The 57671-nt window shown below is 43.0% G+C and carries 59 protein-coding genes (2 of these 59 cut by a window edge); 37 read left to right on the top strand and 22 right to left on the bottom strand.

All coding sequences use genetic code 11. The features are described from left to right. From Q0R52_RS09910 to trpC, 13 genes are all read left to right on the top strand, one after another. On the top strand, window positions 1-174 hold the 3' end of the coding sequence (locus Q0R52_RS09910; protein ID WP_295794410.1) for a cobalamin B12-binding domain-containing protein. 246 nt of this gene lie to the left of the window's left edge; 174 of the gene's 420 nt are visible here — the last part of the coding sequence; its start codon lies off the left edge, out of view; it ends in the stop codon at window positions 172-174. Between the two features lie 12 nt (window positions 175-186). Next, window positions 187-969, top strand: a complete 783-nt coding sequence (locus Q0R52_RS09905; protein WP_295794407.1) for an enoyl-CoA hydratase-related protein — start codon at window positions 187-189, stop codon at window positions 967-969. 334 nt (window positions 970-1303) lie between these two features. After that, on the top strand, window positions 1304-1924 hold the full coding sequence (locus Q0R52_RS09900; protein WP_295794405.1) for a hypothetical protein: 621 nt from the start codon (window positions 1304-1306) through the stop codon (window positions 1922-1924). A 288-nt stretch (window positions 1925-2212) separates the two neighbouring features. Continuing rightward, entirely contained in the window at window positions 2213-3631 is a 1419-nt protein-coding gene (locus Q0R52_RS09895; RefSeq protein WP_252792157.1) for a sigma-54 dependent transcriptional regulator, read from the top strand. A 1-nt stretch (window position 3632) separates the two neighbouring features. After that, window positions 3633-3860, top strand: coding sequence for a hypothetical protein (locus Q0R52_RS09890; protein WP_295794403.1), 228 nt, complete (start codon window positions 3633-3635; stop codon window positions 3858-3860). 298 nt (window positions 3861-4158) lie between these two features. After that, window positions 4159-5202, top strand: coding sequence for an AI-2E family transporter (locus Q0R52_RS09885; RefSeq protein WP_295794402.1), 1044 nt, complete (start codon window positions 4159-4161; stop codon window positions 5200-5202). Between the two features lie 234 nt (window positions 5203-5436). Next, window positions 5437-5703: a YtxH domain-containing protein gene (locus Q0R52_RS09880; protein ID WP_252792160.1), complete on the top strand. Its 267-nt coding sequence runs from the start codon at window positions 5437-5439 to the stop codon at window positions 5701-5703. A 95-nt stretch (window positions 5704-5798) separates the two neighbouring features. After that, window positions 5799-6146 (top strand): phage holin family protein, encoded by a 348-nt coding sequence (locus Q0R52_RS09875; protein ID WP_295794401.1) that lies wholly within the window; start codon window positions 5799-5801, stop codon window positions 6144-6146. A gap of 5 nt (window positions 6147-6151) precedes the next feature. Then, the gene (locus Q0R52_RS09870) at window positions 6152-6586 is read left to right on the top strand and encodes a hypothetical protein (protein ID WP_295794400.1); all 435 of its coding nucleotides are present in this window, start codon (window positions 6152-6154) and stop codon (window positions 6584-6586) included. 85 nt (window positions 6587-6671) lie between these two features. Then, on the top strand, window positions 6672-7118 hold the full coding sequence (locus Q0R52_RS09865; protein ID WP_295794399.1) for a cytochrome B: 447 nt from the start codon (window positions 6672-6674) through the stop codon (window positions 7116-7118). 211 nt (window positions 7119-7329) lie between these two features. Continuing rightward, window positions 7330-8739: an anthranilate synthase component I family protein gene (locus Q0R52_RS09860; protein ID WP_295794398.1), complete on the top strand. Its 1410-nt coding sequence runs from the start codon at window positions 7330-7332 to the stop codon at window positions 8737-8739. 152 nt (window positions 8740-8891) lie between these two features. Beyond that, the gene (locus Q0R52_RS09855; RefSeq protein ID WP_295794397.1) at window positions 8892-9464 is read left to right on the top strand and encodes an aminodeoxychorismate/anthranilate synthase component II; all 573 of its coding nucleotides are present in this window, start codon (window positions 8892-8894) and stop codon (window positions 9462-9464) included. 181 nt (window positions 9465-9645) lie between these two features. Continuing rightward, complete coding sequence (gene trpC / locus Q0R52_RS09850; RefSeq protein ID WP_295794396.1) at window positions 9646-10428, top strand: indole-3-glycerol phosphate synthase TrpC; 783 nt, start codon at window positions 9646-9648, stop codon at window positions 10426-10428. Window positions 10429-10787: 359 nt separating this feature from the next. Here the strand turns inward: trpC and Q0R52_RS09845 are convergent, their stop codons facing one another. Both Q0R52_RS09845 and greA read right to left on the bottom strand, forming a co-directional pair. Beyond that, window positions 10788-11186 (bottom strand): HIT family protein, encoded by a 399-nt coding sequence (locus tag Q0R52_RS09845; protein ID WP_252792168.1) that lies wholly within the window; start codon window positions 11184-11186, stop codon window positions 10788-10790. A gap of 109 nt (window positions 11187-11295) precedes the next feature. Next, entirely contained in the window at window positions 11296-11769 is a 474-nt protein-coding gene (gene greA, locus Q0R52_RS09840; RefSeq protein WP_252792169.1) for a transcription elongation factor GreA, read from the bottom strand. A gap of 297 nt (window positions 11770-12066) precedes the next feature. On the opposite strand from greA, the gene panD reads away from it, so the two are divergent. Both panD and Q0R52_RS09830 read left to right on the top strand, forming a co-directional pair. Beyond that, window positions 12067-12417: an aspartate 1-decarboxylase gene (gene panD / locus Q0R52_RS09835; protein WP_295794393.1), complete on the top strand. Its 351-nt coding sequence runs from the start codon at window positions 12067-12069 to the stop codon at window positions 12415-12417. 28 nt (window positions 12418-12445) lie between these two features. Further along, entirely contained in the window at window positions 12446-13408 is a 963-nt protein-coding gene (locus Q0R52_RS09830) for an energy transducer TonB (RefSeq protein WP_295794391.1), read from the top strand. Between the two features lie 102 nt (window positions 13409-13510). Here the strand turns inward: Q0R52_RS09830 and Q0R52_RS09825 are convergent, their stop codons facing one another. After that, window positions 13511-14029 carry a hypothetical protein gene (locus Q0R52_RS09825; RefSeq protein WP_295794390.1) on the bottom strand — a complete coding sequence of 173 codons (519 nt, stop codon included), beginning with the start codon at window positions 14027-14029 and terminating at the stop codon, window positions 13511-13513. A gap of 189 nt (window positions 14030-14218) precedes the next feature. Here Q0R52_RS09825 and Q0R52_RS09820 point away from each other — a divergent pair, with 189 nt between their 5' ends. Then, window positions 14219-14692, top strand: coding sequence for a GNAT family N-acetyltransferase (locus tag Q0R52_RS09820; RefSeq protein WP_295794387.1), 474 nt, complete (start codon window positions 14219-14221; stop codon window positions 14690-14692). A gap of 350 nt (window positions 14693-15042) precedes the next feature. Here Q0R52_RS09820 and Q0R52_RS09815 read toward each other — a convergent pair whose 3' ends face one another. Continuing rightward, window positions 15043-15249, bottom strand: a complete 207-nt coding sequence (locus tag Q0R52_RS09815; RefSeq protein ID WP_295794386.1) for a hypothetical protein — start codon at window positions 15247-15249, stop codon at window positions 15043-15045. Between the two features lie 666 nt (window positions 15250-15915). Between Q0R52_RS09815 and Q0R52_RS09810 the strand changes: the two genes are divergently transcribed. From Q0R52_RS09810 to Q0R52_RS09770, 9 genes are all read left to right on the top strand, one after another. Beyond that, a complete protein-coding gene (locus tag Q0R52_RS09810) occupies window positions 15916-16671 on the top strand; it encodes a polysaccharide deacetylase family protein (protein WP_295794384.1) in 756 nt (251 codons plus the stop codon). 853 nt (window positions 16672-17524) lie between these two features. Continuing rightward, the gene (locus Q0R52_RS09805; RefSeq protein ID WP_295794383.1) at window positions 17525-17887 is read left to right on the top strand and encodes a hypothetical protein; all 363 of its coding nucleotides are present in this window, start codon (window positions 17525-17527) and stop codon (window positions 17885-17887) included. 192 nt (window positions 17888-18079) lie between these two features. After that, window positions 18080-18406, top strand: coding sequence for a hypothetical protein (locus Q0R52_RS09800; protein ID WP_295794381.1), 327 nt, complete (start codon window positions 18080-18082; stop codon window positions 18404-18406). A 195-nt stretch (window positions 18407-18601) separates the two neighbouring features. Then, on the top strand, window positions 18602-19207 hold the full coding sequence (locus Q0R52_RS09795) for a hypothetical protein (RefSeq protein ID WP_295794379.1): 606 nt from the start codon (window positions 18602-18604) through the stop codon (window positions 19205-19207). 2 nt (window positions 19208-19209) lie between these two features. Next, window positions 19210-19824 (top strand): hypothetical protein, encoded by a 615-nt coding sequence (locus Q0R52_RS09790; RefSeq protein WP_295794377.1) that lies wholly within the window; start codon window positions 19210-19212, stop codon window positions 19822-19824. Beyond that, window positions 19821-22307: a nucleoside triphosphate pyrophosphohydrolase gene (locus Q0R52_RS09785; RefSeq protein ID WP_295794376.1), complete on the top strand. Its 2487-nt coding sequence runs from the start codon at window positions 19821-19823 to the stop codon at window positions 22305-22307. Before Q0R52_RS09790 ends, Q0R52_RS09785 begins: the two co-directional genes overlap by 4 nt. Window positions 22308-23146: 839 nt before the next feature. Then, a complete protein-coding gene (locus Q0R52_RS09780; protein ID WP_295794374.1) occupies window positions 23147-23746 on the top strand; it encodes a hypothetical protein in 600 nt (199 codons plus the stop codon). 698 nt (window positions 23747-24444) lie between these two features. Beyond that, on the top strand, window positions 24445-25584 hold the full coding sequence (bshA, locus tag Q0R52_RS09775) for an N-acetyl-alpha-D-glucosaminyl L-malate synthase BshA (RefSeq protein WP_295794373.1): 1140 nt from the start codon (window positions 24445-24447) through the stop codon (window positions 25582-25584). Between the two features lie 87 nt (window positions 25585-25671). Then, complete coding sequence (locus tag Q0R52_RS09770; protein ID WP_295794370.1) at window positions 25672-26160, top strand: hypothetical protein; 489 nt, start codon at window positions 25672-25674, stop codon at window positions 26158-26160. 74 nt (window positions 26161-26234) lie between these two features. Here the strand turns inward: Q0R52_RS09770 and Q0R52_RS09765 are convergent, their stop codons facing one another. From Q0R52_RS09765 to Q0R52_RS09740, 6 genes are all read right to left on the bottom strand, one after another. Further along, entirely contained in the window at window positions 26235-27371 is a 1137-nt protein-coding gene (locus Q0R52_RS09765; protein ID WP_295794368.1) for a lactonase family protein, read from the bottom strand. Window positions 27372-27745: 374 nt separating this feature from the next. Further along, on the bottom strand, window positions 27746-27982 hold the full coding sequence (locus tag Q0R52_RS09760) for a hypothetical protein (RefSeq protein ID WP_295794365.1): 237 nt from the start codon (window positions 27980-27982) through the stop codon (window positions 27746-27748). A gap of 55 nt (window positions 27983-28037) precedes the next feature. Beyond that, window positions 28038-29267 (bottom strand): MFS transporter, encoded by a 1230-nt coding sequence (locus tag Q0R52_RS09755; RefSeq protein WP_295794363.1) that lies wholly within the window; start codon window positions 29265-29267, stop codon window positions 28038-28040. A 32-nt stretch (window positions 29268-29299) separates the two neighbouring features. After that, window positions 29300-29932 carry a hypothetical protein gene (locus Q0R52_RS09750; RefSeq protein WP_295794362.1) on the bottom strand — a complete coding sequence of 211 codons (633 nt, stop codon included), beginning with the start codon at window positions 29930-29932 and terminating at the stop codon, window positions 29300-29302. 21 nt (window positions 29933-29953) lie between these two features. Beyond that, window positions 29954-30118, bottom strand: a complete 165-nt coding sequence (locus Q0R52_RS09745) for a hypothetical protein (protein ID WP_252792188.1) — start codon at window positions 30116-30118, stop codon at window positions 29954-29956. Between the two features lie 80 nt (window positions 30119-30198). Continuing rightward, on the bottom strand, window positions 30199-32835 hold the full coding sequence (locus Q0R52_RS09740) for an OstA-like protein (RefSeq protein WP_295794360.1): 2637 nt from the start codon (window positions 32833-32835) through the stop codon (window positions 30199-30201). A gap of 50 nt (window positions 32836-32885) precedes the next feature. Between Q0R52_RS09740 and tilS the strand changes: the two genes are divergently transcribed. Further along, window positions 32886-34220, top strand: a complete 1335-nt coding sequence (gene tilS / locus Q0R52_RS09735; RefSeq protein WP_295794358.1) for a tRNA lysidine(34) synthetase TilS — start codon at window positions 32886-32888, stop codon at window positions 34218-34220. Between the two features lie 90 nt (window positions 34221-34310). After that, window positions 34311-34790 carry a hypothetical protein gene (locus Q0R52_RS09730; RefSeq protein WP_252792191.1) on the top strand — a complete coding sequence of 160 codons (480 nt, stop codon included), beginning with the start codon at window positions 34311-34313 and terminating at the stop codon, window positions 34788-34790. A gap of 141 nt (window positions 34791-34931) precedes the next feature. Here Q0R52_RS09730 and Q0R52_RS09725 read toward each other — a convergent pair whose 3' ends face one another. The 4 genes from Q0R52_RS09725 to Q0R52_RS09715 form a co-directional block, all read right to left on the bottom strand. Further along, the gene (locus Q0R52_RS09725; protein ID WP_295794356.1) at window positions 34932-36482 is read right to left on the bottom strand and encodes an Rne/Rng family ribonuclease; all 1551 of its coding nucleotides are present in this window, start codon (window positions 36480-36482) and stop codon (window positions 34932-34934) included. 202 nt (window positions 36483-36684) lie between these two features. Beyond that, complete coding sequence (locus Q0R52_RS29330; RefSeq protein WP_008506795.1) at window positions 36685-36774, bottom strand: hypothetical protein; 90 nt, start codon at window positions 36772-36774, stop codon at window positions 36685-36687. Window positions 36775-36796: 22 nt separating this feature from the next. Beyond that, window positions 36797-37672 carry a tetratricopeptide repeat protein gene (locus tag Q0R52_RS09720; RefSeq protein WP_295794354.1) on the bottom strand — a complete coding sequence of 292 codons (876 nt, stop codon included), beginning with the start codon at window positions 37670-37672 and terminating at the stop codon, window positions 36797-36799. A 9-nt stretch (window positions 37673-37681) separates the two neighbouring features. After that, window positions 37682-37975, bottom strand: a complete 294-nt coding sequence (locus Q0R52_RS09715; RefSeq protein WP_252792195.1) for an HU family DNA-binding protein — start codon at window positions 37973-37975, stop codon at window positions 37682-37684. A gap of 180 nt (window positions 37976-38155) precedes the next feature. Here Q0R52_RS09715 and mutY point away from each other — a divergent pair, with 180 nt between their 5' ends. Together mutY and ssb are read left to right on the top strand one after the other, a co-directional pair. Further along, on the top strand, window positions 38156-39202 hold the full coding sequence (gene mutY, locus Q0R52_RS09710) for an A/G-specific adenine glycosylase (RefSeq protein WP_295794350.1): 1047 nt from the start codon (window positions 38156-38158) through the stop codon (window positions 39200-39202). A gap of 27 nt (window positions 39203-39229) precedes the next feature. After that, window positions 39230-39640: a single-stranded DNA-binding protein gene (ssb, locus tag Q0R52_RS09705; RefSeq protein ID WP_295794348.1), complete on the top strand. Its 411-nt coding sequence runs from the start codon at window positions 39230-39232 to the stop codon at window positions 39638-39640. A gap of 52 nt (window positions 39641-39692) precedes the next feature. On the opposite strand, the gene Q0R52_RS09700 is transcribed toward ssb, so the two are convergent. Continuing rightward, on the bottom strand, window positions 39693-40742 hold the full coding sequence (locus Q0R52_RS09700) for a PDDEXK nuclease domain-containing protein (RefSeq protein WP_295794347.1): 1050 nt from the start codon (window positions 40740-40742) through the stop codon (window positions 39693-39695). 79 nt (window positions 40743-40821) lie between these two features. Beyond that, window positions 40822-43014 carry a DPP IV N-terminal domain-containing protein gene (locus Q0R52_RS09695; RefSeq protein ID WP_295794342.1) on the bottom strand — a complete coding sequence of 731 codons (2193 nt, stop codon included), beginning with the start codon at window positions 43012-43014 and terminating at the stop codon, window positions 40822-40824. A gap of 204 nt (window positions 43015-43218) precedes the next feature. On the opposite strand from Q0R52_RS09695, the gene Q0R52_RS09690 reads away from it, so the two are divergent. Then, a complete protein-coding gene (locus Q0R52_RS09690) occupies window positions 43219-44748 on the top strand; it encodes a serine hydrolase (RefSeq protein ID WP_295794340.1) in 1530 nt (509 codons plus the stop codon). A 133-nt stretch (window positions 44749-44881) separates the two neighbouring features. Further along, on the top strand, window positions 44882-47383 hold the full coding sequence (locus Q0R52_RS09685; protein WP_295794338.1) for an ATP-binding protein: 2502 nt from the start codon (window positions 44882-44884) through the stop codon (window positions 47381-47383). A 23-nt stretch (window positions 47384-47406) separates the two neighbouring features. Here the strand turns inward: Q0R52_RS09685 and Q0R52_RS09680 are convergent, their stop codons facing one another. The 5 genes from Q0R52_RS09680 to Q0R52_RS09660 all read right to left on the bottom strand — a co-directional run bounded on the left by Q0R52_RS09680 (window position 47407) and on the right by Q0R52_RS09660 (window position 52162). Further along, window positions 47407-48741: a sigma-54 dependent transcriptional regulator gene (locus tag Q0R52_RS09680; RefSeq protein ID WP_295794337.1), complete on the bottom strand. Its 1335-nt coding sequence runs from the start codon at window positions 48739-48741 to the stop codon at window positions 47407-47409. A gap of 87 nt (window positions 48742-48828) precedes the next feature. Further along, entirely contained in the window at window positions 48829-49143 is a 315-nt protein-coding gene (locus Q0R52_RS09675) for a hypothetical protein (RefSeq protein WP_295794335.1), read from the bottom strand. Between the two features lie 257 nt (window positions 49144-49400). Then, window positions 49401-50525 carry a glycoside hydrolase family 76 protein gene (locus tag Q0R52_RS09670; RefSeq protein ID WP_295794333.1) on the bottom strand — a complete coding sequence of 375 codons (1125 nt, stop codon included), beginning with the start codon at window positions 50523-50525 and terminating at the stop codon, window positions 49401-49403. A 304-nt stretch (window positions 50526-50829) separates the two neighbouring features. Next, complete coding sequence (locus tag Q0R52_RS09665; RefSeq protein WP_295794331.1) at window positions 50830-51498, bottom strand: hypothetical protein; 669 nt, start codon at window positions 51496-51498, stop codon at window positions 50830-50832. Window positions 51499-51580: 82 nt separating this feature from the next. Next, window positions 51581-52162, bottom strand: coding sequence for a Crp/Fnr family transcriptional regulator (locus Q0R52_RS09660; protein WP_295794329.1), 582 nt, complete (start codon window positions 52160-52162; stop codon window positions 51581-51583). A gap of 176 nt (window positions 52163-52338) precedes the next feature. Between Q0R52_RS09660 and Q0R52_RS09655 the strand changes: the two genes are divergently transcribed. The 5 genes from Q0R52_RS09655 to Q0R52_RS09635 all read left to right on the top strand — a co-directional run bounded on the left by Q0R52_RS09655 (window position 52339) and on the right by Q0R52_RS09635 (window position 56306). Continuing rightward, a complete protein-coding gene (locus Q0R52_RS09655; RefSeq protein WP_295794327.1) occupies window positions 52339-52761 on the top strand; it encodes an AraC family transcriptional regulator in 423 nt (140 codons plus the stop codon). 57 nt (window positions 52762-52818) lie between these two features. Next, the gene (locus Q0R52_RS09650; protein ID WP_295794325.1) at window positions 52819-53265 is read left to right on the top strand and encodes a DUF1569 domain-containing protein; all 447 of its coding nucleotides are present in this window, start codon (window positions 52819-52821) and stop codon (window positions 53263-53265) included. Then, window positions 53231-53698, top strand: coding sequence for a VOC family protein (locus Q0R52_RS09645; protein ID WP_295794323.1), 468 nt, complete (start codon window positions 53231-53233; stop codon window positions 53696-53698). The genes Q0R52_RS09650 and Q0R52_RS09645 overlap by 35 nt, the downstream gene beginning before the upstream one ends. Before the next feature lie 14 nt (window positions 53699-53712). Further along, on the top strand, window positions 53713-54159 hold the full coding sequence (locus Q0R52_RS09640) for a DUF1569 domain-containing protein (protein WP_295794322.1): 447 nt from the start codon (window positions 53713-53715) through the stop codon (window positions 54157-54159). 236 nt (window positions 54160-54395) lie between these two features. Next, window positions 54396-56306: a hypothetical protein gene (locus Q0R52_RS09635; RefSeq protein WP_295794320.1), complete on the top strand. Its 1911-nt coding sequence runs from the start codon at window positions 54396-54398 to the stop codon at window positions 56304-56306. Between the two features lie 200 nt (window positions 56307-56506). On the opposite strand, the gene Q0R52_RS09630 is transcribed toward Q0R52_RS09635, so the two are convergent. After that, a complete protein-coding gene (locus tag Q0R52_RS09630; RefSeq protein WP_252793765.1) occupies window positions 56507-56674 on the bottom strand; it encodes a hypothetical protein in 168 nt (55 codons plus the stop codon). 88 nt (window positions 56675-56762) lie between these two features. Here Q0R52_RS09630 and Q0R52_RS09625 point away from each other — a divergent pair, with 88 nt between their 5' ends. Beyond that, on the top strand, window positions 56763-57671 hold the 5' portion of the coding sequence (locus Q0R52_RS09625) for a hypothetical protein (protein ID WP_295794317.1). It continues 462 nt past the right edge of the window; only the first 909 of its 1371 coding nucleotides appear in the window; the start codon lies at window positions 56763-56765; its stop codon lies off the right edge, out of view.

Below are 57671 nucleotides of genomic sequence, written 5' to 3'. Positions count from 1 at the left end.
ATCAAACAAAAAAACATGGATGATGTGCTGGTTACCGGCGGCGGCATTATACCGCAGGAGGATATGGACGAGCTGAAAAAAATTGGCGTTGGCGAGCTTTTTCCACCCGGGACCACTACCCTGGAAATTGTAAAATACATAACCGAATGGGTGCACCAGCACCGTAATTTTTAATATCCCCGCACCATGGCGTTCGAAAATCTGCTGATCGAAAATAAGGGCCGCATTCAATATATCATTATCAACCGCGAAAGCAAGCTGAATGCGCTTAATAAAGCTACCATTGCTGAATTGCATACCGCTTTTACGAATGCTTTCAAAAGCCCGGAAATAGGCGGCATAATAATAACCGGCGCAGGCCAAAAGGCTTTTGTCGCAGGAGCTGATATTGCCGAATTTGCCAGCCTGGACGTTAAAGTCGGCACCGAGCTCGCGCTGCTTGGCCATACCACCGTGTTTGATTTTATTGAAAATGGTAACAAGCCTGTGATTGCCGCTATAAACGGTTTCGCACTTGGCGGCGGCCTTGAACTTGCCATGGCCTGCCATATCCGCATAGCATCTGACAATGCAAAAATGGGTCTCCCCGAAGTTTCATTAGGACTAATACCGGGCTATGGCGGCACGCAACGTTTAACCCAATTAGTTGGCAAAGGCAAGGCCCTGGAAATGATAATGACGGCCGACATGATAACCGCCCCGGAGGCACTGAACCTTGGTTTGGTTAATCACGTCGTCAGCCAGGAAGAGTTGTTAACAAAGGCGGATGAGTTACTAAATAAAATCCTGACACGCGCCCCACTTGCTATCGCGGCAGCCATAACCTCAGTAAATGCCGGCGCCCGTGATGGCGTTAATGGTTTTGAAACCGAAATACAGGAATTTGGTAAATGCTTCGGGACCGATGATTTTAAAGAAGGCGTCGCAGCATTTTTAGGAAAACGGAAGGCAGAGTTTAAGGGAAAGTAAAAAGCCATCTCCTACAAGCCTGGTCTCGTTAATCGTAATTGTCAATTGCGCGATCAATAAACAGCTATATTCACTTTTTCCCCTTTTTTCGCGCATAAATCGTATCCCAAGGCTTCAAATATTACCGTGCCTAGCGTGCTAAATCTGACATCAACAGGGCAATTTAACCGCTATTTTACTTTCCCCTGACTATTGTACCAAAGTGGTCAAAAATTAATTTACTGTTAATCAAACGATTGAATAATCGTGACAATTGGATGAAAAATCGTGTTAAATTGTGCTGTTACTTTGCCCCGTGTTAATTAAAACACAACAATAAATAATACATATAGTCATGAAAAGTACATTAAAAATTTCAGCCTTGGTTTTAGCTTTTGCCGGTTTAGCATTGGGCGCAAAAGCACAAACTGCAACTACCACAACTTCTACCACAAAAACTACAAACTCATCAAACGGGGTAATTTTAAGCATAGGTGTTGACGCGGGTATCCCGACAGGTAAATTATCTGATTCATACAACTGGAACATTGGCGGTTCGGTACAGGCCGATATCCCTGTTGCGCAAAACCTGTTTGTAACTGTTAACGCAGGCTACAACAGTATCCAGGGGAAAAAAGATCTGCGCTTTGTTACTCCTGGTGGCGTTATAACAAGTGATGCTACAAACATCCAATTGCTGCCTGTTAAAGCCGGTTTAAAATACTTTTTAGTACCTAACTTTTACGTACAGGGCGAAGCTGGTGCTGCGTTTGCTTTAAACAAAAGTGATGTTGGTTTCGATAAATCGGCTGCATTTATTTATGCGCCGCAAATTGGTTACCAGTTTCAGTTGGGTGGTAAAAACGTTATCGATGCAGGTGTAAGGTACGAAGGTTCAACCAAATTTGTAAGCAGTGTTAGCGATAGCAAAGTAAACTTTGTTGGCTTGCGCGTTGCTTACGGCTTCGGGCTGTAATCGAAGAAGAATAGAACCAAGAGTCAAGAATCAAGAGCCAGGATAAAAAAAGCATAGTTTGCCAATAAATGAAGCTTATCTTGGTTATTGGCTCTTGACTCTTGATTTTCAACTCTTTTCCCCACTCATCTACCTATAAAATTAAAAGAGGCCCCGGCCTCTTTTTTTAGTTTATATAACTTTTTAGTGAGGATAAACGTATGATGGAATTAAATTTATAAATTAGCGAACCAGCGTGTTTAATCAACGCTTAAAAAAGCCGCTTTTATAGTAAACTGTTATTGCATTATGAAGAAAATTCTCATCATTGATGATGAAGTAAACGTTGCGTTATTACTGTCAAAATTTTTAGCGCGCAATGGCTTTGATGTTACTACGGCCTCAACCGGTACAATTGGTATGGAGTACCTTAAAAACGGGAACTTTAACCTTGTACTTTGTGACTTCAGGCTGGAGGATACCGATGGCCGCGAAATGCTTAAAAACATTAAAACGCAATACCCTAAAACCGGGGTTATTATTATTACAGGTTACTCGGACATCAAGATGGCTGTGGAGCTGATAAAAATGGGGGCTTACGATTACATCACAAAGCCGCTATATCCAGATGAAATTTTAAATACCATAACCAAAGCTATAGACACACATCATGCTTTGGTTGAAGATAAAGAATCAGAAACCGCAGGTTACGATAAGCCAAGCACCTCAAGCCGCGAAAATAAAAAGCAGGCATTTAATAACGAATTTGTAACAGGCACCAGCAAAGTATCAAAAGAACTGGCCCGCCAGATTGAATTGGTTGCCCCGACCAATTACAGTGTTATTATTTTGGGCGAAAGCGGTACGGGCAAAGAGTCGGTTGCTAAAAGCATACACCTCAGCAGCCCGCGCTATAATCAACCCTTTATAGCAATGGATTGCGGTTCGCTTACCAAAGAACTTGCAGCAAGCGAATTTTTTGGCCACGAAAAAGGCTCGTTTACCGGCGCTTTGTATACCAAAATAGGCCACTTTGAAATGGCCAATGGCGGAACTTTGTTTTTAGACGAGGTAGGCAACCTGAGTTACGAAATACAGGCCGCATTACTTCGTACCGTACAGGAACGCAAAGTAAAACGCATAGGCAGCACCAAAGAAATTAATTTGGATGTCCGTATTATAATAGCCACCAACGAGAATTTGCAGGATGGTATACAAAAAGGCAAGTTCCGCGAAGATTTATACCATAGGTTTAACGAGTTCAGCATTTTTATACCGCCACTGCGTGAGCGCGGCGGCGATATTATGCTGCTGGCCGATCATTTTTTAAGGATGGCCAACCAGGAGCTCAGCCGCAATGTTACTACATTTTCGCCCGAAGTTATCGAATGCTTCATGAACTACCGCTGGCAGGGTAACATCCGCGAGATGAAAAATGTTGTACGCCGCGCCACCCTGTTAACAGAGGGTAACGAAATAACCATGAAAACCCTGCCGCTGGAGATATCAAACTTTAAGGCGCCCATCTATGATTATTCGCCTGTGGCAGAGATGCACGAGATAAAGGAGAACAGGCACGATTTAAAAAATGCCGCCCTTGAGGCCGAGTACGAAACGATATTAAAAGTGTTAAGGGAAGTTAATTTTAATAAAACTAGGGCCGCCGAGATATTAAACATCGACCGCAAAACTTTGTATAATAAAATGAAGGCCATTAATATTAAGTGACATGAAAGCAGCTGCCAAAGTTCAAAACAAACAATCCGCAGTATCAGCAAATAACGAACCACTGCGGGCGCTTAAGCATGATGTAAAAAATCAGCTTTCGAATATTTTACTGGCCATTGAGCAGCTGCGCTACGAAATCCCCGACCTTACCCCCGATTGTATTTTTTACCTTGATTCGATATCATTAAGCTCGGCTAAAATTGATACGTTGTTAAGAGAGGCGGAGTAGTCAGGAAGTCGGAAAAGTCCGAAAGACGCTGCACTGATTTTACAACCCCTGGCTGCGCCGACGTTACTCAAACCTGATTTTGAAGATTTTTACAGAGCCATCGGCTCGGCCCATATTGTAGCGCCGGGTTTCAACCCGGTTGCGTAGAAAACACGCTGCCAGTATATTGTTCATTTAATCTTTCGCTCTTCGCCAACTTTTCGGATTGTTCCGACTTTCGAACTCCTATCCAATTAAATTCTTCCTTCCCCAAAACATTTTACAGCCATTACGTTATATAGGTGTAATTTAGGCCTTAATGTCAGTTTTTAACTATAAACAGCGCAATAATATCATACTTACAGCCATCATTATATTGGGCTGCTTTTTATTATATGCGCTAACCAGTCTTTTTAGCTCGGTATTAGGAGCAATCGTATTTTTCACCATATTCAGGCCTATATACCTCCACCTGGTTGAAGTAAAAGGCTGGAACAAATCGCTGGTAGCTTTACTTATAATTTTCACCTCGCTGATTGTTATCATCATCCCGATGATGAGCCTGAGTATTATGGTAGTAGGCAAAATCGGCAGTATAAATAAGGAATCATTCAACCTGCAGGAGTGGGTCGATAAAATTGACGATTATGCCGGTTACAACTTTAACCAGCCGCACATTGCCGAAAATACGCTACAGAAATTAGGTGCTTATGCGACGGAGTTGTTCCCGTCTATTTTAGGCAGCGCAGCAAATATTTTGTTGGTATTGCTGGTGATGTATTTCCTGATGTATTTTATGTTTACCCAGATACATGAGTTTGAAGCAGCCTTATTAAAATACGCTCCCTTCCGCGAGCAGCATGCTATAAAATTTGCCATTGCTTTGCGCAATGCCACTTACTCAAATGTGTTGGGCCAGGGTTTAATAGCATTAGTGCAGGGCTCCTTATTAAGCATGGGCTTTTATGCCTTCGGCTTGCCTGACGCTATTTTTTGGGGTGTAATTGGTGTATTTATATCTTTTTTGCCAGTGGTAGGCGCACCGACTTTAACCATCCCTTTTGGTATTATATTGATCGCCGGTGGCCACACCTTAAAAGGTGTGTCGTTAATGGCATTTGGGTTGTTGTTTATCGGTAACGTCGACAATGTTTTAAGGGTGATTATAAACCGCCGGGTGGGCAACACGCACCCCATAATATCAATTATAGGTGTTTTTATAGGTATACCATTGTTTGGAATCCTTGGCTTGGTATTTGGGCCGCTGCTATTGTCGTATTTTTTGTTATTATTGGAAATATACGAAACCAACCGCCTTGCCGCCGACAGGCTGGAGCGGATAAGGACCGGACCGGATGGATGAGAAAGTTGAGGAGTTCATGGTTGATGGTTCATAGTTCATGGCCGGAAATGTTCATGGATGATAGTTCAAGGGCCAAAAAAATAGCTTAAATTTGCTTTAGCTACCGCTGAAATAACATACGCAACAAGCAAACTGCTACGAACTATGAACCATCAACCATGAACTAAGCAGTAACAAAAAGGAATATATTTAATCAAAATCAAAACAATTAGTCAACTTAAAAATTAATAGTATATGAACGATAACACAAAAGTAGTAGTCGCTTTGCTGGTAGGGCTGGCGGCTGGGGCAGCTTTAGGTGTATTATTTGCTCCGGATAAAGGGACTGAAACACGTGATAAGCTTGCCGATTCATTAAAAAACCTTGGCGACTCGATAAAAGAAACAGCATCGGCCGAAATTGAAAACCTGATGAGTTTAAAAGATAAAGTTGTTGGCAACATCAAATCAAAAATAAGCAGCGCCGAAGAAGAGTACCAGGACGATTTGGAACACGCATAAATAAGTCATTAGTCGTAAGTTTAAAGTCTAAAGTCTTAATTTTTTTGACCTAAGACTTTAGACTTGGGACTTAGGACTAAAGACTATAATGCCTTATGGAACCCGAAAAAGAGACCCCTCCACAACCAATTATCGAACAGCTTTTAGATTACGCCGAAACACGTATTAAGCTGGCAAAATACCAGGCCATTGAAGGCGGAACTTCAATTGCAGCCAGCCTTATTGCCGATGTGGTAGTTGTAATGTCGATGGTACTGGCGTTTGTTTTTGCCAGTTTTACCCTTGCTTTTTATTTAGCGTATCTGTTTGGCGCCGACTGGATTGGATTTGGGTGCGTGGCCATTATATACTTAATAATAGCCCTGGCTATTAAGTATAATAAACGCGCTATCGAAAAGCCGATTGTAAATGCATTTATCCAAAAGATATTTAAAAACCAATAAGCCAAATGGATTCACCTATCAGAAACATTAGCGATTTAAGGGGCGAAATTTATCGGCTTAAAGAAGTACAGCAGCAACAAAGCGTGGCTATTGGTCAGCGGTTTAGAAACTTTTCGGCTACCATATCTACATTGGGCACGCTATTCCCCCGTTCTATTACCCCCGAAGGCAAAAGCACCAGCTTTTTCGACCAGGATCTGGTTGGGCTGATCTCGCGATTCGTATTGCCCTTTGCACTTAATAAAACCATTTTTCGCAATTCGGGGTTCCTGGTAAAAACACTCGTTGGCCTGGTTTCTCAAAAGGCATCTCATTTTATATCTGAAGATGTTGTTTTGGGCCTTTGGGATAAGGTGAAGGTGCTTTTTGAAAAAAAACAAAAAAAAAGCACCGACATATCTGACGAGAAAGGCATACCGCCGATGAGTGAGAGTTATTAGGTTATTCGTGTTTAATTTCCTGAGTTAAGATCCAATACGCCGCACTTAATACTAAAAACGTATATTCGAATAAATTTTTATTCCCATGGATACTTACGTTATTATTAAACAGTTGCACTCCGGTTTTAGGTACATTGTGTTTTTGCTGGTGCTGGTCGCTATCATTCAGTCGCTGCTGGGGTGGCTCGGTCAAAAGCCATATACCGAAACAAACCGCAAAATCAATTTATTCGCGCTGATATCGGCCCACACCCAATTGCTTATCGGTATTGTGCTACTTTATTTTAGCCCTTTGGTGCATTTTGATAGCACCACGATGAAGGATAACGTAACCCGTTATTTTTCGGTTGAACACTGGGTGGGGATGGTAATAGCCATTGTTTTAATCACTATCGGGCACAGCAAATCAAAAAAGATTATCCTGCCCGAGAGCAAGCACCGTACTATTGCAATATTCTATATCATAGCGTTTTTAGTAATTGTGGGCACCATTATGGCCGGGCATTTGCCTGTTTTAGGTTCACAATCATAAAAAAATGCAGAAAAAATTTGTCAATTCAATTTTCTTTATAAATTTGTGACCGTAATGTTCAAAATCAATCATATAAATAGCTGGTGGCACCAATTAAATTTGGCAGCCGGTAAAGTTTTTGATCTGAACGATTAATCAATTGTAAACCTAATAGGAAACCCGGCGAACCTCATTCGCTGGGTTTTTTGTTTTAAGGACATTTTTAAACTGTATGAAGAAATATAAAATAATAACAACGCATAAAAAGCTACTGGCCGATACCACTACCCCGGTAAGCATTTACCTGCGCCTGCGCGATGTGTTCCCCAACTCGTTGCTGTTGGAAAGCTCGGACTACCACAGCCGCGAAAACAGCGTGAGCTATGTTTGCTGCGAACCGATAAGCGGCTTTGTTTTAAACGAGGGTGCGCTTAAAGTAAGCTACCCTGATAAAAGCGAAGACAATTACGCGCCCGGCGATTTCGACCTGATCAGTAAAATAAACGATTTTATTGGCAGCTTCGATACAGTTCCCTATCCGGGCAAAATTATTTCGAACGGGATATTCGGGTATTTTACGCACGAAGCCGTTGAGCATTTTGAAACCATCAAACTGAAGGAAAGTGCCGATACCAGCCGCAAGATCCCGGTGATGCAATACCATATTTACCGGTATATTATCGCCATCGATCACTTTAAAAACGAATTGTACATTTTCCATAACCAGCCCGAAGGCGAAGCGGATAACAATGGCCTCGAAAAACTGGCCGACCTTATCCGCAATAAAAACTTCCCGGAGTACCGTTTTGAAAGCAAGGACGCTGAGCAATCAAATTTGACCGGAGAAGAATTTATGGCTGTGGTGGAGAAAATGAAACAGCACATTTACCGGGGCGATGTGTTCCAGATCGTGCCGTCGCGCGGTTTTTCTAAGAAGTTTTTAGGCGATGAATTTAATGTGTACAGGGCATTGCGGTCGATTAACCCATCGCCGTATTTATTTTATTTTGACTATGGTGACTTCAGGATATTCGGTTCATCGCCCGAGGCGCAGATAACCGTTAAAAATGAGGTAGCCAGCATATTCCCGATTGCCGGAACATTTAAACGCAGCGGTGATGACGAAAAGGATGCCGAAATAGCCCGCCAGCTGGAGAACGACCCTAAAGAATCGGCCGAGCATGTGATGCTGGTTGATTTGGCCCGTAACGATTTGAGCCGCCATTGCGGCGATGTTACCGTGAAAGCATTTAAGGAAGTACAATATTATTCGCACTTGATACATTTGGTGTCTCACGTAAGCGGCAAGCTGCTTCCCGGTGTATCGTCGTTCAAAGTGGTGGCAGATACTTACCCGGCCGGCACCCTGAGCGGGGCACCAAAATACCGGGCTATGGAAATCATCGATGAAAACGAAAAAACAAAACGCAGCTTTTACAGCGGCGCCATCGGTTTCCTTGGCTTTAACGGCGACTTTAACCATGCCATTATGATACGCTCGTTTTTAAGCAAAAACAGCACCCTGCATTACCAGGCCGGTGCCGGCATTGTGGCCGGCTCAATTGCCGAAAGCGAGTTAAAGGAGGTTGATAACAAGATAGCTGCATTAAGGAAGGCGATTGAGTTGGCAGAGGAACTTTAAAAAAGTTGGCAGTTGCCAGTAAGCAGTTGGCAGTAAAACAAGCAGACAGCCCCATCGGGGCCAAATATTGGTAGAAAAACAAAGGGAAGAATAAACGTGCCGTAGGTACGAAACACAACGGGATAGGTGGGAGAGCTTCAAAAAATAAGATAATGGATAACAAAATATTAATAATCGACAATTACGATTCATTCACTTACAACCTGGTGCATTTGGTTAACGAAATTGGTCTGCAATGCGAGGTATGGCGCAATGATAAATTTAATATCGGCGATGTAGATGCATACGACCGTATCATCCTTTCGCCGGGACCGGGCATACCCAGTGAAGCTGGCTTATTGCTGGAGGTAATTGAGAAATATGCCGCAACAAAAAGTATTTTCGGCGTATGCCTTGGGCAGCAGGCAATTGCCGAAGTATTTGGCGGCAAGCTGTATAACCTGCCCCAGCCGATGCATGGCATAGCGACGCCGATAAAGGTAACCGACAAGCAGGAGCGCTTATTTACAGGCCTGCCCGAAACTTTTAAAGTTGGCAGGTATCACTCCTGGGTGGTTGATGGCAACACGTTACCTGATTGCTTAGCTGTAACGGCGATTGATGAGGCGGATAACTCATTAATGGCATTAACCCACAAAGAATATGATGTACGTGGCGTGCAGTTTCACCCGGAATCGATATTGACAGAGTTTGGGAAAGAAATGATGCAGAACTGGTTGAGGTAAGGCCCCCCAACCTCCGCTGAATAGCGGAGGAGCAAAAAGGGTTGGTGGATAGACCGGCAACGTAATAGAGGTAGGGGCGTATTGCATACGCCCTCGCTGACGAACTGGCACGTTACTGTTTTTAGCATAATAATTAACAAATTTGCAAATCAAAAAAGCCCCTTTAGGGGTTTGGGGCCTTATGAACATTTTAGATAAAATAGTACTAAACAAAAAGAAAGAAGTTGCGCGGGCCAAAGCCCGAACTTCGTATATCCAGCTGGAAGAATCAGACCTTTTCCACCGGGAATGCTATTCATTTAAAGATTTTCTGCTCGACCCGGCGTGCACCGGCATCATCGCCGAGTTTAAGCGCCGGTCGCCGTCAAAGGGAATAATTAACGATAAGGTATCGGTTAAAAATGTAACCAACGGCTATGCCGCTGCTGGTGCATCTGCACTGTCGGTTTTAACCGACCGCAATTTTTTTATGGGCAAAAAAGCCGACCTGGTTGCTGCCCGTGCGGCCAATACTATCCCGATTTTACGGAAAGATTTTATGATAGATGAATATCAAATCATCGAAGCAAAATCATTAGGGGCCGATATAATTTTGCTGATTGCGGCAATACTTACCCCCGCCGAAATAGAAACCTTAGCATCGCTGGCAAAAAGTCTTGGTTTAAATGTGTTGTTGGAGGTGCATAATTTGGAGGAGCTCGAAAGAAGCATTAACCCAAACCTCGATGCAATTGGCGTAAATAACCGAAACCTTGCCGACTTTACAGTATCGGTACAAACCTCATACGATTTAGCGCCCCATATCCCTGCGGAATTTTTAAAAGTATCCGAAAGCGCTATCAGCAACCCTCAAACCATTAAGGAATTGAAGCTGGCAGGCTTTAATGGCTTTTTAATCGGCGAGAATTTTATGAAACAGGAAGACCCCGGCGCTGCCATGGCGGAGTTTGTGAAGGAGCTTTAGATAATGTGAGACCTTAAAATGCGATTGTTCGGGTTTAAGGGCCGTTGGCGCGCTATAATAGAAGAAAATCGTTTTATTCATCCTTTAACGATAGGCTGTGGGGACACAGCCTCAAGAGATTTTTTGCAACGTTTCTTGCATTAGCGATAGTAGTGGATACCGGCCTGAAGACTAAGGCCTGTGCAGTATGAGCGGATAGCGCGGGCCGCAGGCAATGCCATAATGTCTGAACCGGGTTAAGCAGATTTTGGGATTAGAGGATGCCGCCTGCAAATTATCATGAGCCTCCTTTAATCACGTAAATCAAGGTTCAGAAAATTCCATACATCTTCAAATCAACACCTCATCAAATTTTCAAATCATTCCCCTTTCAGCGCTTCCCGTATTTTATGCGAAGTAGCTTCCAGTTGCTCGGGAGTGAAGGTTAACTTTGGTCGTGAGAAGTTCATATCGTCGACCCGGTTCATGGGGATGAGGTGGATGTGGGCGTGCGGCACTTCGAGGCCGATAACAGCTACGCCAACTTTTTTACAGGGGATAGCCTTTTTTAGACCAGTGGCAACTATTTTGGCAAATATCTGCAGTTCGGTATACACGGCGTCATCCATATCGAACAGGTAATCAACCTCTTCTTTGGGTATCACCAGCACATGCCCTTCGGCCAGCGGGTTAATATCCAGGAATGCCAAAAAATCAATGGTCTCGGCTACTTTATACGCCGGTATTTCGCCTGATACTATTTTTGAGAAGATGGTCATGGGGTGAGTGTTTTCGTTGTAAAGTTGAAATGTTGTAAGGTTGAAAAGTTGGGAAAGCCCCGCAGCGTCTTTCGGACTTCCGGACTTTCCCGACTTTTCGGACTAAACCTTATCGGCTTATTTCCATTATTTCAAATTCCATTTTACCGGCCGGAACGGTAATTTCGGTGGTTTCGCCAACTTTTTTGCCCAAAAGGCCTTTGGCGATGGGCGATGCTACCGATATTTTGCCCGATTTAAGGTCGGCTTCGTTTTCTGATACCAGCTGGTAGCTCATTACGGCGCCATTTTTAACGTTTTTAATTTTAACTATCGATAATGCCAGCACCTTCGATGTATCAATTTTCGATTCATCAAGCAGGCGGGCATTGGCCAGCATTTCGCCCATCTTCGAGATCTTGGCCTCGTGCAGGCCCTGTGCTTCTTTTGCGGCGTCGTATTCCGCATTTTCTGATAAGTCGCCTTTATCACGCGCCTCAGCAATGGCTTTGCTGATGTTGGTACGCCCCGAGGTTTTAAGCTCGTGTAATTCTTTCTTTAAATTTTCTAAACCTTCTTTGGTATAATATGCTACCTCTGCCATAACGCACAAATTAATTTTTAATAATTTTTGTTTAACCGGTTGCCAAAAAAAACCGCCCTCCCTTGTTTTAAGAAGGACGCGATGGCTTTCTTTTAAAAAACAAACAAGACTATACGGGCCCGCGGCCTACATAGTCTTGCTTTGTGTAGAAACGAAGATAAGAGATTTAAGTTTTAATATCCAAATTTTTTTGGTGGGTAGTGAGCCGGGAGTGGTAAATAGTGACGCAAATCATTTTACATGCCACTCACAATTCACCACTTACCACTCACTAAATTATTTCCTACCTTTGCACCCATGATAATTGAAGTATTAAAATCCAAGCTTCACCGGGTAAGGGTAACGCAGGCCGAACTGAATTATGTTGGCAGCATTACCATTGATGAGGATTTGCTGGATGCGGCTAATATTATACCCAATGAGAAGGTGCAGATTGTAAACAATAACAACGGCGCCCGCTTTGAAACTTATACCATCCGTGGCGAACGCGGTACCGGCACCATTTGCCTTAACGGCGCAACCGCCCGCCTTGCACAGGTTGGCGATATTGTTATTATTATGAGCTACGCCTATATGGAAGTTGAGGAGGCCCGGAAATACGAACCTGTTTTGGTATTCCCTGATAACGATAATAAGCTTTTGAAGTAAATTAGCGGCTAATACCCCCGCTTTAATAATGAAACCTTTATTCACCCTTATTGCGCTATTTCTTTCGGCCATTTGCTTTGCGCAGCGCCAAAACGTTTATTTTTTAAAAAATAACGGCCGCTACGTTGACGCACGCGACAGCGCCGACTATCTGCGCATTGTGCGCGAGCCCGACTCGGCTTCGGTATTGTATAATGTGTTTGAATTTTATTTGAACAATAAACCGAAGCTGGTAGGCAAATCAACAAAAATAGATCCCCCACGGTACGAAGGGCAGTGCATAACCTTTTATCAAAACGGCAACAAAAACAGCATATCAAATTATAAGAATGGGAATCCTAACGGCACTGAATTTCTTTTTTACCCAAATGGCAAAGTCTACCTGGTAAAAGAGTATCCGGATAACGCTGCTTATAGCCCAATTGTGGACAATTTTTCGATAAAAGCGAATTACGACTCATTAGGCACCGCACTGGCGGAAAATGGAAGTGGCTATTGCAAGCTTTACGACAACGCCTTTAAATATATTGCCGAGGAAGGCAGTATTAAAAATGAAAAAAGAGAAGGAGTATGGAAAGGGAATTTTGAAAACGAGAAAACCACCTTTACCGAAACTTACGCCAATGGCGAACTGGTGAGCGGCACTGCCAAGTTTGCCGACGGACAAAGCACCACCTACGCCAAAACGCGCTCGGTACAACCACAATTTAACGGGGGAATTTCTGCTTTCAGCGCTTATTTAGGCAACAATATACAATATCCCGATTACGAACGCGGCAACGACATACAGGGTGTAGTGATAGTGGAGTTTGTGGTTGAAAAAGACGGAAAAATATCAGATATTAAGGTAAACAAACATGTAAGCGACGGGCTTGATAAGGAGGCCGTGCGGGTAATTAAAAAATCGCCCAAATGGATTCCTGCCACGGTTTTTGCGCGGCCTGTAAGGGTACGGTACCGTGTGCCTGTAAATTTTGCCTTAACGAATTGATTAGTCGGGAAGTCCGAAAGTCCGGAAGACGCCGCACTTTGCATGGAGGTTAGCGGGATAGTTTTTGACTTAAGACTCCGGACTATCGACTTAAGACTCTCCTCACCTATTAGGATATGCGCTCAATCCCAGTATAACGTGCAAACTGGGACTAACATGGATGGCATTGCGCAGTTTGTAAACCATCCTGATTTTCACCTGTGCTTGTCGCACATGCTGATCTAAAAAGGAAGAGTTATCAATATCGAGCACCATGGTGTTGCCCACGCCGGCGGTAATATCGGTACGCGATGCTACCAAAACCTCGTCTGTGCCATCGGCTTTAGCCATATAGACCTTTACCATCGTAAGGTTGCCGATGTTGAAATCTGAAGGATCCCTTGACTCAAGCTTGGCCGATACCATGCGCACCTCACTCACTTTAGCGCCGTTGTTACCGTCTTTACGAAAATCCTGGTCGAAACTGGTTGCCATGGCCGTTGCCGAGTGTTCTTCCCCGGGCTTATCCGTTTGCGGTATAGTAACCGTAGTGGTATAGGGGAAGGTTGATTTAACGATAGACTGCATCATGGCACAACTGGCGAAAACCAATATAAAGGCAACTAAAAATAACGGCTTCATAATTTTAGGGATTACCACAACAAGGTAGCTGATGGCGGCCACAAAAACAACATAAAATAAATTTAAAGTTAACTGAATGTTGGGGACGTAACACCGTTGCCGCAACAAAGGCGAACAAGTTGAAACAATTGCCAAACCATTTTGCACCCCGCGACTATACCCTTAAATTTGCACTGCTAACCATAAACAATGGAAAAACAAATAACTTACCGAATAGCGACTACCGCCGAAGAGTTTGAAAATGGTAAACAACTGTTCCGCGAATATGTGATCTCGTTAAATGTCGACCTGTCGTTTCAGAATTTTGAAATCGAGCTGGAGACTATCGACACTCAATACAATAAGCCTGCCGGGGCGCTGTTGCTGGCCATGGACGGCGATGCCTTTGTTGGCTGCAGCGGCATCCGCAAGCTGGATGATGAAACGGCCGAACTTAAACGCATGTATGTTAAAAACCAGTACCGGGGCTACCAAATTGGCGCGGCCCTGCTGCAGCGCTCGTGCGAAATTGCCAAACAGCTGGGCTATAAAAAACTGCGACTCGACACCCTGGCCAGCATGACCAAAGCCCAGCAGCTTTACGCCGCATCCGGGTTCTACGAAATTGAACCGTATCGCTTCAACCCCCTGCCGGGGACGATGTATATGGAGAAGGAGTTGTAAGGGGGCGTAAAATATTTTTGTCGCCCGAAGCTTATTTGCTGACAGGCACCCCATAAAAGTATCCGTAAAATGATAAAATTCTCATTGATAATCAGCGACTTAAAAATGCGTAATTGCGAGTATCCATCAGGGTAAATCTTGAAAAAGATATGTGATGACGTGCGGGAAGCTTCGAAGTTTTATTCCTTTTTAGAACTTAAACTTACCCCGCTCAATTGCCGCGGAGGCTGTTACTTTTGTCTTGATACAAAAGTAACCAAAAAATCAAGTCACCAGAAATGCTTCCTTGCCGCACTGGGCCTTTCACGCACAAAGCCGAAAAAACTGCGGGCTGGAATCTTTTTGCCGGACTACCCCATCCCGCGCAGACCCTGCATGCAAAAATTTCCTATGCCCTGCCCGACGCACAGGCCGGCAGTTTTTTCGGCTTTTGCCCGAAGCTTATCTGCTGACGGGAAACCCACAAAAGCATGTGTAAACTGGTGAGATTTGCCATTGGTAATGAGCAATTTACGATTACGCATTATAAGGAACAAAGCAACCTCTACATAGGACATTCATGAACCAAGATTTTGTGGAGACTTAAATGCGGCTGACAGGTCACCACAGAGTTTTTGCTTCATTGATTTGCATGCGTAGAGGTTGCTTCGTTCCTCGCAATGACCACGAGGGAATATTTTTTGTGTCTCGTGAGCAGATAAGCTTCGAAACAACTCCCGGCCTTTGCTAAACATAAGAGGGAAACGATAACAATGTGTCTAAGGCGGGTAAAGGCCCGACAGAAAAGCGGGCCAGAGAGTCTGGCCTGCAGCGGGGAAGCTTTTTTCTGTCTTGATTTTTTTGGTCCTTTTTGTATCAAGACAAAAAGGACTAGCCCCCGCGGCAATTGAGCGGGGAGAACATTAAGTTCTAAGAAGAAATAAAACTTCGAAGCAACCAGGCGTGCATAGCGCTTGTCTGGTATGCGGCTGTAAGGATTCCACCAGCATAAAGTATCATTGATTGTCCTAAGTAGAGGTTGCTTCGTTCCTCGCAATGACGTGACGATTAGTGTTTAATCAAAATCAACTGCGTTTGCAGCCCTTTTTATTTTTCATTTCCTTTAAACAATCCCCTTTTACATCTCAAAAAATACCCTATTTTTACTCTTATAAAATCACCCTTTCCAAGTGTTAAAACCCCTCATCGCCCTCGCTTCATTTTGTTTTTTCAGTTTAATTTCAATGGCACAGCCTGCAAACAGCGCGGCTATCCTGGCGCGCAAACAGGTGCCCATATTATGCTATCACCAGATACGCAACTGGCGCGCAAGCGACAAGCAGGTTGATAAGGATTACATCATTCCCCCGGCAACGTTCAGGGCCCATATGAAAATGCTGGCCGATAGCGGCTACCACCCCATTTTGCCCGACGAACTGTACAACTACCTCAGCACCGGCGCCCCCCTGCCCGCCAAACCCATCATGCTCTCCTTCGACGATACCGACGGCGACCAATGGGATGTGGCCCGGCCCGAGCTAATGAAACATGGCTTTAAAGGCGTTTATTTTATAACCACTACGGATATAGAAAAAAACAAACACTACATGGACGCCAAAAAGATAAAACAACTATCGGACGAGGGGAACGTCATCGCCTGCCACACGCAGGACCATACCAATTTTAGGCATTACAAGGGCAACGACTGGTACACCCAAATTGATAAGCCCACTAAAAGGCTGGAAAAAATTACCGGTAAAGAAATCAAATATTTTGCCTTCCCCTTTGGCGAATGGAACGCCGCCGGTTTGCCCGAGCTGCACAAGCGGGGCTTCAAAGCTGCCTTCCAACTCACCTCGCCCCGGGATAATAACGACCCCATCATGACTATCCGCCGCCTGCTGGGCTGCGGCTACTGGAGCGCAACCACGCTGGATTATAATATAAAGCACGACTTTGGGAAAGTGGGTAAGAAAGTGGTGTTGGCGAAAGGGAAATAGGATGTATTGGTGCTGAAAAATATAGGATGATGTACGGGTAGCTTCGAAGTTTTATTTCTTCTTAGCACTTAATATTTGCCCCGCTCAATTGCCGCGGGGGCTGTTACTTTTGGCTTGATCCAAAAGTAACCAAAAGATCAAGACAGAAAAAAGCTTCCGCGCTACAGGCAAAACACCCTGGCCCGCTTTTCTGTCAGGCCCTTACCCGCCTTAACCATTTTGTCATTGCTTCGCTTTTATGTTTTATATTTTTACGGATACTTTTATGGGTACCGTCAGCAGATAGGCTTCGGGCAAAAGCCGAAAACGTTGCAGGCCTGTGCGCCGGGCAGGGCATAGGAAGTTTTTGCATTACAGGGTATAAAAGCGGAAAGGATAGTCCGGCAAAAAAATTCCAGCCCGCAACGTTTTCGGCTTTGTGCGTTAAAGGCCCTGTGCGCAAAGAAGCATTTCTGCTGACTTGATTTTTGGTTACTTTGTATCAAGACAAAGTAACAGCCCCCGCGGCAATTGAGCGGGGTGAACATTAAGTTAATCCCCATAAACTATATTTCGAAGCAACCCGCAGAGCCCCCGCGGCAATTGAGCAGGATGAACGCTAAGTTAATCCCCATAAACTATATTTCGAAGCAACCCGCAGAGCCCCCGCGGCAATTGAGCGGGGTGAACATTAAGTAATCCCCATAAACTATATTTCGAAGCTACCCGCAGAGCCCCCGCGGCAATTGAGCGGGGTGAACATTAAGTTAACCTCACAAACTCCATTCCGAAGCTACCCGCCCCCAAAGGCACAACCGTACCGCCCCCCACCATTAAATTAAAACAAATCCCCCCGCCATTCTCTTTTAGTGGCATGATAACAGTAATCGGTATTTTTCCCGACCCTCAAATAGCCGAACAGGCCACATCCTACTTGCTGGGCAACCTGTTTAAGGCAGAAAACGTTGACACCCATACCGGCGGCGACCCGGCACGCATCAACGATTTTTTTAACCACCTGTTTGATAACCCGCCCGAAGCCGCTGCCCATGCCGCCCTCGCCCAAAACGCGACCATCGTAACCGTGCATGCCCTCGACGCCCGCGAGCCGCAGGAAGCAGCCGACGTGTTCAATAATTACGGCGCGCTGGATGTGGGCATCCCCGGCAGCGGCGACCCGCTGAACCGGATTGTAGAAAAAGCAGTGAACCATACGGTGAGGTTGCGGGGGGAATAAGGTAAACCAATACCAGTATTATAGTACAATTTTGCGTTCCTGTGCACACTGAAACACAAGGAACAGGGTGGAACAGTAAATAGCAGTGCCAAAGAGCTAAAAAGTTCGTTTCTGCGCTGTTAATACACTTTTTATCATGTTTGCTACCCTAAAAAACGCGAAAAGTGCTGACAAATTAGTGTCAGCACTTTTGTGAAAAAAATTACTTATGCGCTGTTATGCCCGCCACAGGCTGCTTTAAAACAAGAAAATCCGTACGCCATGCGCCGGGCTGGTTTTGGAAGGGAAAAATTAAATTACAGGAAGCCTTTTTGTTATGATGCCGTTGCCCCGGCTGGTAGAAGCCGTGGCCCGCGCTGGAACCCTGTCCTGATGAAGATCAGGGTCATACGCCTGCAGGCCTTAGGCGCGGCGCCTGCACTGAGGCCCTCGAAGTGGCCGGTATCCGTTGCTATCGCTAACGGGGGGGGACATAATTGCAGTTGCATATCACATGGCTACCTAAACGCGGCGCACTAGTACCCCGACCGCTTTAACCCACCGCTGCATACTAGCGCGAGAGGAGAGTTCGAGTGCTCAGCCACTTTGGGCTGACGCGGCGCGCGCCAAGCTGGAGAACCTTGGAAACAGTTTATAAAAATTAAACATAGCTAACTTTAGTTTTGTGAACAATAAAGCGTGGAAAATTCGCTTTTTATACGTTATATTTGTTATATGAGGAATAATTTTTTTGAAAGCAAAGACTACAATAAACCAGTATTTGAATCGGAAAACTTTTTAGTTATTCCGACTCTTGGTTCGTTGATTGAAGGATGGCTTTTAATCGTACCGAGAAAATTCCATCTTAACTTCAGTCAGTTATCACTTACGAACTTTGCTGAATTGGAAAGAGTAATTGGCCATCTTGCCCAACGCTTTTTACCGATATTTAACAAGGATCAATTTGTGGTGTTTGAACATGGGCCAACTTTAGAGAATTCTGTTGCCGGATGCGGCGTTGATTATGCCCATTTACACTGGGTACCTACTGATTTTGATCTATTGGCCGGGGTAGATAATTTTTTAAATCTTGATTATGCTTGGCGGAATATAGATGAAATAAAGGATGTTAAATTCTATAACGTCAATGATGACGATTATTTATATCTAAGAAACCAGGAAGGAAAACACTTTATGACATGTCAGGAAAATATTCCTAGTCAGACGTTTAGAAAAGTGATCGCAAATTATTTAGGTATTCCCAATAGCTATGATTGGAAATTAAACCCGATGGCGGAAAATATTGGATCTGCTTATACCAAATTAAATTTTCATGAGTAATAATGAGTGAAGACGAAGAGAACAGAATTCCGCCTGAGCAACCCCCAATAAAGCCAACTGTTTCTTTTGCTCCTGCGGATCCGACTGATGGGCGTAAGGCAGGCTCTTGGCGCACTCGTTATGATACCGAAGCCCTCCCTTATATTTGGCGAGAGGCGCGTTACGTCGGATTTCTGATACTCATAATTCCCGTTCTTCTTATAGTAATTCATCAAGACTTTTTCAATCAGATTAGTATCCCCCATGTGATCAAAAAATACTCTTATGCGTGGATTGGCGGATGCTTGGGAGGCACATTATTTAGCACTAAATGGCTGTATCATTCTGTAGCCCGTAATGTGTGGAACCAAGATAGATTTCTATGGCGGGTATTTACGCCGCACATTAGCGGTGCGCTGGCTTTTTCCTTTATCTTGTTAATGTCTTCAGGAATTATCAATTTGTTTTCTCCGGTGGCGATGGAGAAAAGCAGCGCAGTATTTGGCGTAAGTTTTCTAATCGGTTATTTTTCTGATTCCGCTGTGGCAAAATTGACGGAAATCGCCAATACACTCTTTGGGGCTACGCAAAAAGAGCCTGGTAAAAAACCTGAGAATCCGCCTATCGAAAAGGTATGATCGGAAAATATCTATTAAACAGTCAAAGTGAGTATCAGGAAAATCTGGTGGGGAAAAAGGTTATCAATCTGATTCCTTACACCATTTTCACTCCGGAATTCATCGTTCTCTCCACAGAATTCTATGTCAACTGGCAGCTTGATCCTGATAATTTTGTCGCCAACAATAATGAAACAATTACAGCCATAGCTTTATATTTTCAACGTAGAGATCACGAAAGGATTATTCTAAGATCCAGTTGTGTAAAGGAAAATATCGTTGATAGAGGAAAGTATTATAGTGAATCTTGTAAACCGAATGTAGCTGAAATTAGAAAAGCACTCCAAACAATATACAAGGACTTTCAGGTTCAAAAAGATGATTCGACCCTTGAATTAGCTATATTGATACAGGTTTTTCACAGGCCAAAATCTAAGGGGCATCTTTCAAATGAACGTCGTGTAAACGCCTCAAAATTCGTTTGGTTATTAGAGGAAGAATTCCAGAATGGAGATCCAAACAAATCAACCCCTTTTTTACTAAAGGACGAACCTGCAGTTCTTGATCTATCACTCCAAAATAGTTTAAATTATCCGACAGCAGTCAAAAATCTGAAAAAATTTGCCACATTTTTTAGTCAATTACCTGAAGTATACCATATTGAATGGCTTTGGGATGGAGGAAAACTGTGGCTTGTACAGGTTGATCATGAAGCAACTGATAGCTTTCTCGGAACAAAACCGGGTACAGAATGGAAGGTTAAAAAGACTTCAGTTAGCAAAGAGCAAATAGTAGATCTTGAGGTCTTTGAAACAGTGGATAGTACTGTCAATCATTGGCGAAAAATTGAATGTGTCAAAACATTTATAGCTTGTCGGCTTCCTTACTGGCCAATCTACATTTTGGAAAACGAAGCGGTTATTGAAGGTCTGGCAAAAGAGGAAACCGAATTAAGTCTTATTACAGATCTGAAAAAAATACTTTCTGTTCCCATCGTTATTAGAACAGAAACAATAAACCAGGGCTATTTATCTCCAAGGACAGATACGATTTTCACCCACCAAGAGGCCCTTAAATTCTTACTTGAAACAACCAAGACGTTTATTGATTTGGGCTATCAACCAGGTCAGTTTTGCTTTTTAGTTCATCAATTTATCCCGTCAACAGCAGGCGCGCTCTCATTTACAAAACCCAACACGCATATTGTCAGAATCGATTCGACGTGGGGAATTGTAGAGGGACTTTATTATCATCCTTATGATTCTTTTGAATATAATAAAAACGATACAAATGTCTTAAAAAAGATAAGGTGCAAAAGCAATTATATTGATGTTAATAGCGAGGGCATGTGGTACCTGAAAAGAGCTGGCATCAATTACGATTGGACTCCGTCATTGACAGATGAACAGGTACGAACGATAGCAAACTATACGCAGATCATTGCTAAACATTTGCATAACCCTGTCAACGTAATGTTTTTCGTCAACAAAAGCAACAACTATCCAGAGATTCTACCTTGGTTTTATACCAAAGACGAGATTTCCGATATAGGAACCATATATAATAATTTTTTATCGGTCAAAAATAAGGTTGTCATCAAATCGCAGGAAGATTTTAAAAAATTAAAAAACTCCACGGAAAGCGTTAAAAAGAAAAATTTATTTATCGACTTGAATATTAAGCTTTTTCGAAACATGGCGTTCATCGATGAAGTTGCTACTTACGCCAAAGAGCACGACTATACAGTTGATATCAAAGGCAGCATGCTTTCACATCCCTATTACATTTTTCATTCAAAAGGTGTTAATATCCGCTGCATCGACCCTTTTCAATCGGACTACGATATTAAAAAATTTTATAAACTTGTGAGGGATAAAATACCCGCGATGATTAGCGAAAATGATGAGATTGTCAAAATTAGACGAGTATCACCCGAGGAACTTTTGCCTTTATTAAAAAGCAAAGCGGTTGAAGAGGCTAACGAGTTTTATTGGGCACGTACAAACGAAGATAATATTGAGGAGATGTCCGATGTGCTGGAGGTTTTACGCGGTGCGTGTAAGTTATATAATCTGACGCTTAGCGACTTGGAAGACATTGCAAATAAAAAACGGGATAAGAGAGGGGGCTTCGAAGACGGAGTTGTATTGGTCGCCACAAAAGAACAATCAGCAATAAAACTGACGCCGGAAATAACTGATTTATTTTCGGAGGAGGATAAAGAACTTGATGTGAAAAGTGAACCTGTCGTCCAATTATTTAAGAAAGGAGAGATAGATAACTTAAAATCCTTGACCGAAGTAAATCGTATTTTATTGCCGTATATTAATAATTTGGCTTCCAAAACAAATAGCTTTAGGTACTTTTTAAAAGATGAAAAATACAATTCAATTACATTTGAATATGACCCCAAAAACATCATCATTACGCTGGAAGTGTTAACCAGCGATTTAAAAGACCCCTCCCAACTAAATTTATTTGTAGGCCCTACAGAGCAAAGCTAATTTAGATGTTACACTCTTAACAAGTAAGTGTCCAAGCAAAGAGCGATGGATAAGTTACTGCTTTGGAAAACAACTATAAGCGTTATGACATATCAAAGAACTTAATGCCGCAGTTCTAAAATATCTGACACCGTCCAATCTATTCTAACTGTCTTATTTATAGATAGATATGCAAATCAATAAGCGTAAAGAATATTAACATTTGCATGTTTATTAACATGTGCTTAATTGCCTGATAATCAGCAGCAAACTTTATTGACTAACTTTTACCAATCTTTTATTGTGGATAATTTAAGCCGACTTAACGAGAAATTCTCGTAGAAATATAATTATCCACATCCAGTGTTAAGAAACTACGTATTAAACTATTACAACGCTTCGTATATTTACACTAATGAAAAAGGAGCCGCAACGCCCCTTTCATTATAACTGAAAATCAGTCCAGCAAGACTGGTAGACGTACAGACTAAACATACAACAGCAAATTGTATGGTTCATCTGGACCCCGAGGTTCGTAGCTTCGGGGTTTTTTATTATACCAAAAATAAAACCTATTCTTCGCATACACAATAGATGTTGATAATGTTATTGGTGACACGCCCTGTCATGCAATGTTATTGGATTCTTTTGTGGCACTGCTGGTCCTATAGTGAGGTGGCTACGGACGAATATGCCTGTAGTTAGAAGCTACGTGCCTTCACCGCTTCCCCCAAATTCCCCCGCTTCCGCAAGCGTTCCGCTTGTGGCCTGCGTTTAGGTAGCCCACTCGCTATGTAGTAACAACCTCGGGTTAGCGATTGCCGCGGATACCGGCCTTCGCGCCTAACGCCCGCAGGCGTATGAGCAGAAAGCGCGGCCACGCTTCTACCAGCGGGCAACCCCCAATTCATTTTAACAATTTCACTACCTTTAACCCAACAGTAACAAAAGCAATTCTAAAATTCCCCATGCCGGCACCCGTTTCCTCCTCATTCAGCGTCAACTATTATATCCGGGCTTTTTTAGGGGTGGCTGTTTTGCTTGCCGCGACCGGATATATGCTATACGATTGTATTTCGGGCGGTTTTAAACAGGAAGGGGGTTTTGCTTCCAATTCGCTTTTATGCGCCGGGGTTGGGCTTTTTTATTTTATGTTTTCAAAATCATGGCTGCGCATTACAGTAGCTGACGAGGGGATTACGGTGTTCCGTGTTTTTAAAAAACCGTTCATTATCCAGTGGGCCGATATCAATACTATTAACACGTATAGGGCGCGCAATTCGGGCGCTAACCCGACCTGGGGGGGCTTCACCACAAATTTTGTAATAAAATTCAACCACAACCAAACCATTAGCTTTAACGAAGCCTGGTACGACAACTACGACAAGCTAACCATGGCCATTTACCTCCACAAATTTGGCCCCGGCCATGGCAGGGAGCGGTATTTGGCGCGGCATTAAAATAAAAAGTGTTCCAGCTTTACGGATGAAGTCTGCGAAAAAAACGCCTTTTATGGTTAATTAATTGCTTGTCAACGTATTTCATGATGTTAAATATGCAAAACTTGGAAGTGTTGATTATCAACATATTACAAATATTAAAAAAATAAAATGATTGATAATGAGCGCGTTCCATAGCGTTCGGGGTGTTCCGCGTGGGAAAATGGAACGCTTTGCAGGGCGGGTGAGGGCTGCGGTTACCGGGCATGGGGCTGTAAGGTCCCAACATCATGAAGTTTCATTGATTGTCCTACGTAGAGGTTGCTTCGTTCCTCGCAATGACGGTGGGTGAGTGAGCATGGCGGCGAACCCACCCCTGCCACGACACCAATCCATCGCGCCCCCTCCAGGGAGGGGAACTAAGCGCACCAAACCATTTAGTTTTTCTACTGAGCATGGCGGCGAACCCACCCCTGCCACAACACAGATCCATCGCGCCCCCTCCAGGGAGGGGAACTGCCTGTCCCGAATTTATTTCGGGAAGCGCACCAAACCATTTAATTCCGAAATCGAACATCCGAATTCCGAAATCCGCCAAAATCATTTTACATCCGGTTAACACTATTCCCATAAATTGCTGTTAAACTTGTATAATTAATCAGCAGGGCAAAAAACAACCAATTAGTTGCAGCTGGTTAGTGTCGACTTAAACAGCATTAATGAAAATTGGAATAGTTTGTTATCCAACCTTTGGCGGAAGCGGGGTTGTTGCCACCGAGTTGGGTAAGGCCCTTGCCGACCGCGGTCACCAGGTGCATTTTGTTACCTATAACCAGCCCGCCCGGCTCGACCTTTTCTCTGAAAATCTTTTTTATCACGAAGTATCTGTATCAAACTACCCGCTTTTTGATTTTCCGCCCTATGAGCTGGCCCTGGCAAGCAGGCTGGTTGATGTGGTAAGGTTCGAAAAGCTGGATATATTGCACGTACACTATGCCATCCCGCATGCATCAGCAGCGTTTATGGCCAAGCAAATATTAATGACCTATGGTATCTACATACCGGTGGTTACTACCCTGCATGGTACTGATATTACGCTGGTGGGTAAAGACCGTACATTTAAACCGGTGGTTACCTTCTCTATCAACAAATCAGACGGGGTAACAGCGGTGTCTGAACATTTGCGGAATGATACCTTTAGCTTTTTTGAAATAGAAAACGATATCAGGGTAATCCCCAACTTTATCGATCTAAACCGCTTTAACCTGAAAGCCAAGGATCATTTTAAAAAGGCAATAGCACCATCAGGCGAAAAAATTATTGTGCATACATCCAATTTCCGCAAGGTAAAGCGCACCCAGGATGTTGTGAAGATCTTTGCCAAAATAGTAAAGAAAATTCCGGCCAAACTGCTAATGGTGGGCGACGGTGTTGAGCGTTCATACTGCGAACAAATGTGCCGCGACCTGGACGTATGGAACGATGTACGCTTTTTAGGTAAACAAGATGCCGTGGAAGAAATCCTGTCAGTGTCTGACCTGTTTTTAATGCCATCAGAGTCTGAAAGCTTCGGCTTGGCAGCCTTAGAGGCCATGGCCTGCAAAGTGCCTGTAGTAAGCTCAAATGCCGGTGGTTTGCCCGAATTAAACATAGATGGCGAAACAGGCTTTCTAAGAGATGTAGGCGACGTAGACGGTATGGCCGAAAGATCCATTTATATTTTAGAAGACGAAGAACGCCTAACAACTTTTAAAGAAAATGCCCTGGCACGGGCCAAATTGTTTGATTTGGCTAATATACTGCCTGTGTATGAGAATTACTATTTAGAGGTGTTGGAAAAGGTAAAGGAGAAAGCTTAAATCGCTTAAAATTATTCGCTACAATATTGCGGCGGCCATTACTTTGGCAGGGTTTATGCTTGTGCATGGGAAAGATACTACATACTCATGAAAAAATTAGTTCAATTATCATTAACAGTTTTAGCCCTTACCTTTATTATTTCGGCATGCTCAAGTTCAAAAAACGCAGTTACAGGCGCAAGCAACGTGTCGCGCGGTAAATTTACCGGCACCTGGACCATCAGTAGCGTTAATTACGAGGGCATTGTACAGCAAGCAGTTCAAAACGTATTTGACCAGGCGCCGCCACAAGCTTTTGTGGGCAGTACCTGGAAACTGACCAATAGCGGCAATGGTACATATACTTTACAGGACGGTACTTCGCAAACAATATTCTGGTCGGTAAATAACAGCGCAGGCAGCGACCAATTATTCCAGTTCAAAAAACTTTTTGAAGGCGACAAAGCCCAAAAAGTAACGCAAGGCTACCAATTAGTAGTTGCAGCCAACGATGGCACTACGATGACTTTAAAATCGCCGGTAGCATTGGGCAATAAAACAGCTTATGTTGTTTATACGTTCGCAAAGACGCAGTAAGAAATCAAAAGCATATAAAGCAAAAAGCCGGAGATTATTCCTAATCTCCGGCTTTCTTATTTCAACCGCCTGCGTTATTCTGCCGGCGTAAATTTCAAACAAACCGGGTTACCAATTTCAAGCCTGCCTTGTAACAAGTTTAACTTGCCGGTTTCCTTATTTATTTTGTAGACGAAAATGCTGTCGCTGTCCTGGTTAGCTACAACCAAAAAGTTGCCGTTCGGGTCGATGGCAAAATCGCGCGGGTTTTTTCCAAAGGTCGAAATCTGGTCTACCTGGCTAAGTTCGCCGGTTTCTTCATTTATTGCAAAGGCTGTTATGGTATTAGTCTCCAGCCTGTTTGAAGCATACAGAAATTTACCATCAGGTGAAATATGCACAGCTGCTCCGGCGGTTTTACCTTTAAAGCCCGGCATTAAAAACGATATTGTTTGTTTTTCTTTCAGTTTACCGCCGTCGTAATCAAACACATGTATGTTCGAACCCATTTCGGTTAACAGGTAAACCCGCTTTTTATCATTCGAAAAAACAAGATGACGTGGTCCGTCACCGGGTGTTACACTAACAAACGGTGGTTTTGCATCAGTTAGAGGGCTTTCCTTGCCCGGGCGATAACGGGTTACATGCAGTTTATCAGTACCTAAATCGGTATAAAGCAAATATTTTTCATCTGGCGATAGCACTGCGGTATGTACGTGGGCTGATTCCTGGCGCTCTTTATTTACGCCATGCCCGTCATCGTGCATGGATTGTATGCCATTGGCTAATGAGCCGTCTTTATTAATTGGCAATACCGCAATGGTGCCGCTGCTGTAATTGGCTATAAATGCATTTTTCTGGTCCTTATCAACCGAAATATAACACGGATCGGCGCCCAGCGACGATTGCTTGTTTATAAACTCCAGTTTACCCAGCCTTGCATTAAATTTAAAAGCGCTTACTTCGCCTTGTTTACCGTCTTCGTTTACTGCGTAAACAAATTTGTTATCGTTTGTAACGGTAAGATATGATGGATTGCTTACGCCGTCAATTTCATTTAAATATTCAAGCCGGCCTTTCTCGGCATAAAAGCGGTACACGTAAATGCCTTTGCTTTTGCCCTTGGTGTAAGTGCCTATCAGCAAATCAAAAGTTGTTGGCGGCCCTTTCTTTTTTTGAGCATAAATAAGCACCGGGCACAGCAGCGCAATCAGTATCAGGAATTTTCTCATCGTTTGGAAATGAATTGGTAATTAGACTGCAAGATAGTGATTAGAGTTTAGAGGCTGGAGATTAGCGGTTAGTTTTTTTCCACCGGCCGTTCGGCTACAGCATTCATTATTCCCTTAAGTGTTTGATAGCAGAAAACCATTCAGCAGCATTTTCCGTAAAATGGAAAAATACGCGTTCTTGAAAACAGTAGTAAAACTAAAATACATTCATTTTTGCCCTTCGTGCGGCGATGATTTCAATTGTAAAAAGCACAGAGGCTGGTTCGTTAAGTTCTTCCTCTTCTTTCTCGACATACGGAAGTATTACTGCACTTTTTGCCGTAAGACTTATATCGTACAAAAAAAGTTCACCTGGTGAAAATAGGCACCACCTGTTAAAATACACCCAGTTCGCTTTTGTCCTTATCACCGTAACCCCACTCTTCGCCCTCACCAAGTTCGGGGTAGGCGTGCGTAGTATCAGTCAATACAAAATACACCGTAGCTATTAAAAACACCGGCGACACCAGGAACATGTAGGCCAGCAGGGTAACATAGTAGCCTGTGGCAAAAACAATTACATAAGCAACCAGGTAAATAGTTAGCATGCTAACTGCAGCTTTTGCATTCATGATAAATAATTTACCACGAATAACAAATCGATAACAGGTTATGTTTGAGCGTAGTTTACAATTTCTTTTTATGTTCGATATTAGGCAGAAACGCCGTAAAAATACCTATCAGCGGTAAAAACGCGCATATTTTAAACACATACTCAATGCTGGTCATATCAGCAACTTTACCCAATACAGCTGAGCCAAGTCCGCCCATGCCAAAGGCAAGTCCAAAAAATAACCCTGCTATTAAACCTACTTTACCCGGCACCAGATCGGTAGCATAAACCAATATGGCCGAGAAAGCCGACGACAGTATTAAGCCGATTACCACAGACAACACAGCTGTCCAGAATAACGGCACATAAGGCAGCAGCATGGTAAAAGGCGCCACACCCAGGATGGAAATCCAAATGATGTACTTGCGGCCAAAACGGTCGCCCAGCGGACCGCCGATAACAGTGCCGGCCGCCACCGCACCCAAAAACAGGAACAGGTAAACCTGCGAGTGTTGTATAGTTAAATGAAACTTATGGATAAGGAAAAAAGTGTAATAACTGGTGATGCTGCTCAGGTAAAAAAACTTTGAAAATATTAGCACCAATAGTACTGCCAGTGAAAACATTACCCGTTTGCGCGACAGGTTGTGGTTATGATATTCGCTGTGCACGGTTTTGTTTTTTGCGTTGTATGCCAGGCGGTCGCGGTACCATTTGCCAATTTGCAGCAATACTAATATCCCAACAAACGCAGCTATGCAAAACCATATTACATTAAACTGCCCGTAAGGCGCAATTATAATAGCCGCCAGCAAAGGGCCAATAGCACTGCCTGCATTACCTCCCAGTTGAAAAATGGATTGCGCCAGCCCCTTCCTGCCGCCAGAAGCCAAATGTGCTACCCGTGACGATTCAGGGTGAAATATGGACGAGCCCAGGCCGATAAAACCGACCGCTACCAAAATAGTATAGTAGCTTGATGCCATAGATGCAATTAATAAGCCCGTAAGGGTAAGCCCCATGCCTACCGGCAATGAGAATGGCCTTGGCTTACGGTCGGTATAAAAGCCAACAAAAGGCTGTAAGATAGAAGCGACAATTTGATAGGTAAACGCTATTAACCCTACCTGTGCAAAGGTTAAATGAAATTCTCCCTTAATTAATGGATAAATTGAGGGGATAACCGATTGCAGCATATCATTAATGAGGTGCGCAAAACTGATGGTAAACAGGATGGGGAATACTGTTTGTTGGGCAAGTTGTTTAGTGTCGGCGGTAAGCGGCAAAGGTGATTCGGTTTCCATGCGAATTTATTTGCGGCGAATATACCTGTTAATTAAGGAAATGAAATTTCATCGCGTGGGATAAAAAATCCTTTTATGCAATTCATATTGCGAATACATACCTGGATATGGCTCTTTTCCAAAATTCCTGCACCTGCGAATGCAGGGCCCCCTTCGGTAAAAACGCCGCGGGTTGAGTCGAATATTTTTGTGGTACTGAAATCGTTATCGGCTATTTCCTTGTTATAAAGCTTAATAGTTCTGTTGTGCATATATTCAATAACCGCACAATCTAAAATCCTTAGTAATTTATCATGATGTCTGTCTCCGGTAGCGTCAATATTTTGTGGAAGATTTTTACCAGCTATTTCATACCCTTCCTTCATCATTTCATGGTATTGCTTTATAAGCCGTAAATATTTAGAATCTAAAAAATCGCAACAGTGGCCAAGCTGCAATATAGCTCCGAGAACGGCTGGGTTTTTAATTTTTCCGCCTGTCGCCTTTTGCTCTGCCCATTCCATCGCACGCGTATAGTTGTTTTCCCAAAAGTACATCCCATGGCCTAACCAATCGTGCGGTTCTCTGCTTATTTCAATATTGTTGGGATTGTTTATCAGATGGTCACGTACACTTAAATCGCAACCGTGAAAACCAATAATACTATTGGGCCGGATATCATACATAGTAAGGCAGGTTCAATACTGTTATTTCTGTTCTAAAATGGCATAAGGTTTAGTAAACTTTCCTTTTTTTGTTAAGATACCCGCATCATGAAGGGATGCGATTGCCTCTTTTTTGGTCATTTTTTTAACCTCTTCAAGCTGCATTTTAGCTATATCCATTAGCTTTTCAAAATCCTTGTCGCTCATTTTGTAAGTATTATATTACAAATGTAATAATTCCATCGAAGAAATATTGAAGTGTAATCTTCAATTTTATAAGCTCATACCTATTGTTCGGTGGTTTTTTTCAAAACCGGCTTACCATTTACCGAATCTTTTGAGGCTTTGTTGCCGGGTAGTTTTACCGGAGCACCCTTAAGCAGGCTGTCTTTCGCCGATTTTATCGCCGGCGATTTTTGAATCATCTTATTCACACTATCGGCAACGGCTTTTACCCCCGGCAATTTTGAGGGTAGTTTATTTAAACTATCCTTGGCGGCCTTAACACCCGGCAGTTTCTGCAGCGACTTAGCTGTAGTATCTTTAACTGCTTTTCCATCCGGCAATTTTTTATCTCCCGCTTTGCCAGCCTTTGCTTTTTCCTTTGCAGCTTTCGCTTCAGCCTTTTTGGTGTACGAAGGAATAATCGACTCCTTCGAGATGGGCCGTTCTTTTGGCTTCCATATAAAGCCTTTTAGTATTTTATCATCATCCACAACTTTAGCAATAGGCGTGTATTTATGCTCCGGTTTTAAATAAAACCCTATACGGGTTGCCTGGTTGTTCTCAAAATCAACACTTATGCGGGTGCTTAATGACCGCTCCATACCGGTTACTTTTGTGCTCCCGCTGTCGCGTGCAAAATAAATACTTTCAGCATTGCCATCAATAAACATCTGGTGCAGCTTATCATCCTTAAAATAGCCGCGCATTTTTTTGCCGCCCGTTTGGTTAAAATGTACGGAGTCATCCTTCTCAATATTCACAATAAAGGCATGCGGGAACATCGTCATGTTGTCCATCTTTTTATGCTTCATCTGCATATACACCGTGTCACCGGTTAGTTGCGAGCCCTGGGTCCATATAATCGGGTTCACATAACAGCGAATGGTGGAATCGGCATTGCTGTAGAACATCGAGTCCGCTTTGGCTTGCAGATCCGATTTAAACATTTTAAAGTGATGGTGGCCTATTACAATACGTATACGCGCAGTATCAAGCGGTTCAAGCTTCTTCGCCATGGTAACCGAGTCGTCAAACTTCTTTTTTCGAAGGCTATCGGCCAAAAGTTGTCTTTTGCTTGGTGCGGGCGGCGCCTTTTTTACCACTGGTTTGGGCTTGCCAAAAAAATCGCGATGGTGAAAAGTAGTATCCAATGGCACGCCTGCCGGCACAGCTGTTAAAAATTTCGATTCCGGCACTTTCTTCTTCGGCTTCGCCGAAGTATCCCTTATATGCGCCAGTCGTTGTTTTTCCTGGTATATCTTTAAGTCCTTATAAGTTAAGATCCGGGTTTCAATCGTATCTGCCGACATATAAACCGAATCGCGTTTAAGGCGGCTCGTATCTTTCTTTACAACAGTAGTAACAGGTTCCTTATCATACACCGGCTGCCCACGCCTCAATGGAGTTATCCCGGGCTTGGTCACCGGTTTTGATTTCCCCGGAATTATTTTGGCCTGCACCGTTTTCAAATTATTGGTTTTTACATTAACCGGCGGCTTTTTTACAACGGAGTCTATCTTTTTACGGATAACATCGGTATCGGCATGCAGCTTTTTAAGTACGGTATCAACTTTCAGCTTGCCATCTTTTATCAAGGCCGGGTTATATTTGCGGGTATTGGCAACAGTGTCTGTCTTCCCGGGCACGGTTTGCTTTATCAGCTTCGCCATGTTAATGGTGCCCTTATTTTTGCCGGGGTTTATCTTAAATACCGAATCGGCTTTCCTAACAGAATCAGCTTTCGCCAGCGAGTCGGTTTTAGTGGTATCTTTTTTTTCCGTAACAATAATTATGTAAGGGTCTTCGGTCATTACCGTTCGCTCTTCATCTTTAAAGTACGTACCTAAATTGCCTTTGATGGTGGTTTTCTGTTCCTTGTCGGTAAACGTTACATGTTTAACTGCCCGGCCATAGCCTTTCAGCTTATCATAAAACAAACTATCGCCTTTTAAGGATTTTGTGCCCGAAGTATAAAGGTTGTTTTTCCCGAAAGCCGCCTGCTCCGTAACCGTATTATATTGCCCGTTTTCCGTGTAAAGCGTGTCCCTGTCCTTTTTAGCGGTATCGCTCTTTTTGGTCTTTGGAGTTTTGTCTTTGCCGAGGCTATAAATATGCGTTGGCCCATAAAAATAGGCAATTTTAGTACCTGTATTATACCGCATTGTATCGGTTTTAACCAGTGCATCGGGTGTAGTGAGCGATACATCATAACGGAAATACGAGTCGCGGGTAAAGGCAAAGTAGTAGCCATTTTTACTTAAAAGCGTATTATCTTTGTTCACCAGCTTGCCCCCATCGGTATAGGTACCAATGCGTGTGGCCGTGTTGTAGGTTAAATGATTAGTAGTAAGCGTGGCGTCTTTATCAACCATTTTTACGTTGTCGGTAAGTATGGCTATTTTCGTGTTACCGTTATAATTCAGCTTGTCCGAAAATATGTGCAGCGTGTCGCCCTGGTTTATTACCACGTTGCCAAAGGCATCGAATGCGTTATCCTGCGGATAAAAGTAGGCACTATCTGAAGTGAGGGTGCTGAAATCCTGCTTAAAAGTTCCCTGGTAAACTTTAATCAAATCTTTGCCGTTGCGCTTCACTCCAAATGTCTCCCGCGATTTTACCAGCGTGACCGACGATTTTTTCTGGCAAAATGCGGTCGCCGAAAAGCACAATAACAGGACGAATAAAACGTATTTCCTCACGCTCGCAAAATTAGTTTTTTGTTGGGGTTTTAAATTAATAATTTTGATGGATGCTGCCGGTTAAAAATTTCACTGATTTTATCGATCAAAATTCACTTTTTGACGGGCAAAGTAAAATACTTGCAGCCGTTAGCGGGGGTATGGACTCTGTTATCATGGTTCATTTACTCAAATCGGCAGGGTATAATTTTGGTATTGCTCATTGTAACTTTCAGCTTAGGGGCGATGAATCAACCGGCGACGAACAATTTTGCCGCCAGCTGGCACAACAACTTGATGTATCCTTTCACTGCACTAGTTTTGATACTTTAACATTTACCGCTGATAACAAAGTATCAACTCAAATGGCTGCCCGTACACTCCGTTACCAATGGTTTGAAAAGGTTAGGAAACAGGCGGGTTATTCAGTTATTGCGCTTGCACACCACCAAAACGATGCAATTGAAACAATATTGTTAAACCTTACCCGCGGTACCGGCATTGCCGGCTTGCATGGCATTTTAGCTAAAAATGGCCTGCTTGTACGGCCCTTATTATTTTTAGGGCGCGATGATATTCACCAACTGATAAGTAACTTACAAATACCGTACCGCGAGGACAGTTCGAATTCATCAACCAAATACGCCCGCAATAAAATACGGCTCGAAGTTATACCGAAGCTAAAGGAACTGAACCCGGGCCTTGAGCGTACTTTTGAAAATAACCTGCAGCATTTCAGGGAACTGGAGATTTTGCTTAACCTGCGGGTGGCAGAATTGCAGCAAAAAGTGGTTATAATTGACGGGGGCGAAAGTCATATTTTTCTAAAGGACATTATTGATTTAGAGCCCAAACGCCTGCTGCTTTTTAACCTGCTGCAGCCCTATGGCTTTAATGAAACCAGCATTGATGACTTAATTTCGGCATTGGGCAAGCACTCCGGCCGGGTTTTTAACTCAGAAAATTTTAAGCTGATATCAGACCGTGAGCGGCTTATTTTAACAAAAAAGGAAGTTGGCCAACAACAGGAAGTGCTGATCAATATACACGACCGGGAGATTAACTATGGCCGTTATAAGCTGAATGTTTTGCATGACGATAGTCCGCTAATCGTAAAAAACAACCCGATGGCTGTTTCAATTGATGCAGGGTTATTAATTTATCCCTTAACTTTGCGGCCGTGGCAGCAAGGCGATTCTTTTGTCCCGTTGGGGATGAAGGGTCGCAAAAAGGTAAGCGATTTTTTTATTGGCGAAAAAGTACCGATACATCAAAAAGAGCAAATACCGCTGCTGATAAACGGCAATGGTGATATTGCCTGGCTGGGCGGTTACCGGCTTGCCGATAATTATAAAGTTACCAAAGACACCAAAAAAGTAGTTATATTCGAATTGATTTCGATTTGAAGGTTTGGCAATTTGAAGATTTGAAAATTAAATTTCATCTTTAAATCGTCTTATCATCAATTCTTCAGATCACTTCATTTTCAAATCAAAATGGACAAACCGGATTTCGTTGAGAAACAATACCTCGGCAGGGAATTTATACCAATAACCATCCGCCTGGTATTGGCTATGTTTTGCTTTGCGGCTTATTTTTTTACCGACGAGCGCGAGCGTAACGGCGGCCTGCTGGCTATTGTAGGCTTCGCCATTATCATCATATCCATCATCATGGGTTTCCTGCTGCATTTCCGCATCCGTGTTGAAAATAAAAGCATCATGCTTGATGGGCTCTGGACCACCCGCCTGGTAAAAATAGATCTGAACAGTATTGTAAAAGTTGAAAGAAAAGAATACAGCAGATATTTATTCAACAACCCTGTTTATAATCTCCATTCAAAAGGTACTATCCGCTTTTATTGCGCAGGCAAAGAAGCCCTTCACCTTACCGACCGCGATGGCCTTATCTATATCATCGGCTCCCAGCATGTAAATGAATTTTTAAGGTCGATTAAGGAAGAGATGAAAAAGTAATTTTTGATTTGAAGGTGTGTTGATTTGATGATTTGAAAATCGCCTTTTATAATCCAAAAATCTTCTGATAAACAAAATGTGCAAACCCCTTTCGAAATTTGCACATCCTGCATTTTTTTCATCCACGCTGGACAAATCTATCTAAAGTTTTATCTCTTCATCTTTCCCTGAAAAGAAGTGGAACTCAGTAATCTGGTAAGCTGGGTTGCTCTTTACCTTTATCCACTGGTTGTATTTTACAAACCATTTTACCTGGCGGTTTATAAAGCCTTTTTTAATGTAAGCCTCGATGTACGGGTGAACGCACAGCGTAATATTTTTTGCGTTTTGCTCAACCAATATGAAGTTAAAATTAGTCTCGATATCATCAAGCAGTAAAATAGTAGGCCTGATGGTGCCGGTTCCGTTACAGGTTGGGCAAACTTCGCTGGTAACAATGTTCATTTCCGGGCGAACGCGCTGGCGGGTAATTTGTACCAAGCCAAACTTGCTCGGCGGCAAAATAGTATGTTTTGCACGGTCGTGTGCCATTTCTCCGCGCAGATAATCAAACAGGTCCTTTCGGTTGTTTGGCTTGTGCATATCGATAAAGTCGATAACCACAATGCCGCCCATATCGCGCAGCCTGAGCTGGCGGGCAATTTCTTTGGCAGCCTCTTTATTTACCTGGAATGCGTTTTCTTCCTGGTTTTCTTTATTGGCTGTGCGGTTTCCGCTGTTTACATCGATAACGTGCAGGGCTTCGGTGTGCTCAATAACCAGGTAGGCGCCGCCCGCAAGGTTTACTGTTTTACCAAAAGCACCTTTTATCTGCTTGTCAATACCGTAGTGCTCAAATATGGGCACACTGTTTTTGTGGAAACGCACAATACTCTCCAGATCCGGCGATATTTCATGAACGTACGACCGCACTTCTTCGAACATGCTGTTGTCGTTCACATAAATATGCTGAAAATCGGGATTTAAAATATCGCGCAAAAGGGTCGAGGTCCGGTCAATTTCGCCAAGCGCTTTTTTTGCGGGCTCGATAGATGGCAGGCGCGTAATGAATGATTCCCACTTTGATATTAAATCAAGCAGGTCCTTTTGCATTTCGGCAACACCTTTACCTTCTGATACGGTACGTATAATTACGCCAAAATGCTTTGGCTTAATACTTTCAACAATTTTACGCAGGCGGGTACGCTCGGTGTTGCTCTTTATCTTTTTCGAGATAGAGATAACTTCCGAAAACGGCACCAATACTACGTATCGTCCGGCAATAGATATATCTGAACTTAAGCGGGGGCCTTTTGTTGAAATGGGCTCCTTAGCTATCTGCACAGGTATAAGCTGACTTTTCGATAATAATTCCGAGATTTTACCCCCTTTATTAATATCCGGATCCAGCTTAAAATTATCTAAAAGCTTTGACTGGTATCCCCCGCTACGTACTTGTTTGGTTAGCTTAAGCAGGCTTTGTACCTGCGGCCCCAAATCAAGGTAATGCAAAAAGGCGTCTTTCTCGTAGCCTACATCAACAAAGGCTGCATTTAGCCCTGGCATAATCTTTTTGATACGGCCAAGGTAAATATCACCAACAGTATAATTGTTGCTGATTTGCTCTTTATGAAGTTCTACAAGCTGTTTGTCCTGTAATAATGCAATAGTAGTCCCGCTGGGGGATGAATCGATAATTAATTCTTTTATCAACTGCTACTCCATTTCTTAAAGCGGTTATACAACCGCACGTTAATTAGTGGGTAAAAAACAACTTTGCCTGTAATACAAACAGGAAAATAAGCATGGGGTAAGTGTTTAGTCCTAAGTCTATAGTCTTAAGTCTAAGGTCTCCACCCAAACTAAAAAGGGCTATCGACTTAGGACTTAAGACTACCGACTAAAAAAACACTGCTTATTTTTTCTTATGTCTGTTTTTTCTCAAACGCTTTTTACGTTTGTGGGTAGCCATTTTGTGTCTTTTACGTTTTTTACCGCTGGGCATAATAATAATTTTTAATGTGTGATTAATTCTTCAATTCTTTTATGTAGTCGTCAATCTTCTGATCAAAAGTTGGATCAGTAACTAATTCCTTACATTTTTGGTAAGCTGCAATAGCTTCCTTTTTTTGTCCTAATTCCTTGTAGCTTTCGGCCATATAAAAATACGGGCCAGCTTCAGGCTGTTGTTCAATTACAGTTTTAAACCTTGCGATAGCTTTATCAAACTGACCGCTTTTCATGGCGAACAAGCCAAGGTTTAAATTTGCATTCCGATTTTTAGGGTCCTGCTTTACCACGTCAAGCAACAGCATTATACCCTGCATCGGCGAGCCGCCGTCAGGGTCGGTAATACCAGAGCTCGTTTGGTTTACATAGGCAATACCTAAGCCGGTTTTGGCATCAAGGTCGGCAGGTTTTAGCTTTACAGCATTTTTATAGTTCGCAATTGCGTTTACTATAAATGTTGGCTGTGCTGCTGTGTCCTGGGCAGTGCGGTAGGCTTCGTTAAAACGGTTGCCGGCATTTAACCAGTCTTCAAACTTGTTTTCCTTTTGGGCAATATCTTGGTAGTAAAAAGCGGCCGGTGCAGGCTGATTTACATCATCCCACAACTTTGCTAGTTTTTTCTGCAGGTTAAGTTTATCAGCGTCAGATGTTGCACTTTTAAGCTGGCCCTCAAGGTCATTTATCTGTGCAGATAACGAGGGGCCAATTAAAATTTTGGCAGCTCCTGATACAACTGATACATCAACCTTGCTAACGGGTTTACTTTGGTTTACAGTGGCACGGGAATGTCCCGGGTCATCTTTAGCCTTAATCAACCCCTTTACAGGCATTAAAAACAAACCGCCCATAATAGCGAAAACTATTACCAGTACAGCTATTTGTTTCTTATGCATTGCCTTAAATTATTTTGTAATCTTGTTGCCGGTCCTAACTTTATCAACAAAGGTCTTTGCTGGTTTAAAGCTTGGTACAAAGTGTTCCGGGATAATGATGGCAGTATTTTTCGAAATGTTACGTGCTGTTTTTTTCGCTCTCTTTTTTACAACAAAACTTCCAAAACCTCTTACGTATACGTTTTCACCGCCCATCATTGAGGATTTTACTACTTTAAAAAACGCCTCAACAGTTTCCTGCACGTCTACTTTTTCTATTCCTGTCTTTGACGAGATTTCAGTTATAATTTCTGCCTTAGTCATATCTGCTTTTTCTTTTATTTATTATACAATTACTTAACTGATTTGGGGTTGCAAAAGTATCTCTTTATTACTAAAGATTGAAATAATTAACATATTTTTTTTATTACATGCTGTAATTCAGTTAAAAGCCTCAAAAATTATCTATAAAATGGTGTTAATTGCTTAGTACTTTTACACCCCATGAATTTTAACCACGAACTGCTAAACTGGTACCTAAATAATAAACGCGATTTGCCCTGGCGCAACACCACCGATGCCTACGTAATTTGGCTATCGGAAATTATTTTACAACAAACCCGGGTTGAACAGGGAATGCCCTATTTTAATCGTTTTTTAGAGAAGTACCCTACAGTTACCAGTTTCGCCGCGGCCAGTGAAGATGATATTTTAAAACTGTGGCAGGGCCTGGGCTATTACTCCCGGGGTCGCAATATGCTTAAAACTGCGCGACTGGTTCAGGAGCAATACGACGGCATTTTCCCGCAACGTTATGACCAGCTTATAAAACTTACGGGTATCGGGGAGTATACGGCCGCGGCTATCTCATCGTTTTCCTCAAACGAGGCGAAGGCAGTTGTCGACGGCAATGTATACCGGTTATTGGCTCGCTACCTTGGTATTGATGAGCCTATAAACAGTACAAAAGGCAAAAAAATATTCCAGGAGGCTGCAAACGATTTACTTAATAGTGAAATGCCCGGCATCCACAACCAGGCAATGATGGAGTTTGGCGCGGTAATTTGTAAACCAAAAAATCCGGCATGTGGCATTTGCCCTGTGCGCACCGGCTGTTATGCTTTTACTCATAATGCAATAAACAGCCTGCCTGTTAAACTAAACAAAGTGAAGGTGCGTGAGCGCTTTTTTAATTATTTTTTGGTCACCGACAGCTACAGCGTGTTGGTAAACAAGCGCGATCAAACTGACATCTGGGCAAATATGTACGATTTGCCATTGATTGAAACCACTGCCTTACTTACACCCGAAGAATTATTTAACGGTGATAAGGTCACAGAATTCTTTGGTGCTAATTTAAAAATCAGCGAAATATCGCCGCTAAAAAAACATGTGCTTACCCATCAGCGACTGTACGTTCGTTTGATAACACTCCAAAACAAGCCCCTGAAATTACAGGAAAATTGGTTTTATACACCCGTCGAAAACCTTCAAAAGTTAGCTATTCCCAAAATCGTATTTATATTTATAAAAAATATTTTTAATTTGTAATATATTTTTTGTTGCTTTACAATATATATGTCAGGCGTAAATAAGGTTATTTTAGTGGGCCACCTGGGGAAAGATCCTGAGGCCCGTACTTTAGAAGGTGGTGTTTCAGTAGTAAGTTTCCCACTTGCTACATCCGAAAGTTTTAATAAAGATGGCCGTAAGATTGAACAGACGGAATGGCACAATATTGTGATGTGGCGCGGTCTTGCTGATGTTGCAGCGAAATTTTTACAAAAAGGAAAGCTTGTTTATATAGAGGGGAAGCTGCGTACCCGTTCGTTCGAGGATAAAGAAGGAATAAAAAAATACACTACCGAGGTAGTTGCCGAAAACTTTACTTTACTCGGGCGGAAGACTGATTTTGAAAATGACGGTGTTGCAAAACCCGCTCCAAAAGATTTAACCGCCACCGCCGGAGACGATAATATAGCTTACTAAACCAATTGCAGATAATTATAGTAAAGCCACACGGGGTTACCGGGTGGCTTTTTTATTCTGGTTCGCTAGAGTTTTCGATTTGTTTTTTAGAAAACTCGATTGTCTGATGTAGCTTTGCCCTTAATAATTTCTCATCCGGTAATTCAGTAAAGTATTCCGCTATTTTGATGCCCGCTTTATCCAATTGTAATAATTCAATCTGTTCTTTATTCCCTTCCGCACAAAGGATTAATCCTAATGGGGTTTCTTCCCCATCTTGCATTTCATTTTTTTCAAGCCATCGCAAATACAATTCCATTTGTGATTTATATGCTGCTTTAAATTTCCCCAACTTTAGTTCTAATGCTATAAGTCGTTTTAGTTTGCGATGATAGAAAAGTAAATCAAGCTTAAAATCCTCACCGTCTATAATCATTCTTTTTTGGCGCTCTACAAAGGTGAAACCTTGGCCTAGTTCAAGGATGAAGCGTTCAAGTTCTTTCAAGATTGCATGTTCTAGGTCTTTCTCACTGTAAGTATTTTTTAATCCCAGGAAGTCCAAAATATAAGGATCTCTGAAAACAAGGTCCGGGGTTAAGTTATCATTGTTACGTAGGTTGCTTAGTTCATCTTTTATTAACTGTTTAGGCCTTTTGCTTATTGCTGTCCGTTCAAATAACATGCTATCTATTTTTTCACGCAGCACGTTTACGCTCCATCTTTCTACCCGGCACATTTCTGCATAAAATTCTCTTTGCAAAGCATCTTTCAATGGTATCAAAGCAATAAAGTGCGACCAACTTAATTGTCGTAGCGCCGATACGACAATCTTTTCATCCGGAAAAACCGTAGCAAATTGCATCATTCGCCTTAAGTTTTTATCGGAAAAACTTGCTCCATATTTATCTCCCAATTGTCGTGACAGCGTTACGACAATTTGTTTTCCATATTCAGCGCGCTTATTTTCAAGAATTTCATTGTTGATAAGCGTCCCAATATTCCAATAAAGCAATGCTAAAGCCGTATTAGCTGTATAAGCAATCCGCAGTTTGCTTTCCTCGATAAGCTGCGAAATATCAGAAAGAAGTTTTATTTCAGGGTTTATTTTTTTGAGTTTTGACATTAGCATTTAACCATCTTTATTTGCATAAAAAAGCAAATAATCTTTCGATTATTTGCTTTGCTTCTTTCCAATCTTAGTCCTATCTACCTCCCGGCGGACAGTGCTCTTTCAAATACTGTGTATAAAGCGTGCGCAGGTGCAATGTTGTTCCCGGCCCTTCATATATCCCGTGTGTGCGGTTAGGATACGACATCAGCTGGAATTGCCTGTTGTATTTTACCAACTCGTTAATCAGCATTTCAGCGTTTTTATAGTGTACGTTATCATCGCCGGTGCCGTGTACGTAAAGCAGGTTGCCGCGCAGGTTTTTGGCATAAGTAATAGGCGAACCCTGTATAAACACCTGCCTGCTTGCTTCGTCAATGGGTACACCCATGTAACGTTCCTGGTAAATATTATCATAAGTAAGTTGCCAGCCAACTGCCGCCACAGCTATACCTGTTTTATAAATTTCAGGATGCTGAAACATCAGGTTAAGTGTGCACGAGCCGCCGCCACTCCAGCCCCAAACCGCTACCCGGCTTGAATCGACATAAGGCCATTTCAAAATCTCTTTTGCGCCCATGGCCTGGTCCTGTATGTTAACTATACCAATTTTTTTGTAAATTGATTTGCGCCAATCAGCGCCTTTCGGAGCAGGAGTGCCCCTGTTATCAAGCGAAATATAAATATACCCATCATCAGCCATACTACCCACATACTCGCCGTTTCGGCCCGTGCCGTAACTGTCGGTTACCGTTGCACCTGCCGGTTCGCTGTACACAAAAAATACAACCGGGTATTTTTTGGTTGGGTCAAAATTGGTTGGTTTCACCATCCAGCCATCCATTTCAACGCCATCAACAGTTTTCACCTTAAAAAACTCCGGCTTGTTTTTGGCATCGGTGTTTAATTTAATAGCCGTTCCGTTAATGTGCTTATGGTCGGGCAGGCTTACTACTTCGCTCTGGTATGGCGTGTAAATATTCGAAAACGTATGCAAACCAATTTTTCCGTTCGGCGATATTTCATAGCTATGTGTGCCTGGCTCATCCATAGGCGTTACGCGCTCGGCGTTGCCTCCGCTTAATTTTATACGATAAAGGTATTTTTGGGTAGCGTTATCGGGCGAAGCCATAAAATAGATATAACCGGTTGCCTCATCAATCAGATCAAGCGCCTCTACATCATAATTGCCTTTGGTAATCAGCGTTTCCTTGCCATCACGGTCAATTTTTGATATGTGCCTCCAGCCGTCTTTTTCACTTATCCATAAAAAATCTTTGCCTTTATTTATCCATTCCCAGCCAACTGGATCGCCACCGTTCCAGCGCGCTTTGCCGTCAATCCAGGCCTTGTCTGTTTCTGTGTGAATGGCCCTCGCTGTTCCGTTTGAAATATTCGCAGTGAAAATTTTGCTTTCAGTTTGGGCACGGTTCAGTTGCTCCAATATAATCTCGTTGGGGCTGGTTGTCCATTCCATACGCGGAATATAATGCTGTATGGCATCGCCGGGAATGTTCATCCAGGTAATTTTACCGGTAGTAACGTCAACAACTGCTATTTTACATTCGCTTGGGTTTTCACCCGCTACCGGGTATTCAACCGGCACCACGTATGGATAAATAGAATCGGTAGTATTAAGCATCAAATACTTTTTGGTATTTGCCGCATTTATTTGCCAGTAAGCAATGTTATGGCTATCAGGCGACCAGCGGAAACCATCCCTGCAATCCAATTCTTCTTCGTATGCCCAGTCAAAAGTTCCGTTAATGCGTGTTTGGCTACCGTCGGTGGTTAGCTGTTTAACTGCACCGGTAGCAAGGTCTTCGGTGTAAATATTATGCTCGCTAACATAAGCCGCCTTGGTACCGTCTGGCGACAGTTTGGCAAACATCAGTGATGACTCGGGCCTTGCGGTACCCAATTGTTTTAAAGTTTTTGCAGCAAGGTCGTATACCCAATAATCGCCCCGGGTATTGTAGCGCCAAACCCTTTTGGTATTGGTAAAAATCAGCACCTTTTGCCCGTCATCCGAAAGGTAGAAATTAGCTACTTTAAGCGGACTTTTGCCCTGCGGTGTAAGCATTTCGTTGCTTACCAAAACGGTTTTCTTGGCCGGGTCGCGGGTATCCAATTCTACAATACCGTTAGCCTCTACGGCGCGGTAATACTGGTAGCCGTCGGCGGCCCAATGTGTTCTCCCCCGCTGGGCTTTTACCGCCAGCTGGCATAGCATCAGCGCTAAAAAAAACAGGGGTATCAGTTTTTGTTGATAAGTTTTAATATTCATGTGGTCAGTTTTTAGCTTAATTTTATTTTACGGTAATGCGCCCGTAAATTTTGCGTTAAATTAGTACATTATCAAATGAATCACTAATTGTCACGAATTAATTCGAATTACACGAATTGAAAAAATTGAACTAAGCTGGCGGCGTGAATTCGTGAAATTCGTTCTAATTCGTGATAATACGTGCTTATTATAAATACCTGTGTAATGAAAAAAATATTTGTGAGTGTGGTTGGTCTTTTAAGCTGTGTGATGGTTAGTTATGCACAACGTATCGACAGGAGTAAATTTATTAAAGATAGCCTCGATTTTTATATCAACCGCTCCCTCACCAACTGGCGCATTCCCGGCGCTGCAGTATGTATTGTTAAGGATGGCAAAATTGTGCTGATGAAGGCTTACGGTATTAAAGAGCTTGGCCTGCCTGCCCAGGTTGATATCAATAGCCTGTTTATGATAGGCAGCAACACCAAAGCCTTTACTGCCACCGCACTAGCCATGTTGCAAACCAATAAACAGCTTTCGCTTGACGACAAGGTTAACAAATACCTGCCGCAATTTAAGCTGGAAGGAAAACCCGCCGACCAGGTCCTCATTCGCGACCTGCTGTGCCACAGGCTGGGCTTCCAAACCTTCCAGGGCGATTTTACTTTTTACAACACCAACTTATCCCGGGCCGATATTATACAGCGGCTGGGCATGCTGAAAACCGTTTACCCTTTCCGTACCAAATGGGGTTACACCAATGCAGCATTTTTAACTGCGGGAGAAATTATTCCGGTGGTAACCGGCAAATCATGGGAGGTGTATTTAAAGGAAAACATTTTTGCTCCGCTGGGCATGACCAATACTGTAGCCCTGAGTGCCGATATGCCCAAATCATTAAACCGCACTGTACCACATACCCTGATTGACGGCCGGTTATCGCCCATACCCTATTGCCAGATTGACGGCCTTGCACCAGCCGGCGGAATAAGCTCATCTATAAACGACATGAGCAAATGGGTACTTGCCCTGCTCAGCGATGGCAAGGTAGGCCAAAGGCAGGTAATACCAACCGCCGCCATAAACGCCACCCGCGAGGCACAGGATATTATGGGCCGTGTAAAGCATTTAAATGGCGAAACCAATTATGAGCTGTATGGCCTTGGCTGGATGATACAGGATTATTCGGGCCATCACCTTATTATGCACGATGGCGGAGTAAATGGTTACCTGTCGTCGGTAACACTGGTGCCGCAGGACCACCTCGGTATAGTTATTTTAACCAATACCGACCAGAACAACTTTTTTGAGGCCCTGCGCTGGGAAATAATGGACGCCTATTTTAAAATGCAATACCGCGATTACAGCGATACGTATTTAGCCGAATTTAAAAACGATGCAGCTGTTGAGCAGGTGGCTGATAAAAAACTGCGGGATTCAGTTGCCCTGAATTTAAAACCGGCCTTCCCCCCGTCAAGCTATACCGGCAAATATACTAACGACCTTTATGGCAGCATGACGATAACACAAGGTGAAAACAACGACCTGGAAATTCGCTTCGAACATCACCCTAAAATGTATACTCACCTGCAACCACTGGGAGGTAATCGTTTTTATGCTACCTTCTCCGATCCAACATTGGGTAAGGCGGTGTTCCCGTTTATTGTTAAAAATGGCAGTGTAAAGGGCATAAGAGTTAAGGTTGCCGATTTTGTGGAAAGGGATGCGTATGATTTTACGAAAGCCAACTAATCTCCTGTAAAGTAAACAAGGATAAAAGTAAGAAATAGATTTTCCTTGCCGTTGTGGCACGAAAAAACGCCTATTTCATCAAAAAAAACACATATTTCCTGTTTTTGCGTTTAGGTATAATTGTTTAACCATTATGCCAACGCACAAACCAAGGTTTATACAATCGGTAAAAGGGAAAATAATTATTGCAGCCATACTGGCCTGTTTTGCCCTGTTTTTGGCCTGGAGCACCAGCAAGGGCGCTTTTACCGCTATGCTGGATGCCTTTGAAAATGTATCTGCACCAAACGACAAGCTGCGTTTGGTTAACGACCTGTCGCGCGGTATTGCCCGTATCGACCAGGTACAGCGCGCCCGCTCAATCAACAACCCCGACAAATATTACGGTTTCAACGATTCAAAAAAACTCATTTTAAAAATAGATACGCTGCAAACGCTTTACCCTGTAAAATCGGCACAGGTACGCCGGCTCAACACGCTGAAAAAACTGTTGCACGATCGCGACCGCCTGTTTGTAAACTACCTGAAAGTGCGCGAAGGACTTATCGACAATAAATCGTTTTCGGCGCAGGTTGAAGGGCTGAATGAAATTGTGGCCCAAAGTTCGCAGCAGGCCGACAGTATGGTTACCACCACCGAAAAGAAAACATCAACAACCACCGTTTACCCGGCTTACACCAGCGAAAAGAAAGATAACCGGAGTTTTTTTAACCGCCTGTTCGGCAAAAAGAAGGCAAAGGATACCGACTCATTAAAACAGCCTTTCCAGATAGTAAACGAGGAACTAAAAGTAAAGCACGATACCCTGGCAAAAGCCATACAGGACAGTTTGCTGAAAGGCCTCGGGCAAACCATGCGCGACCTTGAAAAAGTTCAGCAGGAAAAAAGTGCTGCGTTTGTAACCCGGGAGGCAGTATTGATTAAATCAAGTGAAAACATCATCGGCCAGATATTGTCAATTTTGAATAAGGTTGAGATAGAAGTTGTTATACAAACCGCCGAGAACAATATGGCGGCCAAAAATATGGTACAGGGCAGCATTAAGCGCATCAGCTTAATTATGCTGGCGTTTGTGATACTGATTGTTTTACTGGTTTATTTTATTTTGAGGGACATATCGCGTATAAATAAATATCGGAAAGAAGTGGAAAAAGCGCGCGACGAGGCTGAGTACCATGCGCAGGCAAAGCAGCGCTTCCTCTCAAACATGAGCCACGAAATACGCACGCCCCTGCAGTCGATAATCGGCTACGCCGAAATGGTTAAACAGCAAAAGCATCCGCAGCAGAAAGACATTGACGCAATTTATAATTCCAGCGGGCATTTAATGCAGATAGTAAACGAGGTGCTTGATTATAACCGCATCATATCGGGCAAGATCAGTTTTATAAACCAGCCGTTTAACATGCTGACGCTGCTGGATGAAACTGTTACCGTAATGCATTTGCAGGCCGAGAAAAAGGACATTGCACTTACCACCAATTTTGACGAGGCCATTTCGGTTTTTGTAAACGGTGATCCTTTTCGTCTTAAGCAGATACTTTTTAACCTGTTGGGCAATGCTATTAAATTTACCGAGCGGGGTGGCGTAGCTTTAACGGTAAAATGTAAACATGCCGGCAACTACATCGTTTTTCATTTCGATGTTACCGATACCGGTATTGGGCTGGCTGAAGAGGATGTCGACCGGATTTTTAAAGAATTTGAACAGGCTGGAGACGAAAAATTAATGCGCGTGGGTACCGGGCTTGGCTTACCCATAACCAAAGAATTGATAGAAAGCCAGGGCGGCGAAATAACCGTAAAAAGCAAACCGGATAAAGGAAGCAGCTTTAGTTTCGATTTGTCTTTCGAAAAAGCGCAGCAACCGGCAGGCCTTAAAAAACCTGTTACAAACGGGGGCGGAAACAATGATAAGGTTTGGATAATTGATGATGACTCATTCATCCTTGAACTATGTTCAAGGATTTTTGATCATAACCAAATACCTTACCGCTGCTTTAGCTCGCCGCACGAGCTGTTGGCTGCTAAATGGGATGCGGCAGTTAAATACCTGCTGCTCGACATCCGCATGCCCGAAATGAGCGGAATTGAGCTGTGCAGGTTAATGCGTAAACAAGTGCCGAATGATGTGATGATTTATGCCCTGACAGCCCAGGCGCTGCCCGGCGAAAGCGAAACAGTTTTGGATCATGGGTTTAATGGCCTGCTGATGAAACCCTTCAGGGAAAGCGAGCTGGTGGCATTAGTATCTGCGAACAAACATACTGGCCCCGATATACCACAGCTAAACCTCAAAACTATTGAAAAAATGACTTTTGGTGACCCGGAGCAAACCGCTAAAATACTTGCCCAATTTGCCAAAGACAGCCTGCACGATATTAAACAATTAAAGGCTGCGATAACTGCAGAGGATACAGAAAAGCTTTCGCTGATAACCCACAGAATTGCCGGCCGCACCGCACAAGCAGGCTCACGTGAACTGGCCGAGGGCTTCCGCCTTGCTGAAATGGAATTGACCGGAAAGAATGAATTAACACCAGCCCTTACTGAAAATATTTTGGCGCTTGTCGAAAAATTGCACACGCTGGCATTGGCTGCGAGGGAATATGGTGTGAAGGAAACCGTGGTGTAATTAAGGCTACCGATAAGAGCACCTTAACTATCCAGCCTGTATCGCTCAATCTTACTGTATAGCGTCTTCCTGTCTATGTTTAGCAATTTTGCCGCTTTTGATTTGTTGTATTTTACCTGGATAAGCGTTTTTTGAATCAGCTGCTTTTCATTTACCTCATTCTGGGCCTTTAAATCTGAATCACGGTTTTGAAGGATATGGTTTGATACTGAAAACAACATTTCATCAGGCAGGGTATCGGCCCCGGCAATTTCCGACTGGCTTAATAACACCATGCGCTTAATCACATTTTTTAGCTCGCGCAGGTTGCCCGGCCAATCGTATTTATGTAATATTTCTTTGGCATCGGGCGCTATGCTGTTTACGTTACGACCCAGTTCCCTATTTGCCAGTGTTATAAAATGTTTAATAAAAATGTCCAAATCCCCATCTCTAAACCGCAAAGGCGATAGCTGTATCTTAAATTCGTTAATGCGGTGATAAAGATCCTGCCTGAAATCGCCTTCGCTTACGCTGTTTACCAGGTCGTCGTTGGTTGCAGTAATTATCCGCACGTTAACAGGTATTTGTTTATTGCTGCCCAGCGGTTGTATCACCCGCTCCTGTAAGGTGCGCAGCAACTTTACTTGCACATCGTAACTCAAATTACCTACTTCATCCAAAAAAAGCGTACCGCCATCGGCATACTCGAACATACCTTTTTTGTCGGCTATTGCACCTGTAAATGCCCCTTTAATATGGCCAAAAAGTTCGCTGGCCGCTAAATCTTTTGATAACGCCCCGCAATCAATGGCCACAAAGGGCTTTGCCGCGCGTTTACTCTGACTGTGAATGGTACGGGCCACATACTCCTTGCCGGTACCGCTTTCGCCCTGTATCAATACAGCCATATCGGTAGGCGCAACTACATCTATATGCTCATGTAGTTTGTCCGAATCGTGACTGCTGCCTTTTATAAATTCCGGCTGCTCGTTCGATGTAGTTTGGGCTGGTTGCTTTTTCCCATTAAGTGCATTGTGCATTATCATCAGCAACTCATCCGGATTAACAGGCTTGGTAATATAATCAAACGCACCCGACTGAATAGCCTTCACTGCAGTGCGCACATCGTTAAAACTGGTCATGATAATAACCGGCACCACAGAACCCGTTTCGCGCTCTTTAATAAGCACATCGAGGCCGATACCATCGGGCAACCGGTAGTCCAGCAGTAATAAATCAAAGGGGTGTTGTGCAATAAGCTTTAAACCGCCTTTAATATTTGGTGCCGTAAGTATTTCGTGGCCCTGCTTTTGCAAAAACCCTTGCAATAATTGGACGAAAGTTAAATCGTCTTCAACTATCAATATTTTTGCCATAGGTAATATGGGTTGATGTATGGCAAAAATACAAAAGCCCCCGGTATATCGGGGGCTTTTGAGGGATAAAACAATATTAACTGAAATTTACTGAATCATTTTTCCGTCTTTGTCAAATTTTAGCGCCTTTGTTTCGGTACCTTTCTTAACATCAACTTCGTAATACTGAGCGGTGCCTGCGGTTACTGCAAAGGCATCTGTTGGTACCCATGTTTTAAAAACTTCGGTACCAAGCACAGTTTTTATAGGGTCGGGCAGGGCATCTAATTTAATAGGTGTTTTTTTACCGGTATCTGCCTGGCTAACAATCGCAACGTTTTGCACGTTGGTCTTTAAGGTATTTGCTTTTACTGAGGCTAAGCCTACTACTAATACTGCTGCTGATAAAATGAATCTTTTCATAATTACAATTTGTTTTTTAATATGATATGACTCAATAATGCATAATGGTGCCAACGATTAAAATACACACAAAAGACCTAAAAATCAGACAGTTAATAATTTCACACATAAATATGATTGTAGAGTTACTCCCCAACCTGCCGAAAAAAACAGCAATTTTCAATCGTACTTATAATGCAAAACAAAAAACAGCCCGGTTAAAAAACCAGGCTGTCGCGTTTAATTGTGTAATTTTCTATTTGCAGTCCTTTTATATTCTATTGCGATGGCGGGCAAATTTGCATAAAGGTTAAGGCGCTGCTTGCTTCGTACGATTGTATTACACCGGTTGGGCAGGCAACTGCATAGTTGCGATAAGTAAGGTCACGGGCCTTATCGCGGTTTGTCCATGCGGTGTTTACATTTTGCTGTATCCAGCTTAAGTATTGCTGTTGGCCGCCATCGTTAATTAGCATCATTATGTACTGGGCAAATATGGCCTTCAGCACACCCTGCTCGTTAAAATCGCCTTCCGCGGGAAGTATACCGTCAACGCACATATTATTTTTGGTGTAATCGGCTGCTAGTCTTGCATCAGCCAGGTAACTCGCATCATTTGTAATTTTATAAAGCATTACGGCAGCGCCAATAGCTGTGCCCTGGTTGTAAGTATAATTCTCGTAGCCGGGTGGATTGTTACCTATTTTATGGTCGGCCACCTGGCCATTAGTATTAAAGAGATTTGCTTTGGCCCATGCGTAAACCGATTTTGCCTTTGCAAGGTAAGTGGTATCCTTAGTAATTTGATACAGGCGCACCGCTGCAATTACCGTAGGATAATTTATGCAGGCATTTTTACCACTGTGCTGGAAATCCCAAAACATGCCACCGTTAACCGGATCGTACGAGCCATTCCAAACCCTGTTAAAACCCGCGATTGAATTTTGCAGATAGGCAGCGTTGCCGGTTAGCTGATTGGCTCGGGCCATGGCCGTTACCCACCACATCATATCGTCATAAATAAACCAGGTAGTGGTATTGTTCCAGTTATAATTGTCGTACTGGTTTGCCCCGCCGGCGTATATGTCGGTTATCATTTGCATCTGGGCGTCGCTCTTTTTGCGCTCATAAACGTCCATTGCCAAATCCCAGTAGATGGCCTGGGTCCATATCGCGCCAATACCGCTTTTGTCGGTGGCGTTGTAATAAAGTTTGGCGGTAGGGTTATAAAAGTATTTGTTGAATGCGGTATAAGCTGCGTCGGCATCGGCCGGCGTAAAATTTACCGGCTGAACAACCGGCACCGGTTTTAAGGATTGTGGCGCAGGTGGTTGGTACGATTTGCTGCAGCCCAGGCAGGCAAACCCTAAGGCAAGCAAAAAAATGTAAGCGTGGTTTCTCATAGTAAAGGTTTGTTTGTTAATAATTTGGTTTGTGTTTTTATTGGCTTTACAAGAATAGCCGCACCCTATTAAAAAAGGGGTTAACAAAACGATTAACACCCAATTAAATTCATTAACCTTTAGTGATTAATGAATTTAATTGAGCGCACAGGCCTGCGACCTGTGCTGATGAATCGCGCCCCCTTGGGGCTTGGGAGATTGTTTCAAATTAAAGTGACGTGTTTTTTAAAGCAACTCTTGTATTGAACGCAAATCATTAAGCCCTGAAAGGGCGGCATCCGCCAGCGCAGATCGCAGGCCTGCGCTATTTCACTAACCGCCTTATACTAACCACGTGTGCAAACAAAACCGCAGGCACCACAAAACAAGGCAGCCACACAAACGGGAAATAAAGCATCGCAATATTCGGCTGGTCGAACGCAAGTTTTTGGGACGGGAACGGCGCAGATAAAACTGCCGTAACAACAATATTGGCCAATAGCAGTAAACAAATCATGTTCCATCCCAGCATTATCTTTCGCCCGAATACATTTTTAACATAGCCGAAATAATAAATAATAGGTGCTGTTAGTCCGCAAAGGATGTCAAAGTTCCGGCCTTCGAAGGTCATAACTTGTGGTACTGCTTTGTGCAGAAACAACCAGTACAGGGTGAGTTCGACGGGTATCCGCACAACGTGCAGTAACGTAAGAGTTTTAACGTCAAACCCATCGATAAAAGTCCGGCCTTTTCTTGTGAGAAAAAGCATGGCAATAAAAACAACAGGCGGCACAAGGAGTAGCCCAAACCTCGGCGGAGTGCCTTTGGTGATGGTATAAAAACCCATGAGGCCCGCAATAGCCTGCAGTGACAGCCATAGTAGTGCAATTACAATTAGTGGTTTTGAGTTGCTACCGGCCTTGCACAGCAGCAACAACGTAAGTAATGTAGTAAGCACAAAAACAATGCTTATATAAATTGGTAACGTTTCCATTTGCTTCAAATTATTTTGCTAAGCAAAGGAACTGCTTATAAAATGCAGGTATCTTGCCAATTGGCAAGAAATGGGGACTATGCTATTTTTTTGAAAACTCTTTCCGGATACGGCTTAAGGAAGTATCTGTAATTCCCAAATACGATGCGATATTTTTTAATGGCGCATGCTGAAAAATTTCGGGATTGGTTTTTAACAAGTGGGCATAACGTTCTTCGGCGGTTTCAGTGATCATGGTAAGCATGCGGGTTTTTAACGCCGCGAAACCTTTTACCAGTACCCCGCGGCCAAACTCACGAAACTCGGGCAAGGCATGAAAAAGGTTATTCAACTGCTCAAAGTTGATAAACCATCCCTCACAATCGGTAAGCGCCTGTATGTTTTCCTGCGACCGGGTGCGGTTAAAAAATGATGAAATTTCAAATACTATTTGCCCCGGCGAACAAAGGTTGGTAGTTACCTCGTTGCCTTCAGTATCATAGGCAAAGCAACGCAGGTATCCTTTATCTAAAAAAAAGTATTCGTCAGATATTTTACCTGCAACCAGCAGCAACTGGCCCTTGGCGACGGTTTTAAAAGCAAAATGGCCGGCAATTTCATTCCGTATAGCCGGCGAATTGAGGTTTCCCTTTTGAAAAAATTCGAGAAGTCTTTCTTTGCTCATCAATACCGTCTTAGGTATGCGAATATACTTATAAGGCAATAACATTCTTTAAGAAAGGAGGAGGGAATTAATATCCTCAAACAATACCTCGCGTAGTTAAAAAGGCCACATAGATTAATACAAGGCATTTTCCCCAATTTGTTTCCTAACTTAGTAATTCGGCCACGAGCAAATAAATGGAAAACCATCAATACCCAAAACTATATTTTTACCGGCGTATAGTGCAGGCAAAACTCTATATCGACGACCATTACGGCGACAGTATCGATTTAAACAACATCGCCGATGAAGCCTGGTTCTCAAAATTCCATTTCATACGCGCATTTAAAAACACGTATGGTAAAACCCCGCACCAGTATTTAATTTATGTCCGAATTGAAAAAGCGGGCGAGCTGTTAAAAACCGGCATCCCGGTTTCTGAAGTTTGTTATGCCGTAGGGTTTGAAAGTTTAAGCTCTTTCAGCGGGCTGTTTAAACGGGTTGCTGGCTTAAGTCCCTCTGCTTATGCGGCACAGCAGCAAAATCTGCAACAGCAAATAAAAAAATCGCCATTGAGTTTCGTCCCTGCCTGCTTTGCCGAAAAAAGCGGCTGGCTATAAAAACAGCAATTTTAAAGAAATGATTACCTTACCGGCAAGCGTTATTTGCATCATAATATGGAAACAATATTTGACCAAAATACACGGGATAAGATAATTGCCCGGATAAACACGTTAACCGAAAGTAACGCCGCCCAATGGGGCAAAATGGATATCCGCCAGATGCTGGCGCACTGTACCATGTACGAAGAAATGCTGCAGGGAAAAAGAAAATTTACAAGGATATTTTTAGGCCGCCTGTTTGGCAAAGTCGCCATGAAGGATATTATTGGCGATGCACGCCCCGTTAAGCGAAACCTGCCGACAATTCCTGAACTAAAGGTATTTCCACCGGGCATCAATTTCGCCACCGAGAAAAAGAAATGGATAGCATTACTGGAGGCTTATGCAAATTTTGGAAACATGGATTCGGAGCATGCTTTTTTCGGAAAAATAACTAACCAGCAAATAGGTTATTTATCCTATAAACATGCCGACCATCACCTGCGGCAATTTAATAGTTAACCATAACACCAAACACATGATAACCACGCTAACGCACATGAATGTATTTGTTCTTAACCAGGACAGTGCATACGAATTTTATACCAAAAAACTGGGCTTTAAAGTAATAGTTGACGTGCCTATGGGCAACGGCCAGCGCTGGCTTACTGTGGCGCCGCCGGAGCAACCCGGTTTGGAGATTAACTTAACACCTGTGGCAGAAGGCCACTGGTACGGCAAGGAGGCCGCCGAAAGCTTGCGTGCATTGATAAAAGCCGGCACCTTTGGCTGCGGTGTTTTTACCTGTAACGATGTATACGCAACTTACGAAGAACTAAAAGCAAAAGGCGTTGAGTTTACCAAAGCCCCAAAAAAGGAATTTTATGGCACCGAGGCGTTGTTTAAGGACGACTCGGGAAATTGGTTTTCGCTGGCCCAACTTATAAAAAATTAAGAGTAAAAAAACCGATGAAATCGATATTTGACAAGCCGACCAGGGACGAACTGATTGGCAGGATTAACACGCTTAACGAAAACAGCATCGCCCAATGGGGCAGCATGAATATTTACCAGATGCTGAAACACTGCGTACTGGCGGAAGAAATGTATTTGGGTAAAACAAAACACCCTAGAATGTTTTTGGGTCGTTTGCTTGGCCAGTCTACTTTAAAAAAAATGCTGAAAGATGAAACCCCAATGAGCCGGAATGCACCTACTGCGGCAGCCTTTAAGGTTACCGAAAAAGAAGGTGATGTATCAGCCGAAAAAAAGAAATGGATTGCGCTGACTGAAGAATATGCTAACTACCGGCCCCCGTACCTTGTATACTGGTTTTTCGGAAAAATGACGCCGGAGCAGGTTGGGCAGTTTGTGTATAAACATACCGATCATCATTTGCGGCAATTTGGGGCGTAATTTAGCGCAGGGCGGTGCCCTGCGCTAACGGGTAATTCCCTTTCAGGGAATAAATATTATGCAGAACCAAACATCATTCCCTGGAGGGGATAAATATGCCAGCACAGGCCCCCCCCCTGTGCGGCAATGAATGGTAAATCCGCGTCCTTATAAAAGCGATTTCTCAAAGCAACCTCACCCCGATTTAAAGAGTATATTTATTATACCCATTAACCGGCAATTGCAATACAGCTTAAATGAAAAAGCTTTTCTCCTCCCTCCTTTCCTGGCAATGCCTTGCTGCAGTATTCGCTGCATTAATGGTTAGCACCCCGTTTGCCATCAACAATTATCTTGTTGATAAGGGTCCGAGCTGGCTGGGACTGGATGTATCGTGGAAAGTGACACTTGATTATGCGTTTGCCAAACATTGGGCATGGGGTAAGGATATTGTATATACTTACGGACCGCTGGCTAATCTTTCCACCCGCACCGGGCAGGGGATTCCGGCCCTGGCAATGGCGTTATTTGATCTTTTTTTAGTCATCAACTTCTATTTTGTTTTTGCCGATTTTATAAAAAACAATACTAATAAGCTATCGGCTTTTGCTATAGTTATATGCCTGGCGTTGCTGGTTAATCCATGCTTTGGCTCCGATACTTCGTGGGTATTACTGTTCTTTATCATTTACTGGATGATAAAGACCTTTATTGAGCCGCGGCCCCTATACCTTGCTATACTAATTACACTAACGATGCTGGCCTTTTATATAAAAATGAATACCGGCCTAATCGCCATGGTATTGCTGTGTGGTCATTTTATCAACATGTTTATTGCAAAAAAACTAACCATTATAAACCTGTTTGGTTGGTTTGCCTGGTTTATTGTACTCATCATGTTATCGGCGATATTGCTAAATGTTTCAATTTTAAGCTATATAACCGGCTCGCTCGAAATAATAAAGGGATATAACGATGTGATGTATCTTGATGAAAGCCATGCTGTAATTGAGACCGCGCTATATTTGCTTTTTCTGGCGATGCTCGCGTTACTTTTATATAGTTTATGGCGACAGGTAGCCGCGAAAAAACATAACCAAATCATGTACACAATTGCGGGCATCGTATTCCTATTCCTGTTGCAAAAACAAGCTGTTTTGCGCAATGATGCGCAGCACTTGTACGAATATTTTTCGTTTGCCCCGTTGGTACTGCTTTGCAACTTTACAGCCCGTAACGCTCAAAAATCAACCTTGAAGTACTCCATGATCATCGTACTTTTTGCCCTTGGCTTTGTACTGTATAACCGTGGCGCTGCTTATTCGCTCAGCAGCCGGGTAGCGGCACCGGTTACCTATATAAAACAGGTTGTTGCTTATAGACCGGCATCACATATTAATCATCCCGGCAAACGATATGTACCTCAAAGGGTATTGGATATTATCGGCAATAAACCGGTGGATGTTTTTCCATGGGATAGCGAGTATGCGATTGAAAATAAATTAAACTATAAGCCCCGGCCGGTATTTCAGTCGTTTTCAGCCTACACCGAAGGACTTGAAAAAATCAATTACGATTACTTTGTAAAACAGGCCCCAAATTTTTTGATATACGATTATGATGCTATCGACAACAGATACCCGTTTAACGACGAAAGCCTGGCAAATCTTTTCATCCTGCGCAATTATACGTTGGCTGATACTTTCGCATCTAACCAAAGGCAGCGTCTTGTATTACAGCGGAACGATAAGACTGCACCATTGCAATTTAAACACATCAAACGGTTTGAGTTTTCCCCGACCGACACCATACCGGTAACCAATTTCAATTTTATAAAGCTGGATGTACAATATAACCTGCCGGGCAAAATAAAAGCCTTTGTAAACAAGCCTCCGCATGTGCAGATAAGCTATATGCGGGCTGACGGTAAATGGTTTACCTACAAAACGTCGCCCGAGCTGTTAAAGATGGGACTATATGTTGGCTGTTTGGTTACCAATGATGACGAATACATCGCCCTTTTAAATGATAAACCTGCTGCAGCTATTAAAAAAATTAAGTTAATTGTTAACGGTAGTCTTTTCAGCGGGAAGGGTTTAATGGATACCTATTGGGTTAACCACCATTCATTATTAAACAAACCAGCTCCTGATGAGCATAATTATTAAGATAAGTATCCAAAACAAGAGCGTAAGGCTCATCTCCCTGCCGAGAAAAAGAGAAATTTTCATCCAAAACTTAGTTGGCTTCTTGTCTTCTTTCACCCGGCCAGGCCTTTAGATATTATTATATCTAAATCTAATATATTTTATGGCTTACTATATTATTTTGAAAAAACATTTTTTATTAGAAGTTAATTGACGACTCTCTAATGCGGAACGGGTTCATCATGATCGTCATCGTCCGGCTTCAGTTCCGACTGAATGATCTTTTTCTCAAATACCTTTTCGTCCTTCTGGTTTCTTTTAATCAGCCAGATTACTAACAAGGCCATAAGCAGTAAAAACGGGATAAGCCACCAATAATTAATTTCCATAGCATTAAATTTGGATGATATAAATGTAAACATTGGTTTTGGTATCCGGGTAAATTACTACATTTAAACCATTCCCGGCATTTTAAAAATGGACCAGCAACTTTGGCAAAACGTATTGGATTTTAACCTGGATGAACCAGTAAGCGCGTACAGCTTTTCAACCCGGCTCGAAAACGAGAATTTTTGGACGGTTAATTTCGCACGTGATGCAATTGCTGAGTATAAAAAGTTCATGTACCTGGCGGCAGTTTCGGAATATATGGTTTCACCATCGCCTATCGTTGATGTGGTTTGGCACCAGCACTTAATATTCACCCAGTCGTACGACGAGTTTTGCCGGGTATTGGGCAAAAAAATAGCCCATGTACCAGCCACGCACCACAACGCGGATTTCGAAAAGTTTAAATCGGCCAGCGAACGTACCGCCAAACTGTACATCGAAAACTTCGGGCCGCAAACGCCGGAGTTTTGGGAATATGAAGATATGTACGGGTCGTTGTTAATGCCGCAATCATCGTTGACGCCAATAAAAGTAACTGCGTTTGGTGTACCCATTTTAATTGCAGCTGCTTTCGGCGCCTTTTGGTTATTCCGACCGACGTATGTGCTCATAGACAACCCCGATTTTTTACTTTATTACCTGCTAATAATTGGCGCTTGTTTTATAGCGCTCGAATTTTACAACCTGGTTATGCTTAGCGGAATTATCGATAGCCGGCAAAAATGTGCTTTTGTATTTAATTTATCAGCGCTCGAACTGGTTTACCTGCGCAAAAATAAAATAGTGGAAGTAATTAATGGTGTAGTGAGCCAATTGGTTTCCTCTGGAAAAGTATCAGCCTTCCCCAATAATACGCTGGCGGTAACTGATTCCGCCGCGATGAATACCCCGGTTGAAATTTGTGTGTTGCAAACTATCGACGCCAACCCAAACGTGGGCTACGATTCGCTGGTGAAGCAGCTGGCGTTAAAGCCGGCATTCAATAAAACAGCGCGG

Origin of the sequence: Mucilaginibacter sp., assembly GCF_025359345.1 — a bacterium.
GTDB lineage: Bacteria > Bacteroidota > Bacteroidia > Sphingobacteriales > Sphingobacteriaceae > Mucilaginibacter.
The sequence above is the reverse complement of the archived record's forward strand: the minus strand, read 5'-3'. Positions and strand labels throughout refer to the sequence as shown.

Bases quoted from the DNA above. Each gene is read 5' to 3' on its own strand.
- Q0R52_RS09755 (WP_295794363.1), bottom strand. From the start codon at position 29,267: ATGGAAACCGAATCACCTTTGCCGCTTACCGCCGACACTAAACAACTT.
- Q0R52_RS09900 (WP_295794405.1), top strand. From the start codon at position 1,304: ATGAAAAGTACATTAAAAATTTCAGCCTTGGTTTTAGCTTTTGCCGGT.
- Q0R52_RS09805 (WP_295794383.1), top strand. From the start codon at position 17,525: ATGATAACAGTAATCGGTATTTTTCCCGACCCTCAAATAGCCGAACAG.
- Q0R52_RS09675 (WP_295794335.1), bottom strand. From the start codon at position 49,143: ATGAAAAGATTCATTTTATCAGCAGCAGTATTAGTAGTAGGCTTAGCC.
- Q0R52_RS09865 (WP_295794399.1), top strand. From the start codon at position 6,672: ATGGATACTTACGTTATTATTAAACAGTTGCACTCCGGTTTTAGGTAC.
- Q0R52_RS09730 (WP_252792191.1), top strand. From the start codon at position 34,311: ATGGACAAACCGGATTTCGTTGAGAAACAATACCTCGGCAGGGAATTT.
- Q0R52_RS09890 (WP_295794403.1), top strand. From the start codon at position 3,633: ATGAAAGCAGCTGCCAAAGTTCAAAACAAACAATCCGCAGTATCAGCA.
- Q0R52_RS09875 (WP_295794401.1), top strand. From the start codon at position 5,799: ATGGAACCCGAAAAAGAGACCCCTCCACAACCAATTATCGAACAGCTT.
- Q0R52_RS09810 (WP_295794384.1), top strand. From the start codon at position 15,916: ATGGCACAGCCTGCAAACAGCGCGGCTATCCTGGCGCGCAAACAGGTG.
- tilS (WP_295794358.1), top strand. From the start codon at position 32,886: ATGCTGCCGGTTAAAAATTTCACTGATTTTATCGATCAAAATTCACTT.
- Q0R52_RS09645 (WP_295794323.1), top strand. From the start codon at position 53,231: ATGCCGACCATCACCTGCGGCAATTTAATAGTTAACCATAACACCAAA.
- Q0R52_RS09665 (WP_295794331.1), bottom strand. From the start codon at position 51,498: ATGGAAACGTTACCAATTTATATAAGCATTGTTTTTGTGCTTACTACA.
- mutY (WP_295794350.1), top strand. From the start codon at position 38,156: ATGAATTTTAACCACGAACTGCTAAACTGGTACCTAAATAATAAACGC.
- Q0R52_RS09720 (WP_295794354.1), bottom strand. From the start codon at position 37,672: ATGCATAAGAAACAAATAGCTGTACTGGTAATAGTTTTCGCTATTATG.
- Q0R52_RS09880 (WP_252792160.1), top strand. From the start codon at position 5,437: ATGAACGATAACACAAAAGTAGTAGTCGCTTTGCTGGTAGGGCTGGCG.
- Q0R52_RS09885 (WP_295794402.1), top strand. From the start codon at position 4,159: ATGTCAGTTTTTAACTATAAACAGCGCAATAATATCATACTTACAGCC.
- Q0R52_RS09845 (WP_252792168.1), bottom strand. From the start codon at position 11,186: ATGACCATCTTCTCAAAAATAGTATCAGGCGAAATACCGGCGTATAAA.
- Q0R52_RS09855 (WP_295794397.1), top strand. From the start codon at position 8,892: ATGGATAACAAAATATTAATAATCGACAATTACGATTCATTCACTTAC.
- Q0R52_RS09630 (WP_252793765.1), bottom strand. From the start codon at position 56,674: ATGGAAATTAATTATTGGTGGCTTATCCCGTTTTTACTGCTTATGGCC.
- Q0R52_RS09795 (WP_295794379.1), top strand. From the start codon at position 18,602: ATGAGGAATAATTTTTTTGAAAGCAAAGACTACAATAAACCAGTATTT.
- Q0R52_RS09905 (WP_295794407.1), top strand. From the start codon at position 187: ATGGCGTTCGAAAATCTGCTGATCGAAAATAAGGGCCGCATTCAATAT.
- Q0R52_RS09860 (WP_295794398.1), top strand. From the start codon at position 7,330: ATGAAGAAATATAAAATAATAACAACGCATAAAAAGCTACTGGCCGAT.
- Q0R52_RS09815 (WP_295794386.1), bottom strand. From the start codon at position 15,249: ATGTCCTATGTAGAGGTTGCTTTGTTCCTTATAATGCGTAATCGTAAA.
- Q0R52_RS09700 (WP_295794347.1), bottom strand. From the start codon at position 40,742: ATGTCAAAACTCAAAAAAATAAACCCTGAAATAAAACTTCTTTCTGAT.
- Q0R52_RS09695 (WP_295794342.1), bottom strand. From the start codon at position 43,014: ATGAATATTAAAACTTATCAACAAAAACTGATACCCCTGTTTTTTTTA.
- Q0R52_RS09785 (WP_295794376.1), top strand. From the start codon at position 19,821: ATGATCGGAAAATATCTATTAAACAGTCAAAGTGAGTATCAGGAAAAT.
- Q0R52_RS09640 (WP_295794322.1), top strand. From the start codon at position 53,713: ATGAAATCGATATTTGACAAGCCGACCAGGGACGAACTGATTGGCAGG.
- Q0R52_RS09690 (WP_295794340.1), top strand. From the start codon at position 43,219: ATGAAAAAAATATTTGTGAGTGTGGTTGGTCTTTTAAGCTGTGTGATG.
- panD (WP_295794393.1), top strand. From the start codon at position 12,067: ATGATAATTGAAGTATTAAAATCCAAGCTTCACCGGGTAAGGGTAACG.
- ssb (WP_295794348.1), top strand. From the start codon at position 39,230: ATGTCAGGCGTAAATAAGGTTATTTTAGTGGGCCACCTGGGGAAAGAT.
- Q0R52_RS09765 (WP_295794368.1), bottom strand. From the start codon at position 27,371: ATGAGAAAATTCCTGATACTGATTGCGCTGCTGTGCCCGGTGCTTATT.
- bshA (WP_295794373.1), top strand. From the start codon at position 24,445: ATGAAAATTGGAATAGTTTGTTATCCAACCTTTGGCGGAAGCGGGGTT.
- Q0R52_RS09830 (WP_295794391.1), top strand. From the start codon at position 12,446: ATGAAACCTTTATTCACCCTTATTGCGCTATTTCTTTCGGCCATTTGC.
- Q0R52_RS09715 (WP_252792195.1), bottom strand. From the start codon at position 37,975: ATGACTAAGGCAGAAATTATAACTGAAATCTCGTCAAAGACAGGAATA.
- Q0R52_RS09895 (WP_252792157.1), top strand. From the start codon at position 2,213: ATGAAGAAAATTCTCATCATTGATGATGAAGTAAACGTTGCGTTATTA.
- Q0R52_RS09825 (WP_295794390.1), bottom strand. From the start codon at position 14,029: ATGAAGCCGTTATTTTTAGTTGCCTTTATATTGGTTTTCGCCAGTTGT.
- Q0R52_RS09820 (WP_295794387.1), top strand. From the start codon at position 14,219: ATGGAAAAACAAATAACTTACCGAATAGCGACTACCGCCGAAGAGTTT.
- Q0R52_RS09760 (WP_295794365.1), bottom strand. From the start codon at position 27,982: ATGAATGCAAAAGCTGCAGTTAGCATGCTAACTATTTACCTGGTTGCT.
- Q0R52_RS09670 (WP_295794333.1), bottom strand. From the start codon at position 50,525: ATGAGAAACCACGCTTACATTTTTTTGCTTGCCTTAGGGTTTGCCTGC.
- Q0R52_RS29330 (WP_008506795.1), bottom strand. From the start codon at position 36,774: ATGCCCAGCGGTAAAAAACGTAAAAGACACAAAATGGCTACCCACAAA.
- Q0R52_RS09780 (WP_295794374.1), top strand. From the start codon at position 23,147: ATGAGCAGAAAGCGCGGCCACGCTTCTACCAGCGGGCAACCCCCAATT.
- greA (WP_252792169.1), bottom strand. From the start codon at position 11,769: ATGGCAGAGGTAGCATATTATACCAAAGAAGGTTTAGAAAATTTAAAG.
- Q0R52_RS09655 (WP_295794327.1), top strand. From the start codon at position 52,339: ATGGAAAACCATCAATACCCAAAACTATATTTTTACCGGCGTATAGTG.
- Q0R52_RS09750 (WP_295794362.1), bottom strand. From the start codon at position 29,932: ATGTATGATATCCGGCCCAATAGTATTATTGGTTTTCACGGTTGCGAT.
- Q0R52_RS09660 (WP_295794329.1), bottom strand. From the start codon at position 52,162: ATGAGCAAAGAAAGACTTCTCGAATTTTTTCAAAAGGGAAACCTCAAT.
- Q0R52_RS09745 (WP_252792188.1), bottom strand. From the start codon at position 30,118: ATGAGCGACAAGGATTTTGAAAAGCTAATGGATATAGCTAAAATGCAG.
- Q0R52_RS09685 (WP_295794338.1), top strand. From the start codon at position 44,882: ATGCCAACGCACAAACCAAGGTTTATACAATCGGTAAAAGGGAAAATA.
- trpC (WP_295794396.1), top strand. From the start codon at position 9,646: ATGAACATTTTAGATAAAATAGTACTAAACAAAAAGAAAGAAGTTGCG.
- Q0R52_RS09770 (WP_295794370.1), top strand. From the start codon at position 25,672: ATGAAAAAATTAGTTCAATTATCATTAACAGTTTTAGCCCTTACCTTT.
- Q0R52_RS09870 (WP_295794400.1), top strand. From the start codon at position 6,152: ATGGATTCACCTATCAGAAACATTAGCGATTTAAGGGGCGAAATTTAT.
- Q0R52_RS09650 (WP_295794325.1), top strand. From the start codon at position 52,819: ATGGAAACAATATTTGACCAAAATACACGGGATAAGATAATTGCCCGG.
- Q0R52_RS09680 (WP_295794337.1), bottom strand. From the start codon at position 48,741: ATGGCAAAAATATTGATAGTTGAAGACGATTTAACTTTCGTCCAATTA.
- Q0R52_RS09635 (WP_295794320.1), top strand. From the start codon at position 54,396: ATGAAAAAGCTTTTCTCCTCCCTCCTTTCCTGGCAATGCCTTGCTGCA.
- Q0R52_RS09790 (WP_295794377.1), top strand. From the start codon at position 19,210: ATGAGTGAAGACGAAGAGAACAGAATTCCGCCTGAGCAACCCCCAATA.